This is a genomic window from Pseudarthrobacter naphthalenicus (genome assembly GCF_029076445.1).
GTDB classification, from domain to species: domain Bacteria; phylum Actinomycetota; class Actinomycetes; order Actinomycetales; family Micrococcaceae; genus Arthrobacter; species Arthrobacter naphthalenicus.
On the sequence record NZ_JARESG010000016.1, the window covers coordinates 57,000 to 104,249 of the forward strand.

The following is a 47,250-nucleotide window of genomic DNA, read 5'->3' on the forward strand; positions in this document are numbered from 1 at the left end:
CGCGGAAGCAGGCACCCCGTCCGCGGCCGCACAGTCCACGGCCACCGCGATACCGGCCGCCCCACGACCCAACGATGACAACGCGCCGCTGACAGTGGGAATCGCCTTAGGGCTCCTGGCAGCAGCGCTGGGCGTCACCTGGTGGGTACGCCGCAGAAACGCCAACCGCGGCGCCTGACGACCGGCTTCTGACCGGTGTTCCCGCTTCCCGGCGGGAACACCGGTCAGGAAACCAAAGGCTGCCCGGCGCAGTGTTCCTGAATCAGGGCAGTGAAGAGACTACCTCGTCGCGGGATCCGCGGCGGTTCGCGAGCATCCTCATCACCACGGCCGTAATGGTCGTCACCGCCATGGCCGCAAAGAAGACTGCTCCGGTGTTGAAGAGCACCTGCGCCACCCCCGGGAGCGGGGCAGCAGCGTCAGCGGCGATCATAATCGTGGCATGGTAAGCGGCCGTGGCGGCCAGCCAGAGCGCCCCGGCTACGGTGACAGCCAGCGACCAGCGCGAAAACCAGCGCTTCCCGGCCCGGTAAGACAGGGCCACGGCCAGCAGGACAATCCCGACGACGGTCAGCAACTGTGCGGGCAACAGATACGGTCCGGCGACGAGCCCGACCGGGATACACAGCCCGCCGATCATCAGCAGCCGCCGGCCGCCAAGCGGCATTCCCGCCGGGCCGGGCGTGGGGCCAGCCGCCCGCTGCAGGTCCTCGGGTGTCGTGTTTTCCGCTGTCATCGCATTTCCTTTAACCATCATCGTGGACCTGTCCTGGGTGGACGCAGGCCGGTTTCCGGGCCCGTATCGGCCCCTGACGACAGTACAGGATCAGATGGATCGACACTTCCGACGGCCCGGCCGGACAGGCCGCAGCCATGCGACCGGCGGTTAGTATCAGGACCACGCAGTGTCCGGGTCTGACTGCCGCTGCCCAGATCAGCTTCCCCCGTGCGGTACGGCCCCGCTGATCGGCGGCTCGCTGGCTCCGGTGACAACCCTGTTGCCGGACACGGCCTGGCTGTCCTGCTCCGAGGTGCTGAACTGCGCCCGGTAGCGCACGCGCCGGATGCGTCTGGTCATAGACACCATGAGCAGCACAACTGCTATGACCATGAAGGCCGTCATCGCGAATCCCAGGAATCCCGGCGTCACCTGGTCCGCGCTCAAGCCAGGCCTCAATCCGTCGTTACCAGGACCGGGAGTCGGCATCGTGCTCAGGGCACGACTGCCGGCTGCTGCCAAAAAATTTTGCACTGGGTCATCCTTTCTTGTCGGGTACTTCCGGAGGGGCATATGCCATGGATGATGTCATCCATGGTGGTCGCAGCGATCACGGCCGCCGCGACAGCGCCGGTGGCAAGCATAGGTTTTGTCGGCGTAAATGACCGCAGGAGACAGTTCTAGCAGCGCGGGCAGGGACGGGTGCGGCGTGAAAATCAGTCCCCGGTCTTTAGCCCCGAGGTCCGGAGAGCGCCGAGAATGTACAGACCCACCCCGACGGTGACGAAGGCGTCGGCGAGGTTAAAGGTGGGAAACCATCCGCTGTGCAGGTAATCCACGACACCGCGCCCGTCGAGCCGGTCGATGAAGTTACCGGCGCCGCCGCCCAAAGTCAGTGCCGCACCCGCCCGTGAGAGTCCCGACATCCCGGGCGCCGTCGACAGGGCGTACCACGTCATGGCCAAAATGATCGTGCCGGTGGCACCGGTGACGAGCCAGGGGGCCAGGTCCGCGCCGAAGCTGAAGGCGACACCGGTGTTATACAGCATCCGGATGTTCAACGGCCCTAAATCGACGGTCTCACCCCTGGAGAGCAGGGTTTCGGCCAGGGATTTGATCAGAAGGTCTGCGGTGGCAAGGACGGCGGCCCAGATGAGCAGAAAAATCCTGGTTCCTTTTGCGGTCCCGACAACCGGCGGCGTCACCGAAGGGCTTGCCGGGGACTGGGTGCTCATGCTGCCGGTTCCAGTGCCGGTGCCGGCGTCGCGGACAGGACCGCGGTCTTGCGGCTGAGCCGGCCGGCGCGGACGCCGTTGGCGATCACCAAAATCTCGGCCAGTTCGTGGATGAGGACCACCGCGGCGAGGCCGAGCAGGCCGAACAGTGCCAGCGGGATCAGGATGGCGATCAGCAGCAGGGACAGGCCAACATTCTGCAGCATGATCGCCCGGGTCCTGCGGGCGTGGTCCAAAACCTGGGGCAGGTGGTGCAGGTCTTCGCCCATCAGGGCGATGTCAGCGGTTTCGATCGCGACGTCGGTGCCCATGGCTCCCATGGCGACGCCGGTGTCTGCGGTGGCCAGGGCGGGTGCGTCGTTGACGCCGTCACCGACCATGGCGGTGGGCTGGCGGGTCTGGAGTGTGCGGATGATTTCGGCCTTGTCTTCGGGGCGGAGGTCGGCGTGGACTTCCGTGATGCCCGCTTCCTTGCCCAGGGCGGCTGCGGTGAGGGCGTTGTCGCCGGTCAGCATGGCCGTGGTGTAGCCGGAGGCGTTCAGCCGGGCGATGACTTCACGGGCTTCGGGCCGCAGTTCGTCGCGGACCGCGACGGCGCCGATCACGTCGCCGCCGGATTCGATGAGGACGGCGGTGGCGCCTGCCGTTTGCATCCGCTCGACCTCGGCTGCCAGCGGCCCGGGGCTGATCCAGCCCGGCCGGCCCAGGCGGACGGCCTTCCCCTGGAACAGACCTTGGAGGCCTGCGCCGGGGATGGTGTCCACGTCCGTCACGGCGGACCGGTCCGGTGTGGCGGCGAGGATGGCGCGGGCGAGCGGGTGTTCACTGCGGGACTCCAGCCCTGCCGCGAGGGCGAGGACTTCGTCCCGGGTGACGGATCCGGTGGCGGCGACATCGATGACTTCGGGCCTGTTCCGGGTCAGGGTGCCGGTCTTGTCCAGGGCGATGGTGCGGATCCGGCCAAGGGTTTCCAGCGCTCCGCCGCCTTTGATAAGCACCCCGATGCGGCTGGCGGCACCAACAGAGGCCACGACCGTGACCGGAACGGCGATAGCCAGCGCGCAGGGCGACGCGGCGACGAGGACGACAAGGGCGCGTTCAAACCACAGCAGGGGTTCGCCCACGATGAAACCGAAGATGATGATGAGGGCGGCGGCAATCAGGATGCCGGGGACGAGTTTCTTGGCGATGTTGTCTGCCAGGCGCTGCCCGGGTCCCTTGCGGGACTGTTCGGTCTCGACGATGTGCACGATGCGGGCCAGGGAGTTGTTCTCCGCTGTGCTGGTCACTTCGACCTCCAGCGGACCGGTGCCGTTGATCGACCCGGCATAGACCTCGTTTCCCGGGCCAGCCTCGACGGGCACGGATTCCCCGGTCAGCGCGGAGGTGTCCAGGGACGTGCGTCCCGTGAGGATCCTGCCGTCAGTGGCCAGCCGTTCCCCGGGTCGAACGATCAGCCGGTCGCCGGGGACGAGCTCTGCCGGGTCAACCGTGATCTCTGCCCCCCCGCGCAGGACCGTTGCTTCGGCCGGGACCAGGTCCAGCAGCGCGCGCAGGCCGCGGCGGGTTTTGGCCATCGAGTATTCCTCGAGCCCTTCGGAGATCGCGTAAAGGAAGGCGAGCATGGCCGCTTCCTCGACCTCGCCCAGGGCGACGGCGCCGGCCGCGGCGATCGTCATCAGCGTGCCGACGCCGATCTTGCCTTTAGCCAGGCGCCGGAGGGTGGAGGGTGCGAACGTCCATGCCGCGACCAGCAGCGCCCCGATTTCCAGGCACAGGCGCAGCCAGTCCGGGCCGGCCGCCAGTCCCAGGATCCATCCGGCCAGGAGCAGGGCGCCCGCGACCGCTGCGGCCCTGATCTCGCTGACCTGCCAGAACCCGGCCGCTTCCTCCGCCTCGTCGGCTTCAGTTGCGGGCTTGTCGTCGCTGCAGCCGCAGGCGTCACTCATCGGGCGTTCTCCTTCGTCAATCCGGCACCAGTGCTACCGGCGCCGTAGTTCGGGCACAGGCTAACGGCGTTGCCGGTCGCGGCAAGCAGGATCTCGGCCTGGGCGAGCATGTCCATCAGTTCCGGGCGGGACAGCGAGTAATAGACGCTGCGGCCCTGGACCCGGCCCTCGACGAGGCGGCAGTCCCGCAGACATGCCACATGCGCCGACACCGTCGACTGGGCCAGGCCCAGTTCGCCGGCAAGCTCGCCTACGCGCACTTCACCGCCGGCCATCCGCTTCACGATGCTCAACCGCGTCGGGTCGCTCAAGGAATGAAACAGCGCGGCTGCAGGATCGAGCCGGCCGCAGCCATCATCCGAACCGCCAATTTGAATCGTCATATGGCGATGATAGCTTAGAGCGGTGATGTTATCGATGGAAACCTGTTGCCGTTCGTCATGGTTTCGCCGCCCGGCGCACGGGCCCGGTATTGCCAGGGCGGCCTGGAGGCGGGAACCATGACGATCGGCGGATTTTTCGCCGAGATGGTGCAGTCAGGCTCGCTGTTCATGGCCATCCCGCTGGCCATGATTGCCGGCACCGTCTCCTTCATCTCGCCGTGCATCCTGCCCCTTGTCCCGGGGTACCTGGGCTACGTCTCCGGAATATCCGACCCCACCAGGGCAGATAACCGGCGTCGTGTGCTGGCGGGGGTAGGACTGTTTATTCTCGGATTCGCGGCCGTTTTCACCCTCTATGGTGCGGCGTTCGGTGTGATGGGCGGTTGGCTGGTCCGCTGGCAGGACACGCTGATCCGGGTGCTGGGTCTCTTCGTCATCCTGATGGGTTTGGTCCTGATCGGCAGGTTCCCGTTCCTGCAAACCACCAAAAAATTATCGTTCAAGCCCCGGACCGGCGTTGCCGGGGCCCCGCTCCTGGGGATTGTCTTCGGACTGGGGTGGACCCCGTGCATGGGGCCCACCCTCAGCGCGGTCCTGGCGCTGAGCACCACCACCGGTGATCCATGGCGCGGCGCCCTGCTCGGCTTCCTCTACTGCCTCGGGCTGGGGATCCCTTTTGTTCTGGTCGCTTTGGGCCTGAACTGGGTGAGCCGGACGCTGGGGTTCATCCGCCGGCATATCCGCGCCTTCAATATCGTGGGCGGCTGCTTGCTGATTCTGGTCGGAGTTCTGATGGCTTCGGGTGTCTGGATGCTCTGGATCTACCAACTGCAAAACCTTGCCGCGACTATCACCACCCCTGTCTAGGAGGTACCAAAACATGAAGTCACACCGCCCCGGCTTTCCAGCCCCTGTCCCGCTGCCGGCGCGGCGGGGCGTGCTGCTGGGCGCAGCCTCGGCCGCGATCCTGCTGGCCGGCTGCGCCGCACCGGACGACACCTTGGCTGCCCAGGCCAAGGCCGGAGACAACAAGAACTACATCGCCGGGGACGGCTCGGTCTCCGAATACGCCACCAACACCCGGGGCGCTGCAGTTGAAATGACCGGCAAACTCTTTGACGGATCGGTTGTCAGCTCCACCGACTGGAAAGGAACCGTGACAGTCCTGAACGTCTGGTACGCCGCGTGCGCGCCGTGCCGCAAGGAGGCCCCCGACCTGGAAGCCCTGCACCAGGAATTCAAAACCGACGGCGTTCGGTTTTACGGGATCAACGTCCGCGACACAGCCGCCACCGCCGCGGCCTTTGCACGCACCTTCGGCACAACCTACCCCAGCATCAACGACGCAGACGGCGGTGTCCTTCTGGCCCTGGCCGATCATGTCCCGCCGCGCGCCGTGCCAACAACCCTGGTCCTGGACAAACAGGGCAAGGTCAGCGCCCGCGTCCTTGGCTTGGCCGAGAAGGGCACACTCAAAGCGCTGGTCAGCACTGCGCTGCAAGAATCCTGAACTGTGGCGAGCACCCGCAGTCCCGTGGCGTACTTCCGGCCTGCGGGTGGGCGCACTCATGTTTTGGGCGTTCTTCTACAACGCCGTCGGCGTCCCGGTCGCGGCCCTGGGTCTGCTTAATCCGATGATCGCAGGCGCCGCGATGGCAGCCAGCTCGGTCCTGGTTGTCAGCAACTCTTTGCGGCTGCGCCGTTTCACCAGGCAGAAGACGTCCGGGGCCCCGGCCACGCCCGCACCCGCACCCATCCGCTGATCAGGAATCAGGGGTGCCTGCCGCGAGGTGAACGATCCTGCGCGGGCATGGAGAAGGCCGGTGATGCGCCGCCCCCAAGGCAGCGAATCACCGGCCTTCACGTTCCTATTAGCCCGCGCGTACGAAGGTGACAGCACCCTTGGATGTCATCCACGTCAGGGGGTGGACTGCGGTTTCGTTCTTGCCGTTCAGACCGGAGCTAAGCACCTGGCCGTTGCCGACGTAAATTCCTACGTGGCCAGGCTGCATCACCATGTCACCGGGCTGCGGGTCCGTGACAACCGTGCCGTAGTTCATGAACTGCATCGGACCGAGGTCCCCGACAGGGATCCCGGCAGCATTAAGGGCGTTTTCCACCAATCGTGTGCAGTCCTGAATCATGCCAATCTGGGCGTAGGCGGCCGAAACCATCGTGGCATTCACTCCGCCTACTGCAGGAGCGGCCGCAGGTGCAGCCGCCGGCGTGACGGTGATCTGAGCCTTTGCCTTCGCAACGGCAGGCGCCGCGGCCGCGGTTGCCCGGGGGCCTCAACGACAGGTTTGGGTGCTTCCACGACCGGCGCCGGCGTGGTCTCCACGGCGGGACGCTCGTAGGAGATCCGGACCGTGGAATCTGCGCTGAGCGGAGTCTGTACCTGGCCGGTGAGCTCCAGGTTTGAGGTCGGCTCCGCGTCCCGCTGGGCCGGGGCCTCTGCTGCCTGTGCGGCGATGCCGCTGGTCAGGACGAGCCCGGAAGCCGCTGCGATGACGGCCGCCTGACGGCCCACACCGCCGGCGTTGTCAGCGACGGATTTGGACAGGACCGCAAGGGCGCTGGTCTGGACGGGGACCGCGCGGCGGCGGCCGTGTGCTTTGCGAATGGGCATGAAAGGGCCTCTCCCACTGCCTGCGAGGTTAGCTGTCGGATTCGGATGGGAGACACCCGGCCGCAGTTCCAGCGCAAAGCTGGAGGCGCGGCTTCACCCCAAGGCCTGCCCGAAGCAGGCCACAATTGGTTTCCCCGTCTCTGCCGGACGAAAGTTTGCGAACGGATCCCGAGGCAGCGGCAGAGTTAGGCAATCTGCTCCGGAGTGCCGCTTTCGGAGAAACCGGCACGGCTTAGACCCTACTTCGCCCGAGGCAAATTGTCACATTTGCATAACGGCGCGTCGTGAGTAATCTAAGCTACCGCTTGCCCCAGCATCCCCCAGATCATCGGCCAACTCGGCGACTTCGGCGATCAGGTCCTTATTCTCATACGCCCAGACCGCCCCCGCAGCGTCATGGCGTTCATTGGCCACCCCTGAGGCTTCGGCCCAAAGCGGCCCCAGCCAGTCGAGCCGCCTGTTCCGGCAGCATTGCCCGTGTCGCCGCGACCTGTCCCCGGCCGCCTGCTTCTCCTCGACCCACTCCTTCAAATAACGTGTCGCGTCGGCGTTGCTTACTCCTACTACTACTAATCCACAAGACCTCCGCCTCGCGCGAGGCGCCTCGCTGTGTTGCCCCCTCCGGGGCCACTTCCCCCGTTCGACCGGGGCTTCCACACCGGGCCCGCCGTTATTGGGGTGGCCTGTGAAAAAATGAAATATCCGACGCTAAAGCTTTTTTCGATTCGCCGGGCGACCCCAGAGTGCCCGGCCCAATCGCACCCGCTTAATGGCATGTCTGACCTTGACGACTGCCGGTGGAGTCTTGCGTTCAGCCTTGCTTCGTCATGCAAGGGCCGCGTGCCCAGCTCCTCCGCTTGGCTGTGGGGAAACCCGCCTTTCTGGTCCTATCTTCCACAGGCGTCCCTGTGTAGCGTGGCGGGAGCACGAAGTCTGTGCGATTTGGTCCGTTCCGGTGAATCGGAAAGATCCGCTTCGTCGGGCGGGAGTCGGGGATGAAAGGGTGTCGATGTGAATCTCGTGACCCAGTCGTTATTTCTGGTCGGTTTTCCTATGGCCGCGGCTGTCCTGGGCTCAATCATCGCGGCGTTCAAGCCGCCGGGCCCGCAACTCTCCAGTGCAATCCAGCATTTCGCTGCCGGCGTGGTGCTGGCTGCGTTGGCCGGGGAGGTGCTGCCGGAGCTGCGGGCCGAAGGAAATCTAGGGTTCGCAGCTGCCGGGTTCGCGGGAGGTGCGGGTGTCATGCTCGCGTTGGGCGCGCTCGGCCGGAAAATCGACAGGGCATCCCCGGTGACCGGTTCCCTGCCTGCAGGCCTGCTCGTGGCCGTCGGAATCGATCTTCTTTTGGACGGACTGCTCGTTGGGTTGGGAACGGTTCTGGGTGCCAGGCAGGCGCTGATCCTGACCATCGCCCTCACCATCGAAATCCTCTTTCTGGCTTTGTCCCTGACGGTCGGGCTCAAGGGCAGGGGTCTATCGGGTGTACGTGCCGGGTCTATGAGCAGCGCACTCGGGCTCCTGACTGCAGCCGGTGCGGTCGGCGGCGCTTTCTTCCTCGGTGGGGCCAGCGGCGAGGTCCTGGCTGTGGTGTTGGCTTTTGGTGCGGCTGCGTTGTTGTATTTGACGGTCGAGGAGCTGCTGACCGAGGCGCACGAGCAGGAAGAGACGGTGCTCCTGGGTGCGATGTTCTTCCTCGGATTCCTCGTCATCTACGTCCTCGGCGCCCTATAAAAAGGGGGCACTGGATCCATGGACGCCGCGGCACGATGACGGGCTTCGGGACTGGTCCACCCTGGACTGTCGAACGGCCGCACCACATCGGAAATCCGGGAAATGAACCACCACCCCACCGTTATCTGATCATATGATAACTTGTTCATATGAGCCGACGACTTCAGTCAATTCCCGACCCTGACGGCACGTCCGGGAAGAACGGGAACAACAGCGGTGAAGGCACGCGGGTTGAGGTCCTGCAGGGGGCGTTGCCCTCGGCGGAGGATGTCGAACGGGTGGCGGCTGTGTTTAGGCTGATGGGCGACCCGGGCCGGGTCAGGATCCTTGCCACGCTGCTTGAAGCCGGCGAGGTGTGCGTGCATGACCTTGCCTCGGTGAGCGGGCTGAGTGAATCCTCGGTGAGCCAGGCTCTCCGGCTCATGCGCGCACACCGTGTCGTGGAAACCCGCCGCGCGGGCCGCGTCGTGTTTTACCGGCTCGGCGACAGCCACGTCCGGATGCTGCTGGACCTCGCAATCACGCACGCCAGCCACTCCCCGCTGGTTACCGCAGCCCCAGCCCCCACTGAGCCCCGCACCACCGAACAAATCCACCAGGAGTCATCGTGAATACTTCACCCAGCCCGCTCACCTGCCCCAAATGCGGTGCGGAGATGCGTCCCTACGAACGCAACGGCATCATCATCGATCAATGCGACGGGTGCCGCGGAATTTTCCTGGACCGCGGCGAGCTCGAGTCCCTGATGGACGCCGAAGCCTCGTTCTACGCAGCCCGGAACCCCGCACCCGCGAGCCTGCAGCCGCCGTACGGCCAGTCTCCGTACCCGCAGCCCCCTTACGGTCAGCCTGCGTACCCCGAGCGTCGGGACGGCCACCACGATTCCGGGCACGGGGACCGTGGCGGGCATCGCAAACGCGGCGGGTTCCTCGGGGACCTGTTCGGCTGATCCCCGAAGCCTTCCACCATCACCCCTTTAGCCCTGACCGCCCTGACACTGTGAATTGAGCACGCATGGCAACCGACACCCAGCTTGACCTGAAGACCGTGCTGCCCGAGGCCCTGGATGAACAGGACGCCTGCGTCCAGCAACTGACCGACGGCCTGCAGGCCCGGCAGGGCGTTATCAATGCCCACGTCAAACGCCCGGAGGGCGCCGACGGGGCGCAGCTGTGCGTGCATTTCGAACCCGGTGTCATCAGCCTGGGCAGGATCCGTGAGCTGGCCGTGTCCCTGGGGGCGCGGGTGGACAGCGACTTCGGCCATCTCAGCCTCGATGTGGACGGCATTTCCAGGCCCGCCCGGGCGCAGCTGCTCGAACAGCGGCTGCGCGGCCTGGACGGCGTGGCGGAGGCCCACGTCTCCGCGACCGGTTCCGTCGCGGTCGAATACCTCGCGGACCGGACCTCGGAGAAGGCGGTCACGGACCTTCTCACGCGCTTCGGGACACCACCACGCCCGGGCCGGCCCGGGCCCGCCAAAGCACCTGGTGCAGGTGCCGGCGAGGCCGCCGCACCCAAAGCCGAAGCGCACGACCACAAACATGAAAAGCATGAAGAGCATGATCACAAGCATGGCGGGATCTTCGGTGAGCGCAGCGAGCTGATCTTCGCGATCCTGTGCGCCCTGACGCTGGCCGCGGGTTTCCTGCTCGGGCTGAGCCCAGCGGTGCCGGACGCGGTCTCGACGGCACTGTATATCGGCGCGTATTTCTTCGGCGGCTACTACACCCTGAAGGAAGCCATCCAGACGGTGATGGCCAAGCGGTTCGAGATCGATTTCCTCATGCTGGTCGCGGCCGCCGGCGCCGCGGTGCTCGGGGACCTGGCCGAGGGCGCCCTGCTGCTGGCGCTGTTCAGCATCGGCCATGCCCTGGAAAGCTACGCCATGGGACGGGCCCGGCGCGCCATCCAGGCGCTGGCCGAACTCGCCCCGGACACCGCACTGGTCAGACGCGACGGCATCGAGAAGGAGATCCTTGTCGGGGAGCTGAGGCTCGGCGACACCGTCATCATCAAACCCAACACCCGCATCCCCTCCGACGGTTACGTCACCGTCGGCCAGAGCAGCGTAGACCAGTCAGCCGTGACCGGGGAAAGCATCCCCGTGGACAAGGCCCCGATCGGGGCGCAGGCCTCCCGGAAGGAGGCGGACATCCCGGCCGAAAGCCGCATCTACGCCGGAACGGTCAACGGGCCCGGCGTTCTGGAGATTGAAGTGACCCGGCTGTCCAAGGACTCCACGCTCGCCCGCGTCGTGCGGATGGTCAGCGAAGCCCAGGCCCAGATTTCGCCCACGCAGCGGTTCACGGACCGCTTCCAGCGCGTGTTCGTCCCCGCCGTGCTGATCCTCGTCGTCGTACTGCTCTTCGCCGGCCTCGTCATCGACGAACCCTTCTCCGCCACGCTCTACCGGGCCCTGGCCGTCCTGGTCGCCGCCAGCCCCTGCGCCCTGGCGATCTCCACCCCGAGCGCCGTCCTGTCCGGTCTGGCCCGGGCAGCACGCGGCGGCCTGCTCATCAAAGGCGGCGGACCGCTGGAAAACCTCGGCACGCTGCGCGCAATCGCCTTCGACAAAACCGGGACCCTCACGGAGGGAAAACCGGAAATGACCGACGTCGAACCGGCCGACGGCGTCAAGGAAACGGAACTGCTCAACGTCGCCCTCGCCGTCGAGTCCCAAAGCGACCACCCGCTGGCCTCCGCCATCGTGACGGCTGCCCGCGCCCGGCTGGACGGCACACCCCTCCTGACTGCCGGGGCAGTCACCAGCATCACCGGGCGCGGGGTCAGCGCCCTGATCGACGGCGAACAGATCCACATCGGCAAGCAACAACTCTTCACCGAAATCGACGGCGCCCCGTTGACCAGGGACATCACCGACTCCACCGCCCGGCTCGAAGCCGCGGGGCGGACCACCATGGTCGTCCGCCGGGGAACCCGGTACCTGGGCGTCCTGGGCCTGATGGACACACCCCGGGACTCCGCCGCACCGGTCATCACCCGGCTGCGCGCCGCGGGCATCCGGCACATGATCATGCTCTCCGGCGACAACCAGACCGTCGCCGACGCGGTCGCCGGGAAGCTCGGACTCGATGAGGCCCGCGGCGACCTCCTGCCCGAAGACAAGGTCGCGGCCGTGATCGACCTGCGCGGCCGGGAACACAAGGTCGCCATGGTCGGTGACGGCGTCAACGACGCACCGGCCATGGCCAACGCCACCGTCGGGATTGCCATGGGCGCCGCCGGCTCCGACGTCGCCATGGAAACCGCCGACGTGGCCCTCATGGGCGATGACCTGCAACGGCTCCCCTTCGCCGTGAACCTCAGCCGGCAATCCAGCCGGATCATCCGCCAGAACCTCTGGGCCAGCCTCGGCGTCGTCGCCATCCTCATCCCGGCCACCATCACCGGGACCATCGGCATCGGCCTCGCCGTCGTGATCCACGAAGGATCGACCCTGCTCGTTGTCGCCAACGCCCTGCGCCTCCTGGCCTACCGTGAACCCAAAACCAAATAGCGTCCCTCCACGCTCGGGACGCGTCCAGGGGCGCGGGCCACGTCTGAGACCACAACACCCGTACCACCCGCGGCCGGAACGGAGCCCGTGACGGCTGACACTCGTCAGGACTACCTCTGTTGGGGTCTTCAACTTCTGAGTCCGGCCCCGCCTATGCTGTGGTGGTGTTGAATGGTTTCGGGCCACTGCGCCGGCGTTCGAATAAAGTGCGTGTTTGGTGCCATGGGAATGATCCCGTCGAGTTCCTGATCAGTGTCCTTGGGCGTCTGACCAGGCACGACACCCGGACATTTCACGTCGTGGCTATCATGGCTGCGGGATGTGGTGCTTCACCCGCGGTTTGTCATTCGTGGTCACACTGTCCAGAAGCACGTTCGGAAAGATTTTAAAGGATGAATCGGTGCAGAACATTTTTGTTGCGTCGGGCCTTCAAGCCCTGAGCACAACGCCTACTCCCGGTCCTGGGAATGACGGGTTGAGACCGGGTCTGACTGCGGACCAGGTGACGCCGGGATTACTCGGATTCGTGATGACAGCGTTTATGGTCATAGCTGTTGTGATGCTCATGGTGTCCATGACGCGGCGGATTCGCCGGGTGCGCTACCAGGCGCAGTTCTCCGCCTCAGGACAGGACAGCGGGGAAGCGCCCGGTGGAACGGTGGATACCGTTGCCGAGCAGCCGGGCGCTGAAGCGGCACCGCCAGCGGACAGATCTTCAGCCACCTGACACCATCCCGTACGTTGCTGTACCGCAGGCCCGGTCCGCGTGTCTTTTTACGCCCTGGGAATATCCGCCGTTGACGCGCGGCTTCCCAGCGCTGCACGAGAAAGTAGAGGCCTCCGGGCAGCGCTGTGGATGCATCTCCCATGAGTGCCAGTGTTGGCGATATGCCCGGCTCTCGGGCGTGAATCCCGATCCCGCGCTGCCGTTGACAACGGCTCCATGTAGCCAAGGAACTCGGGACCCTGGCTCCTGCCGAAATAGACGGCCTTCCTGCGAAGCTGTCATGCCTCATGACCCATAAGGTGATCCGCGCCACCAAGGCAGCCGTGTCCCCGGCAAAGGAGGCGTCGATGGTCTTCTGCCGTTCCTTGGCGGAGGCAGGTTCCTGCTGCTGGCAAAACGCCAGCACGGACGGCTAGGGCTAGGGTTCGAGGTGTCGGGCGCCCATTTGCAGGACACAGGTGGCGCTGAAGCAAAACCCGCCCGTCGCCCACTGGCGTTTATCGGCATAAATGTCGAGCTGTCTGGCTGGGCCATACACTCCGCCGGCCGCACCCGCTGTCCGCGAACCCAACAGGACGGGACCCTCCGCTAAAGGGATGTCTGCAACAAGTGCACAGCTCGGGCCTTAAACTGGCGGAGCCCCGGTCAAATAGCGGTTGACCGAAGCTCCGATCGCATTATGCTCACATCAAGCTTGTAGTTCGCTGGGCGGGCAGAAGGGTACCGGCTTTTCGGACGCGACGGGTCAGCGATGTTGCAGTCCTAAGGGTTCACTGCCTGGCGCTACTTGCTGGTGGGCGCCGGCGCCGGGGTGATGCCGCACGCTTGGAGCAATGCCGTGACCGAGGTGGCCGGGACCTGGTCACCGGCCTTCGCGATTTGCTCAAGAGGGGTGGTGACCTCGGCCGGGACGCCTGCGGCCTTCGCTGTCGAGAACAGGCCTGAGAGGATCTGCTGGTCCTATGCGCTGAGCTGCCCGTCCTGCAGAGGCGAGCAGATCTGGCCGCGTACCGCGTCGGCGGCCGCCGTGGCTGCCTGCGAAGCGGCGTCGCTGGCGGCGCCTTTCACTGCGTCCTGCACCTGGCCACAGCCAGTCACAAGCAGAATGAACGGGGCCGCGATGACAGCGGCAAGACGACGATTCATGCCCTCATCGTAGTCGCGGCACCCGAGACGCACGAACGGTCGGGGCCGCGGGCCAACGGGCGGTGATGCTCCGGGGGAACACCTTCAGGACAATCGATTTTGCCTGGTGGCCTGCCGGACAGCGTTTCCTTCCCGGCGCCGCCGAGCAGCATCAGGTTGCTGCCCAATCCGCCGCTTCCCGTTCGCACCACAGGGAAGGCCCCGTCGGATACGCTGTGCCGCGCGGGCGGATGCCCGCGGTCCGGGACCATTGAGGGTTTGGGCGAAACGGTCATCGGCCACAACAGTTGGTCGAACGCTCGTTTTCATACCCTGTCAGCCGCATGATCCACGCTATACGTCAGGAAAGCATTTCCTAATTATTCCAGTTGAAGTTAGGCAAGCCTACCCTCTATGGTGGCGCAGTGACTCTCCCCCTTGAAATCGCCGGGGTTGCCTTTGCCGCGGGGCTTGCCCGCCATGGCGACCGGCCCGCCATCCTTAACGGCGCCCGTGCCGTCACCTACAGTGAACTGGCCTGGCGCGTGCAGGATTTTGCGCACCGTCTGGGCACCTCCCGACGGCTGATCGTGCTCGCCGCCGACAACAGCATCGACGCCCTCGTGGCCTACCTCGCCGCGCTCTCCGGCGGCCATCCGCTGCTGCTGGCCCCCGCCGGCAACCCCGCCGCCCTCGCCTCGCTCGTGGCCGCCTACGATCCGGACGTCGTCATCCGCCCCGCTGCTGGCGGGCCGGGGGCGAATGCGCTGGAGCTCGATGAGGTCCGCACCGGGACCATCCACGAGCTGCACCCGGACCTGGCACTGCTCCTGAGCACGTCCGGCTCCACAGGGTCCCCCAAGCTCGTGCGGCTTTCGCACAGCAACCTGCAGTCCAACGCCGAATCCATCGCCGAATACCTGGGCATCACCGCCGATGACCGCGCCATGACCACCCTGCCCATGTACTACTGCTACGGGCTCTCGGTCATCAACAGCCACCTGCTCCGCGGTGCCGGGTTGGTACTGACCGGCCTGTCCGTGGTGGATGAATGCTTCTGGCAGCTGTTCCAGAACCGCGGCGCCACGTCCTTTGCGGCCGTGCCCTACACGTTCGAACTGCTGGACCGTGCCGGTTTCGCCGACCGGGACCTGCCCACCCTGCGGTACATCACCCAGGCCGGAGGACGCCTGGCCCCGGAGAAGGTGACCCGCTACGCACGGTTGGGCCGCAGCAAGGGTTGGGATCTGTTCGTCATGTACGGGCAAACCGAGGCCACGGCCCGGATGGCTTACCTGCCACCGCACCTGGCCGAGGCGAACGCCGGAACCATCGGCGTCCCGGTGCCCGGAGGAGAATTCCGGATCGACCCCGTTCCCGGCCCGGATGACCCTGGAGGCCCGGTTGACCTTGGACAAGGGCACCACGGTGAGCTTGTCTACAGCGGGCCCAACGTGATGCTCGGCTACGCACAGGAGTCCGCAGACCTCGCCCTGGGCCGCACGGTGCAGGAGCTGCGCACCGGAGACCTCGCCCGGCAGCACGCCAACGGGCTCTTCGAGGTGGTGGGACGGCGCAGCCGCTTCGTAAAAATCGCGGGCCTGCGGATCGACCTCGGCCAGGTGGAAAAAATCCTCGCCGGCCTCGGCCTCAACGCAGCCTGCGCCGGGACGGACGCCGGACTGATGGCCGCCGTCGAAGGAACCCACGACGAGCGGATGCTCGCCAAAACGCTCGCCCAGGAGCTCAGCCTGCCGCGCGCCGCCGTCGCCGTTCACGCCGTCGCCGAGCTGCCCCGCCTAGGGACCGGCAAGACCGACTATCCCGCCGTCCTTGCCCTCGCCGCTGTCTCTCCCGGAAGCGGGAAGCCGCCTGCCGCCGCCGTGCCGGGCTCAAGCACCGGGGCGCGCGGCACCGGTGCTTCCGGCACCGCCGTCGTTCTCGGAAGCGGACCTGACGAGGACGGCACGGACCCCGCCGCCGGCGGGTCCCCCGAGGACGTGAAGCGGATTTTCGCTGACGCCCTGGAGCGTGAGGACATCGGCGACGACGATACATTCGTCTCGCTGGGCGGCGACTCACTGTCCTACGTCGCGGCGTCGGTCAGGCTGGAGCGGGCTCTAGGCCACCTGCCGGCCAACTGGCACGTGACGCCCGTCAAAGACCTCACACCGCGCGGGACAAGCCAGCCCAAGCGCCGGCTCCGGCGGATCATCGCGCCGCTGGAGACCAGCATCGTGCTGCGGGCCGTCGCGATCCTGACCATCATCAGCACCCACATCGACCTGATCCGCTGGCCGGGGACGGCCCACATCCTGATGGCGGTGGCCGGATACAACTTCGCACGCTTCCAACTGGACGGGCAGAGGCTTCCCCGCCTTCGGCGCCAACTCCGCAGCCTGGCCAGGGTGATTCTGCCCACCGTGGCGTTCATCGGCGCTGTGATGCTGCTGTTAGGTGACAAGTTCCACTACACCACCGCCAACCTGTTCCTGCTGAACACCATGATCGGGCCAGCCGAGTGGACGGACGCCTGGCACTTCTGGTTCATCGAGGTGCTGGTCTACGTCCTGGTAGGCATGATCGCGCTGCTGTCCATCCCCTGGGCGCACCGTGCGGAGAAACGCTTCCCGCTGGTCTTCCCTGTGGCGCTCGTGGGCTTCGGGCTGGTGTACCGCTACAACCTGGTGCCAGTTGACATCCTGCACACGCGCCCGGTCCTGTGGCTCTTCGCCCTGGGCTGGGCGCTTGCCCGGGCCCGGACGTGGCCGCCGCGCCTGGCGCTTTCCATCCTGGCGGCGCTGACCCTGCCGGGCTACTTCGATGACCCCTGGCGCGAAGCAACCATCCTGGCGGGTATCCTGATGATCGCGTGGCTTCCGGCCATCCCGCTGCCCCGGGTCCTTCACCGCGCCGTCGCAGTGGTCGCCAGCGCGTCGCTGTACATCTACGTCACCCACTGGGTCGTGTTCCCGGACTTCAAGGAGGGCCAGCCGGAACTGGCCGTGCTGCTGTCCGTGGCTGCAGGCATCGCCTACTGGGCCATCGCAGTGCGGATCATGGGTGCCGCGGAACGCGGCCAGTCCCGGCTGTGGAGGCGCTGGAAGGCCCGACGGCGGCACACAACTCCCGGATAGACCCGGGAGGCAGTCAGTGGCGCGCCCCGTCCGGCCGGTTCCCCGCAAACGGATCGGATGCAGTCAGCAGGCCTGCCGCCAGCCCAAACTACGCCCCAGCTAGGCAGGTGGCTACTTCCGGAGGCTTTTCTGTACCTTGCGGCCGCGGATGACAACGCCTGCGCTGTGAAGCACCAGCCCCACACCGATGACGGCCAGCGAGGCGATCGTCAGGGTCTCGTTCCTGGAAACTTGCCCCACAACAGTGAGAACGATTCCGACGGCGATCGCCCCCATCGCACCGAAAACAACGGCCTTGTAGGACGAGGATGCCGTCGCCCAAAACTCATTCAACACCACCCCAGCATACCGGCCGCCGGCACGTACGCGGTGGCGTTCATCGCGTTCGCCTGGGACCTCGCCAAGAGCAGCAAAACGCTCCGCGCAGTGGATCTGAAAGCAGCCGCGGCTGCCGCGGCACCGGCCAGGATTCCGGTGGCGGTCGGACTGGGTGCCGGCGCAATTGACGGCCCAGCTGACCGGGCCGACACAGATGTCAGCGGGCCCGCGGGACGGGCCGAGCGGCCGTCCTCGGCCACCGGCGGCGCGTCACACGCAGAAGAGCCAGCCGCCGGGCAGCTGGCGGACCCCGGCATGCGCCACGGTGCCGAACGCCGCGTCCCGGCCCGCGTTGCCGTGGCACTGACCGTACTGGGCGCGCTCATCCACGCCGCCGGCGTGATCACCCGGGCCATCGGCGCAGGCCGGGTGCCGTGGGGGAACATGTACGAATTCCTCACCACCGGAGCGTTCGTGGCGGTAGCTGTCTTCCTGGTGGTGCTGATCCGCCGCGACCTCCGCTTCCTCGGCACGTTCGTGATCGGCCTGGCCATCATCATGCTCGTGGCCGCCTCCGTGTTGTACTGGACCCCCGTGGGGCACCTTGTTCCCGCGCTGCAGAGCTACTGGCTGGTCATCCACGTCTCCATCGCGGTGCTGTCCTCGGCACTGTTCACCCTGACATTCGCCATGTCCGCGCTGCAACTGGTCCAGTCTCACCGGCAGAAGACCATCGCGTCCGGAGGCGCGGACAAGCTGGGGTTCATGCGCCTGGTCCCCAACGCGTTGAGCCTGGAAAACCTCTCCTACCGCATCAACACCGTGGCGTTCGTCGGCTGGACGTTCACCCTCATGTTCGGCGCTATCTGGGCCGAGAAAGCCTGGGGCCGCTTCTGGGGCTGGGACACCAAGGAAGTCTGGACCTTCGTGATCTGGGTGGTCTACGCAGGCTACCTCCACGCAAGGGCCACCCGCGGCTGGACCGGCACCCGTGCGGCCTGGCTGTCGATCGTGGGTTACCTGTGTGTGGTCTTCAACTTCTCCATCGTGAACCAGTTCTTCAACGGCCTGCACTCCTACTCAGCGCTGTGATGACGGCAGGCTCACGGCGGCCAGCCAGATCCACACAGCCTGGGCATGCCGGTCAGAGTGCAGTAAGTGGGGTTCATCGCCTTCGGGCTGCGCATCCCCGAGCCTGAGGGCGTGGAACGCGCAAGGCCTGCCCGATCATCCTGGGCTTGTTCGCTGGTGAGCCCGATAGCAGGCCGGCGCGTACAGGGGCAAGGTAGCTGCTCAGGGCAATGAAGCACTCCGACGGGCAGCCCGACGGCTGTGGCGCGGTGGAAACGGCGGACGCGGCCTTGCCCGGTTCCTGCAATGCCATCACCGGGCCAGTCACCGGAACGCTCACGGTGAGTACCAGGCCCGTTGCTGCCAACGCGATGCCGGCCTTCTGGCCGATGCCGCTGGCCGCGGCGAAATCTGTGATTATGTGGTCCGTGGCAGCCTTTTCGCTCGCCGTCACGGCCGCGATGGTCATTGTCCGTCGTGACCCGGCTCCACGGGATCCAAATGCCGGGCACACTGAGGGCTCTGCGTATGGACATGAGAAACTAACTACTCCCCGTGTCTAAGAGGTTGGCGGTTCAAGGGCGCCCTCGCTCAGGGGTGATCTACAAGGTATTTCCGGGGTTGTCCCGCGATGCTGAGGTCGGAACCGACCTGTAATGTCCGTGAACTGGAGGCGGAGATGAGTGTACGCATGATGCCTCTCATGCGTCCCCTTATGGTGACCGGAACCGTATGGCTACTCGCGGCGGGTGCGCATATCCTCGGCGGAGGAAGGCTCCCTGAGGCGAAGATTTCCGTGGCGCTGATCGCGCTGGTTTTTTTGGCCGTTGTGATGGTCCTGGGCCGCCGGTTGTCCTTGGGAAGGGTTGCCGGCGTCCTTGGAATCGGGCAGGTGCTGCTTCACGAGGCGTTCAGTCTCCTTTCCCATGGAGCGGCCTGCGGGACTTCACTGCGCGGCAGTGGGCACCATGCGGTCCAGGCCGGGGCGGCGTGCCTGACCCAGGCGCCGGAACCTCTCGTGCACGCGGACTCAGGATTCGCCATGCCGCTGGCACACCTCCTTGCCGCCGCTGCGACTGCGGCCGTGTTGAGCGGCGCCGAAGCAGTGCTTTGGCGGTTCGTTGCCTGGTTCCGCCCTCTGACGCATGCCCTCCAGCCCGTCACTATCCTTCGGAGCGGACCCGCCCGTGTTGGACCCGGCTCCGGCCCAATACCCTCACCCTGGCGGAGCCACCGCGCCGACGGAATCCGGGGACCACCGGTACACGGCGTCCCCTTGACCCGGCCGGTCTGAGTGCACCGGCGGTTGAAGGGAACGCGGCCCCCGTCAACCCACCTATATTTTCGCCGCCCACCATCCTGCCGGTGTTATGGGCGGCATCAGCAAAGGACTTTCCCATGAAAAACCAAACCCCGCATGCCTTTAAAGTAGTTGCCGTTGGGGCAGCCACCGCCGCGCTCATGACCGTTGGCCTCGGTGCGGCCTCCGCCCACGTTTCGGTGACGCCGGATGCCCCCGCGGAAGGCACCTCCACGCAGGTGACTTTCAGGGTTCCCAGCGAGTCGAAGACCGCCACAACCACCAAAATCAAGGTGGATCTGCCAACCGACACTCCGCTGACATCGGTCCGGGTAAAGCCAGTCCAGGGCTGGACAACCGAGATCGTCAGAGGAGCATTGCCTCAGCCGATAACCGTGGACGGCGCCACCATCACCGAGGCGCCTCTGTCCGTGACCTGGACTGCCAACGACGCACAAAGTCAGCTGACGGGCGATCAATACCAAATGTTCTCCGTATACGTCGGCAGACTTCCGAAGTCCGGCACCACCGTGACTCTGCCCCTGACACAGTCCTACTCGGACGGAAGTGTCCGCAACTGGGACGATCCCGTGGTCGAGGGCCAGAAGGAACCCGAGGACCCCGCCCCGGCTTTTGTGACCACTGCCGCCGAATCGGGAGAAGGTGGCCACGCTGGCGCCACCGCTGCAAAGCAGGCCACTGAGCCGGTGGCCTCCGTGGATACCAACGCGCCCGCTCCGGGGCTGATCTGGGCGGCCTTGGCGACGGGGCTGGCCGGACTCGCCGCAGGAGTCGCTTCGTTCCTCCGTGCCGGCAGGAACAAGAAGAGCTGACCCGCAGGCCCGTTCTCCCCGCCGCCGCGGGGCAAGTTGGTTCCGGGAAGCCTGAACACAAGGACCGTTCAGGTTTCCCGGGGCCGACGGCCCGTGGAGAGCATGGACTCGACCAAAGCCTTGATCGCCAAGACTGCTGCGGCCAGGACGGCGGCCCCGCAACACCACGGCCCGGAACCTCCGCACCGTCCGGGCCGTCCCTGGTGCATCACTCAACCAGAATTGCCTCCTGACTACACCGCCAAATGCAACGGGAGAGGTCGTCCGCACAAGGAGTCCTTGTTTGAACGGTTCAAACATAGGTAACATCAGTGTTGCAAGGGGCAGTAGCTCTGAGAAGTGGGTCTGGCAGTCTTCCGGATGGTATGACGAGCCGGGCCCGCGTTGTTTAACTTTCGCATTCAACGATGCCCTGGACCAGCGGGGCAGCCTTGCGGATCCAGGCGCCGCCCTTCTGATGGCACCATGCCACGGCGTCACTCACAAGCATCTTCCCCGAAAACGAAGCCAGCCTCCGACTCCATCTCGCCAACGGTTACGTCGTCGGGCGCATGCACCGCATCGTCAGGATGACCCACGGGCCGTTCACCGGGCAGTGGCGTGACACCATCCTGATCGAACGCCGCTCCGCCAAGATCTGAACGGCACGGTGCCGGACCCGCAGATGCAGGCGAAAACTGACTTTGCACTTTTGCTGTCAAACGGGCAGTCCTCGCCCTGTCGCGACCCCATAATGAAGCCATGCGCGGCGAATTTGCGGCGTACACAAGACCCGGGCCGGACCCGGCCTGATGAAAGGGGCGGCCCATGGAGCAAACCAAGGCCGGATATCCTGGCCGGATACGACCGCGCGCGCCACTCACTCGATGCCTGGCTGGAGAGCGCAAGCAACCGCCGCCGATCTTCGACGCACGAGCGACGGAACCCCGTGGACCAACGAAGAACTGCTCTTCCATATGGTGTTCGGCTACATGATCGTCCGCGCACTGCTTCCGATGGTCCACGTCATCAGCAGGCTCCCCACGCCCGTCGGCACAGCCTTCGCCGCCGTCCTGAACGCCGGAACCCGGCCCTTTGACGTAGTGAATTACTGGGGCTCCCGGGGCGCAGCCCTCGTCTACAGCAGACAACGGATGGGCCGGAAACTCGACAGGACCATCACGGCAATCACCCGCCGGTTGGAACGGGAAAGCGCCAGGTCTCTGACCCGGTCCATGCCATTTCCCGACCGGTAGGATCCGTTCTTCGCCCCAACTATGACACTGAACGATGTCTACGCGTACCCCACACTTCACTTCGACTTCCACGCCCGACAGCTAAGCCTCAGCCAACCGCTCCGATAGGTTGGGCACAACGCAAGGGAACGATGGATGGCCATTCGTGCGCCCACCGGCGACGTTCCCAAGGCTTACGCCCACCCCGGGATGGGCTGGCGCCTTTCATAAGCGCTGGACCGCATCCCCTAGCATGAACACGGTGAAGACCCAGAACCTCGTCGCGTGGATGGAACGCCAGCAGATCGGCCTGTACCTCGTAGCGATCCTGGCCGGCGGTGCTGTGGGATTCCTGGCGCCGTCCTCGGCCGGGGCGCTGGAACATTCGATAAACCCGGTTCTCGGGCTGCTGCTATATGCGACTTTTCTGGGGATCCCCTTTGCAGCCATCGGTAAGGCCGCAAGGGATCTGCGGTTCCTGGCAACGGTGCTGATTCTGAACTTCTTGGCCGTTCCGGTAGTGGTGTTCGGCCTGTCCCGGTTCATCGCCGGGGACCGGGCCCTGCTGGTCGGGGTTCTGCTCGTGCTCCTGACCCCTTGCATCGATTACGTCATCGTGTTTACCGGGTTGGCCGGCGGGGCCACCGACCGGCTTTTGGCGGCCGCTCCGGTGCTGATGCTGGCCCAGATGCTCCTGCTGCCCGTGTACCTGTTGGTTTTCGTCGGCCCCGAACTGGTTTCGGCCATTGACCCGGCCCCATTCATCGAGGCTTTGGTTGTTTTGATCATGGTTCCCCTGGCCGCGGCGGCGCTGACGCAGGCGCTGGGCCGCCGCGCGGCCCTGGGCCGGGCCGTCATGGCGGTGACGCAGGCGCTGATGGTTCCGTTGATGATGGCCACGCTGGCCGTGGTTGTCGGTTCGCAAATCGTTGGAGTCGGTCAGGAGCTGACCTCGCTACTGACGGTGGTTCCGATCTATGCGGCGTTCCTGCTGGTGATGGTTCCGCTGGGCCTGCTCGCGGCCAAGGCCGCCGGTCTCGATGTCGCTGCCACTCGTGCCGTTGTTTTCAGCGGCGCGACCCGCAATTCCCTGGTTGTGCTCCCGCTGGCCCTGGCGCTGCCCGGGCCGCTGGCCCTTGCCGCGCTGGTTGTGGTGACCCAGACTCTCGTTGAGCTGGTAGGCATGGTCATCTATGTCCGGTTCCTGCCTTTGATTGTCCGCTCCGAACCCCGCCGGCAGCTCGCCTAAAACGCGCCCGGCCTCCCGTTTCTGGCAACAGGCCCAGCCAGCGGGCTTGACCTTCGAGCCGGGTTGAAGGTTTACCGTGGAGGGCATGAGGACCCTGCGAATTTCGGAGGTTGCCGAACGCACTGGAGTGCCGGCGACCACCCTGCGCTACTACGAGGACATCGGGCTGATTGGCCCGGCTGTCCGGTCAGCCAACGGTTACCGGAACTATGACGAACGGGACCTGGAACGCCTGGCAGTCATCACCCGGGCGAAGAAGCTGGACATCAGTCTCGAGGACGTGCGTGAACTCGTCGCCGCCTGGGGAAGCGATGAATGTGGAACAGTCCAGCACCGCCTGGGCGGAATCGTCGCCACCCGGCTCCAAGAGACGCGGGAACGCATCGACGAGCTGACCGACCTGGACGATCAGCTCGAACAGGCCAGCGCACGGCTCTTGGGAAAGCCTCAGGAAGGCGCCTGCACCGACGACTGCGCCTGTGTAGGCAGCGACCAGAAACCACTGGCACCGCCCGCGGGCGCATTCATGTTCCCCCTCCTGCCGGCAGCGGTGGACAGCCTCGGAGCGGCTTGCACCCTCGAACGGCACGCACTTCCCGGCCGACTGAACGCGTGGACCGCCCTGATCGCAGACGCCACCGCCCGGACCGCCCTCAAGGACGGTGTTGCCCTGGAGTTTGCCCACAACCCCGACCTGGCGGCTGGTCTTGCCCGACTCGCTGCCGAGGAATACGAGTGCTGCTCGTTCTTCGACTTCACCATCGCGGTAAACGCCGTCGGCCTGCGCCTGGAAGTCCGCGCCCCCGCCCAAGCGCAGGACGCCCTCCACGACGTGTTCGGGGTCGTATGACCAACCTCAGCCAGCAAAGCCTGGCCGCAATCAACCCAAGAGACGAGGACCCTCAGTGACAACCACACAGCAACAAAAACCAGCCCGGGCCACGGGCAAGACGGCAATGCTCACCGGGACACTTGCTGTCATCGGCTGCATGCTCGCTTGTTCGCTGCCACTTCTTGCTGCAGGCGGTGCCCTTGCAGGGCTGGGGGCTCTACTTGCGGGCTGGTGGCCCGCCGCTGCCATTGCCCTCGTGGCGGCCGCTGGCATCACGATCCTCTACGTCAGGCACCGACGAGCTCGACACGACAGCAGCATGAACATTGCAGGCTGCGATTGCGCCGGAGACTGCTAGCTTTCTCAGAAACGAAGGATTTCAAGAACAGGTTGATTTGAGAACCGTGGTGTTCGCAGCGAGCCCTTCTGGACACCCTGCGCGACGGTGACACCCTGGTGGTGTGGAAGCTGGACCGCCTGGGCCGGAGCGTGAAAGACCTCCTGGACTTCGCCGGCGGCCTAAACAACCACGGCGTAGGCTTCGTCAGCCTCACCGACGCGATCGATACCACCGCGGCTTCCGGGCGCTTTTTCTTCAATGTGATGGCTTCCCTGGCCCAGATGGAACGGGAGCTCATGGTCGAACGTACCCAAGCCGGGCTGCTGGCCGCGCGCGAACAGGGACGGGTCGGCGGCCGCAAACGCATCATGACGGAAGCCAAGATCCGCTCAGCCCGCAAACTACTCAACCAGGGAACACCGCCCCGGGAAGTGGCCACGAGCCTCGGCGTCTCCGTCCCGACGCTTTACCGGTGGGTCCCGGCAGCGGGCGCGACGGGGTCTTCGACGCAATAGTCGCTGCTGTTTGGTGCAGGCGACTTCTAGTACGAAAATAGACGCAAGGTCATGCAACCGCCGGTGTGAGGTTGACATCGTAGCCGAGGGTTTTGAGCTGACGGATGGCCCTGGCTTTGGTTTGTTCCGGTTCCCTCTTCAGATAGAAGTCCGCGCCAGGATCCTTGTAATAAACCTCGCCGTTGGCGAGCATGTGCCAGGTCGCGGTCAGGATGACGTGTTCGATGGCGACGATGGCTTTGACCCGGCCGCGCCGGAGGGCGACCCGTTTGTATTTGACGCTGACGTAAGTGTTTTTGCCGCGGGACGCGGCCATCGCGGCGATGCCGAGCGCGCCCTTGAGATATTTATTGCCGGGCATGATTCTTGTTGATTTGATCCGGCCGGCGGATTCGTTGGATCCCGGGCAGACGCCGGCCCAGGACGCTAAGTGCGCGGCCGTTGGAAATACGCTCATGTCGCCACCTGTTTCGGCGATGATCACGTCAGCGACGAGTGTTGAGACACCGGGGATTGTGCTCAGCGCTTCCCGGGCCGCACGAAAGGGCTCCACCACCGTGTCAATCTGCTCCGTCAGCACGGTGACAGTCCGGGCAAGCTGATCGATGCGGTCCAGATGCAGCCGGACCATGAAGGCATGATGCTCGCCAAACATGCCGGTGAGTGCTTCGGTCAGTGCCGGCATCTTTGACCTCATGCTGGCCCGGGCAAACTGCGCGAGTACCCGCGGATCCCGTTCCCCACGGATCAACGCCTCGAGCATCGCCCGGGACGACACCCCGGTCAGTTCACTGACCATTCCCGAAAGCTTGATTCCAGTGCTCTCGAGGAACTTCTCCAGGCGTTGGAGCTCCCGGGTTCTATCCTGGACGGTGACGGCAGGGGCCCGCGTCAGATCCCGCAATTCGCGGACCGGTCCGGGCGGAACGAACGAGGCCCGCAACAGCCCGTGCGCGCCAAGCTGCGCGAGCCATGCCGCATCGGAAACGTCAGTCTTGCGCCCGGGCAGGTTCCTCGCATGTCTGGCGTTGACCAGCATGACCGGAAGGGAATCCTCGAGCAGATAGTAGAACGGCTTCCAGTAATCGCTGGTCGCCTCCATCACTACGACCGTGACGTTCTGTTCTTCCAAAAACCTCCGTAACTCCAGGATCTGGTTTGTGGTGGATCCCCAGGTGGTGACTGTCGAAATGAACTGGCCCTGGCGCTTGCCCGGGACCCTGATACAGACTTTCGCGTCGCGTTTGGATATATCCATCCCGACGGACCGCTCATGGACGATGTCCATTGCCGTGGCACTTTCTTAAATTGAAGGGATATGGGTATGTGACTGCCGCGGGGAGGGCAGGGAGCAAATCAGGAATCTAGCACTCGTGCTCGAAGCAACAATCCACGGTTCCCGTGGAAGCCCTCCACACCACGCTGAAAAGCGGGCTCAACTACGGCACCAAGAAGTCACGGCGTTCACCGCAGCAGACGTTAGCATCATGCGACCGTCCGCGCCGCCAAACTACAGCCTGTAAGCCGGCCGCCCCTATTTTCGACCCCCACGGCGCGGCAGCGCCCCTGGACCGCTGAAAACGACAACGCGGCCTCGTTTGTAGCCGGAGCCAGATTCAGAAAGTCCGGGGAGCCTGCCAACGGGCGCAGAGTTCGTCCAGTTAGGGCACACCCCATCCTGACGTCAGGCGTGAGCGAAAAGCTCGTCAGAATAGGGTCCGAAAAGCAGTTCCTGCACTTGTCCGCCGAACAGCCTTGATTCAAACCTGACAGCTGGCCACGCTTGAGTGTCAGGGGCACCTGACGGATCGTGCTCGCGGTCGTCCCAGTATGTTTCGCGAGGTCATGGCCGCTTTAGTGAGACTTTCAATTTGGAGTCAGAACCGGCAGGGAACTTCGAGACAATTCCCCCGCGCTTCAGGCTTTCAAGTATGGCGTGATGCTCCGGAGTGTCATCGAGCTTAGTGGTAGACCAGCCTTTGTCCGCGATACGTGAGTACGGGTTTCCGAGGTGCCTGAGCAGAACTTGCAGGTTCTCTAGTTCCAATGATGCAACCTTTCTAGCCACCAAATCGATGATCGTTGACTGGTTCACTCCTCCCTTTATCAGGAGATCGATTCCCACCCAGGTCAGGTTCAGCTCACCTCGAAAGTCGGCCTCGGCGATTGCTTCGTATGCACTCTTCGGAACATTGTGGAACAAGCCCGCATTGATCTGTTTGAGAACTGCACTGCGAAGTACGCTTCCTACCTTCTGGTTGGACATGATCTGAGGAAGGTACTCGGAAGCGAGCGTTGCGGGCGACACAAAGTTTTCATACTCGCTGGACGCCCTTATGGCATATTCCAGAGTTGGCCAGTCGACCATAAGCCGCGAGCTGAAGGCGTCCTCGTCATCAAGAATCAGTTCATCCTCAATCAGACGCCCGACCAGTTTGCCAGGTTCCGGCTTTATGGATGCAGTTCGCAGCTGCCCGGGGTCTAGTGAGAGCGCCAGAGAAATTCGATGTTCTAGATCTGGCAGTACATGAGAAGCGTTGAGAACGGTGACGGCAAGGCCTGCTCTGCGCTCCTGCTCTGCGTCGTCCGAATACTGAATCTCAGTAGATTCTTTGAGCGATGAGGCCAGAGCCTCATCGATTTCCCCACGCCACTCGATGTACCTTGCGACGTTGTAGTAGGTCATCGAGGTGCGCTGACTGGCAACTATCGGCAGCCAAGCCTGTTGCGGCACATCAACGAGGTCATCAGCCCTGCAGTCAGGATGGGCGTTCCCCACGATGAAGGCAAAATCTGATGGCTCCCAATCTTTAGCGTCTCTCAATATGGCTGCAAACACAGCCGGTTCTTCGATGGTGTACTCCGAAGCGGGAGACTCCTCGTAGGCAGCCTTGTAGTCGTTCATGTGTGACATTGCATGGAGATATACCCCCGCACCAGCGTCCTTCAGGCGATCGAGTGAAAGGTTGTCGTCGTGGAGAATTCGTTCGAGATTCCTGGCGGACACGCGGTAGTACGTGGTCTCGGCCAGTTCCGTGCAGCTTTTGTCAGAAAGCCGTGACAGGTCTGGCAGTAGCGCACCGACTTTTCCGATGAATTCGATCGATTGCTTCGGTTCGGTGCGGCTTCTATCAGCAGTCAAGGAAGAAAACAATTCATAATTGTCTTCTACAAATCCACGGAGTTTTTCGGAATCGTCATACTCAATTTGGTTTGACCGCACCCCGATCGCCGCATCAATAAGGCCGGCCTTCTCTTGAGCATCGAGAGACGCGTCATCGGCTAGAAGGGTGAAGACGCACGGTACGAGAGGGGTCACCTCAGCGATGAAAGATTCCTTGTGCGCACCCGACGAGAGATAGATGCTGATGAACTTAAGTCCTTCTTCACCTGCTGCAGCTAGGGTCTTGGCGACAATGCCAGCAAGACGTGGTTGCTCAGATAATAAGTGATCAAGTATCGAAGTGTTGAACATGCTGCGTTCGGTTAGGACGGAAGCGCCTTGATCACGAAGGATTGCTTCAACGTCACCACTATCTAGCGGATACTCGGGGTCAGCGACGCCGTGATCCACATTTCTCATGATGTAGATCATTGCGTCCGGTCGGATCACTTGGCCGTAGAAGGAAGACACGTGGAGGGTGAAGTGGGTCGTTATATATCCGCCTACTACGAGGCCAAGAACGAGCGGCGACGGCAACAAGTGCTCAGCAATTTCTCGGAACGTCCGGGGAGGATCTCCCACAGCGGAGGTGTGCTTGAAATCAGAACGTTCGACTAGCTGGCTCCACGTGTGCCTCTGAAGGAAGGGGAGCAACGCGCTATTTTGACCGATTTTGCGCTCGGCGGCCAGGACTTGAGACCGCTCGAACGGTTCGAGGTTGATGTCTTCCCCAATAAGGTTCTGCACGGTCTTGGTGGAAAGAACCATTTGGGTGACGTTGGTGTTGCTGTACGGGCTGTTGTTACGGACTGCAACGCTGAGCCGTGACTCCGATCGAGCAACAGCTTGCCAGAACGAAGGTTGTGCCACGGTGCCAGGATCGATGGGACTGCCGTTCACATAGATGGTGTCATGGACAAGGGCTGATCCCTCTGCTGTCACTAGGCTGCTGATTATGCTTCGGAATCGTGCAGCCAAGGCGGTCGCCCGGTCTTCTGTAGCTTGTCCTGTCTCAATACGTCTCCGCAGTGCTTGGTTATTATTGCGGATGGCCTGAACGTTTTCGCTAACTAATGTGCGCCATGCTGTGTACAGCTTATCGAGCGAGGATGTTCCATGGCGTATGGCTTCGAAATCTGCCATGTGCGCATTCTTCAAGAGGATCATGGCAAACAGGCGGTCCGAGTCCAGTTCAGGGACAGGGTCGGCTACTTTGAGAAGCCGATGCTCGAAGATCTCGTATTCATTGACTATGTTGTGTATGAGCCGCATATCAGCGACGTGGCGTGCCGCCAGGTCAATCAGATCCTTCGAGATCTCGTGCCCGCGCTTTTCCAGCAGGTCATGCATGAGGTCTCTTGCGTTTTTGTGCGTGATGAACGGAACAACAGGAATGACAAGCTCGAAGAATTTGGTGCGATTAGCCCGCTTGAGTTCCGCTTTGGCTTGATCGTCGGTCTCATCGGCGTCACGGCCCAGCTTCTCGAACACGCTGTCCCGTACAGCGTAAATGAATCGGATGTCTCGGCCACCGAGTTGTTTAGCCGCATTGAGCAGGCTGTTCAGGGCCCGCAGACTTTCAAAAATGCGAGGATCATTGAACCGGTCAAGATCTTCAATGATAAGGATGTCGCGACTTCTGTTTGTCTCGAAGAAGTAGATGATTTCATCTAAATACTCATCAAAGTAGCTATTTGAACGTGCTGGCAGGGTGATAGTTGCAGGACCAGCACTCACCTTTTCCACGCCAAGTCGCCCGTGAATGAAGAGCCGAATAACGAGTACAACCACCCCGAGCATGAAAGGGATAGAGACGTAAACACTAAGAGTTCGAAGCCAAGAGGGCAGCGGCTCTAGGGCCAACCCAACGTTGGGCAGGGCGGAAATATCTATTCCCAAAGCTGCCAGGATCACGAGGAGGGCGAGGCCGATCAAAAGGGCGTAGACGGACTCGCGCAACCAGTGAAACCGGGTGATCCGGCGGAACCGTGACTCTGGAGTAGAGGCCGGGCTCTGCTGGTATAAAAGCTGCTTGACGATTTCCTTCTGAATCCGGTTCGTCGTTGTGGATGCAGCGGGGTTGGTCTCTGCTGTGGGCGGACCCGTATTCTCAGGTTCTTCTCCGAGCGTCAGGAGAGAAACCTCGAGAACGCGTTCTTTGAATCGGCGGGCAAGCTCAGCGAGGATGCTGCTTTTCCCTGTACCGTATGTTCCCGAAAGGGCGATGTTGCGCACGGTTGGTTGCTGCGTAAGAGCGTGTTCCAGAACGGATACATACGCGCTGTGGTGCGTTTGGTTGTATTTCGGTGCAAGTGGCTGGAGCTGGGGAACAACTTCGGCTCCTGATTCGACGCGTGCCGACAAATTAACCCCTCCTGTGATTGTGGTGCATAGCCGCCACATACGATCGGTTCCGACAATCAGCAAACCATCAGCATTCTTGAGACAGGCATTATGGGAACAATGATGCCGTACAGCAACAAATCGGAATCACGAGTCAGCAAGATCGCGTCACGCTGCCCAACCCCACCAGAAGCCAACACCTGGCCGCGGGGTGGTCGCGAAACTTGGGCAGCATAGGCGCGGGTGCGCTCGTGGCGGTCCAACGCCTAAGCGCGGAGCCCACACTCGTTCGGGTGACCCGAGTGTCCTGCACTGCTCTGGATCTGGACAATGACAGTGGAGTGCTAGGGCGAGGGTGAGACTGCTGCCCACAGCCGGGGACAATCATGATGGGTTATCAACCGCTACTGCTGCCAAGGGAGCTACCCCGACGGCTCCCGAATTTCCAGCCGTGGATAACCCGAATTGACCCCAGCCATGGACAGCTAGAAGTCGGTTCAGCTCCGGCCGTGCGGTCCGGGCAGCAAAGGCTTAAGCGGGTCCCTCGTTCTTTCCATGCAATCGGGAACACCCAGCGGTGCTAGTCAAAGATTCCTGCCTCAGGAGTCTTATGGGGCAGAGCTGTTCTGTCCCGGGCGGGGGTTTTGTGTCCGTCGTAGGCGCATTTTTTGAACGGGCCTTCTTTGTCCATGAGCATGCGCATGTGCGGGTCGGCATGGTTCAGCCACCAGGTACTGACCCCGAGGGCAGGCTCCAGCCGTAAGTGTTCCCAGGCCCGCCAAATGGCTTCCATCCGGATCAAGGCTTCGGGGTGTTTGTACCACTCAGGGCACCACGCGAACGCGGCGCCCTCGTTGACTTCCCGGACGTAGGACTGGGCCAGGAGGTCAGCGAAGAACTCCACGGCGCTGGAGTACACCAGTTCCGGTTCGGGCTCAGCGTGGCTGTGCCCACCGGCCGGGGACTGCTCCTCTTCGTCCCCGAAGGCGTCCGCGAACTCTTCACTCACGCCTTGTCTCCGTCCGTCCAAGGGTTATGAGCTGGCACGGCCACTGGCTTGCGCTCACTTGTTTCCGTTGCTGCGAGGGAGTCTTTGACCTTTTGGGCGTGGGGCCCGTTCATCCAGGGAATCGTTTCGATCATGGTGGCCGGGGCGCCGGAGGCGAGCAGGATGGCCCGGAACCTTGGCAGCGCTGTCAGGTCGGCGACGGACAGGATCTCGTCCTTGCTTTCCTGCCGGGAGGAGGAGGACCCTGCCTTGCTGTGGCTGCGGGAGACGTTGATATAGCTGTATTGGCCGATGAGGCGGGAAAGTTCGTCGAGGTAGCCGACTTCGGAGACGCCGCCGCCGTAGATTTTGACGTTGGATGCTGACCAGAGTTTCCGCATTCCTTCGAGGTTCCACACTTCCACGCCCTGGGACCAGGACTGCAGGATGGTCATGAGGATGATGCCGCGGGAGCCGTAGTGGCTGTACTGGTCCGGGAGTGCTTTCCACCGGCAGACGTTCGCCGCTTCATCCAAGATCCCTAGCAGCGGTGTCGCGAGGCGCCCGCCGGGTTGGGACGTGGCGTACTTTTCGGCAGCTTCGACGACGGCGACGGTCAGGGCCGTGACCAGGGGTCCTGCGGTTCCGACGCCTTCGCGGGAGAGGCTGTAGAGCGTGCCTTTGCCGCGGACGAAGTCTTCGGGGACGAACTGCGGACGGGGGTCGGTGTCGACCGTTGTACCCGGTGTTGGGGTGACCCATTGGCTGACGTCCCGGTCGGTGAGGCAGGAAACCATTTGCCGGGCGGTGCCATAGACGCCGGCGCGCTGTTTTTCCGGTTCCCGGATGTGGCCGATGACCATGTCTGCCAGCAGGTCAAACCCGGCGGTGCGGAGGATGTCTGCCGGTGCTTCGTCGTGCGGGCGGGTCAGCCAGGTGTACACCTGCGTGATCGGGGCGGCGCTGAGCGAGGCGGCGAGCAGGAGGGCTTTGAGCAGGTTTTGCCCGGCCGGGTCGAAGTAGGCATCGGGCTTGGTTCCGGGTTCCCGGGAGCCTGCGGCGAAGTGCTGGGCCATGTTCCCTGCCGTGGCTTCATTCTTCACGTACGAGAGCGGGTTCCACCACCAGGACGGCTCTTCCTCCGCCACGGCCTGCGGGTCAAAGACCCACACCTGCCCGGCCTCGGAGCGGATGGGGCGGGTGACGTCGACGATGTCGCGTTTGTTCGACGTGGCGATCACTGCCCCGGGGGCGTCCAGGATGGCGGGGACGGCGTAGGAGGTGGTTTTCATCGTGCGGGGCCCGGCGATGAGGATCAGCATGTCCTCCCAGGATGCCCAGAGCGGGCGCTTCCCGGCAACGCTGCGGCCGAGGCGGACACCGGTGGAGTTTTCCACGCCGAGGCGCACGGCCGTGGCCGTGGCGCCCTTGGTCGAGAGGTGGTTCAGGTCCTTGCCCCGGCCCATGTACACGGCAGCCTTGTCCACCCGGGTGCGTTTGTTCGCGGTCCGGGACCGGACCACCAGCACCGTCACGACCAGTGCGATCAGGACACCGGCCAGCACGCAGGCCACCACTGTGGACTGGTCTGGCCAGGGCACACGCCCCTTGGCCAGCCCCGCGACAAGATCAATGGGGTGCGCCGGAGGTGCGGCAATGTCGGCCATCCAGGACCCGAGGTGGGCGGCGACCCAGGTACCGCCGCCGAAGATGGTGGCGGCCCCAATGGCCAGCCAAATCCCCAAAGCGTCGCCGAGGCCTGTTCCCTTGCGGTTCGGGGCACTCATGCCGCACCTTCTTCCCGGATCGGAGCTGCCGCATCCATCAGGGTTTCTGCCGGTGCGTGCCAATGCCAAAGCTTATTTGTGTCATTCAGTGAGGCCTCGATGGAGGTCAAACCGATGGTCACGGGGATGCCGGGGCGGCCGCCGACCTTGATCAGGAACTTGCCCCGGCCCGGCGGTTCGACGTCACCGCCGCGGGAGTCCCACGCGGGCGGATCCTGCCAGGAGATGAGCTTCTGCTGTTCCTGCCTGGAGAGCGGGATCGCAGCGGTCAGCAGCGGCATCTCCGAAGCCGGGAGTCCTGCGCAGATGACCATTCCGGAACGTTCAACAAACCCGCGCGCTTTCATCCTGTCTTCCTCCGCCGGGAGGGCCAGCAGGTCGGACATGGTGTGGGAGATCATGACCTGCCCGACACCAACGGACCTGTTCAGGCGGGTGAGGGCGTCGACGCGGTCGACCATGCCCTTGCCGGAGCGCAGCGCCCGCCACAGTTCATCGAGGACGACGAAGTAGTTCCGGCGTGGTTCCAGTCCGGCGTCAGCGAGGGCGTTGGCGACGTTGACAGTCCCGAATCCGTAGGACCAGCACGCGAGGAGGACCGCTGCCTGGAGGTCGGTTTCGGTTTCGTCGATGCTGGAGACATCGAAGACCACGGCCCGGTCCCGCCGCATGGGGTTAGTGGTCTGGGCGGAGAAGATTTCGCCGAGTTTCCCGCCTCCGGTCAGGCCCAGCAGGGTCGCTTCCAGCGCCCGGGTCTCCTGCAGGTAGACGGTCATGTCGCCGCGGTCCAGGGCGACCTGCCGCAGCTCGGCCGGGGCCGCGATGATGACGTCGAGAAGGTCTTTCAGGACCGGAATCCCGTCGAACGTGTCATCGAGCACCCGCAGGGCCCGGTCCAGGATGGTCTGTTCCTGATCCGTCGGAGGTGAGTTCCGGCTGATTGTGATGAGGGAGACGACCATATTCAGACGCCGGCCGTGGGCATCAGCCCGGACCCGGACGGCCGCGTCGTGGTGCCCTTCTTGCTCCAGCAGCTGGGCGACCTCGACGGCCTGGCCGGGATCAAGGATATTCAGGTAGCCCCGTCCCCGGCCGAGCCGAATGACCTGCCCGCCCAACGCCTCGACCGCGTCGACGTGCTCTGCCTTCAGGTCCCCCAGCACGAGGGGATGCACGCCCTGGCCGGAAAGGCCAAGGAACATCCTGCGCACCAGCGTGGACTTACCCAGCCCGGGCTTGCCCAGAATGAACGCAGACGGGTTGGAGATCAGGTGGGCGCGCTGGAACCAGCTGATCGGGTCGCAACAGACCGTCGCCTGGGTCTCCTCATGCCGGCCCAAAGGCACACCAATCATCGGCGACGACGTGCCGGAACTGAACGGCCACAACCCGCACACCTGCACCGTCGTGCCCCGGTACTCCCGCACCGCAGGAACCAGGGCAGCCGCTCCCCCGCCACGGCCGCCCCAGCCGCGTGAGCCGGGACCCCGGACACGGCCAGGACGCGGCGTCCCCTCCCCCTGGCTGGTGGAAGCCTTTGCTGTATTTACTGTTTTCACTTTTTTCGCTTGCAGGAACGTGAAGCGTGCCATTTAGAGGGCCTCCCTGATTTCGCTGGGCAGCAGGATGTGTTTGGGCAGCACCAGTCCCAGCGGCAAGGACGCGGCGAAAGCGGTGTCCTGTGAGCCGTAGGCGCGGCGGAGCAGGACCCGGGCGGTTCCGGAGGTCTGCTCGATCGCGGCCACCGCATCCGGAAGCCGGGTCGCGTCGGTAACCGTGGCGGTGACGACCATGCCGAAGTTCACGAGCCCGGCACCTTGGGCTTCTTCCTGCGCTGTCTGAGCCGCCGACCGGGCATCGACCAGGGCCCGGGCACTGGGCCGGTTTCCGGAGGTGATGCGGACGTTGGCGTTGTTCTGGTCCCGCTCGACGACGGCAGCTGCCCGGGCCGAATCCATCGGGCGGTAGAGCAGGGAGACGCGTTTGCGGTCAACGTCTCCGTGCGGGGCCAGTAGCCGGGACAAGACCGAAGAGTTCACCGAACCCCGCGGTGCACCGGTCATGGTCCAGGAGACAGAGAACGCGGAATCGTGCCTGTAGTCGTCCCAGCCGGCCTGGGTGGCGGTGGGGCCGACCTCGCCCCAGGTCAGGGCGACGGGGGAACCGGCCGCGTGGGCCTCGTCAATGATCAAAGCGGCGGGCGGGTCGTAGGCAATCCGGACGACCTCGCACAGTTCCTGTGCGGACATCGGCCGGGCGATACCGGCGCCGGTGGACTGCAATCGGGCACCCAGCCCAGGGATGCGGGAGGCGACGTCGCGGGCGACGTCCTCCGGTTCCCGCTTCCGGGACCCTGCACGGAGGGAGGCGTTGAAGGTCAGGGACACCCATGCCCGCACGGTGGCAGAACCTTCCGGGTAGGTCCGGATAACCTCGCGGAGGATGGCCTTGGCCGCTTCGGGGGCATTCTCATCAATGTTCATCTCGACTTCATTGCGCAACCTGTAGCCGGAGTCCGGGGCTGTCTCCACGGTTACTGCGGCGGCTTCCAGCCCTGCCTCATCGCCGAGTCCGGCGAGCCAGCCGCCCCAGTTCGCCACCCACGCATCGACCTGCTCGGGATCCACAAGGGAGGCGCCGTCGGGTTCGGTGGAGAAGATGACGGTGAAGTGGCTGGTGGTCGGTACGTGGAGCATGGCGAAGGGACGGTTGTAGGAGTCGTTGAACTCATACAGGCGCGACTTCGCCGCCAACCCCGGGAGCTGGTACATGCCCAACTCCGTCACCCCCAGCGGGCCCGAGCGGTACAGGTTCGCACCCGAGAAACGGGCGAGGCGGAAATTCATCCGGGTCGCGAAACGGTCCACCACGGACTGGCCGTGCTTGTCCTTGACCGTCAACAACAGGGTACTGAGCCCTGCCACGGCCAGCACACCCAGACCAACAAAGAGGCCCCAGATGGCGAAGCTGATGATGCCCAGCAACAGCCCTGCCATCACAATCCCCGTGCCGATAGCGCCAAGGTCGCCCAGACCGGCGGACCTTGGGACCCGCCAGTTGCCGTAAGACGGTTCCTTGTATTCGGTATTAATTGCTGCCACTGGGGCCCTCCCCGGTTGAATCCTGCGCGGTCTTGGCGATTGCCTGCGACGTCCTGGACGCCACCTGTGCCCCGGCAGCTACGGCCATCCCAGCCGGGCCTGCTGCTGCCGCTCCGGTTGCTGCTCCTGCAGTGCCGGCGGTTGCCCCGGCCCCTGCGATGTCCGCTTTGCCTGCTGCTGCAGCGCCGGCGGCTCTCCCCGGACCGGTAGCGCCCGGTGTGGGCTGACCTCCTCCGCCTCGGGGGCCCGACATGCCGGCGCTGCCCTTTGGAGACGCGCCTGGCTGATTGCTCTGCGTCGTAGCTGGCGTCGGTGAGGCGTTGCCCCTGCCGCTGCCACTGCGGCCCAAGGACACGGCACCGGTGGCCATGGCCCCGACGGCTGCCCCGGCCCCTGCTCCCCCACCCGAGGCAACCGCCCCCACCATCGGGGTGACGAACCGCATCAGCGCCGGCAGCGCGAACAGGGCAACGACCATCAGCGTGAAACCAGTGATCGAACCGATCAAGGGGACCTGAGTTTTATTGCCCATCAGAAGGAATGCGACCGAGTAGACGATCGCCGCCGCTGGCTTATAGAGAATGAAGGCGATGGTCCAGCCGACTGCCTTCTGGAACCATTGCCTGCCCATCTCCGTGTTCGTGAAAGCAGCGGTGGTGGGCAGGATGCCGGCCAGGATCACCAACATGCCGCTGCGCACTACCATCAGCACGATCTGGACGAGGGAAGCAATCAACCCGATGAGGCCCAGGACGATGAGGATGAACACCCCGACCCCGGTCTGGTTGGTCATGACGAGGATGCTCATCGACTCTGCGAAGCCCTTGCCTTCCGTGGAGCGGTCGATGATGGCGGCAGAGAAGGCGTCGGCTGCGATCACCAGAATTGAGATGACACCCAGGCCCAGACCTGACACCAAGGCGAGCGTGAGCAATGAACGAAGCAGGTCCTTTAACGGCGCACCGCGTTGTTCCCAGATCATCCGGATGCCACCGAGAATGACGGCGAGGACGGCCAGAGCCAGCGTCCAAGGCATCAACTCGCTATTGACCGCAGAAACAACGGGACTTGGGGTGCTTCCGTCCTTACTTGCCAAGTTCACGGTGGGCATGGACACCCAGAAGGTAGACAGTGTTGTCACCATCTGGCTCATGCCCTCCATGATGGCTTTTGCAAGATTGTTGATTGCGTCGTCCGCAATCCCCGCCGCAACATTGCTGGCACCCTGTTGGGTCCAGCAGACCGCGTTCCAAACTTCGCATTCCTTTTCTGCCATGTCAGACGCCGGCCCAAGGGATAAACGAGCTCAGGTCACTGATCTGGCGAACTGCGCCTCCGCCAGCGGGCGGGATATCGAGTTTCCAGTCGCCGTCCTCCCACAGCACTGACGTTGAGAAAGCACCATATCCGCCATCGTTGCTCTTGATGGCCAGCTCCACGACGGCTGTTTCGGGAGTGTATGAATGGATGATGAAACCGGCGATCTGGACTTTCGGTGAGGTCCCACCGCTGACGTCCTTGCCTTCCTTTATGGCCTGTACTGCTTTGTCCCGCGAAGGGCTGTCTGCCGAAAGCTCCAGGTAAACCTGTTTTGCATAGCCGTTGAATGACGACGCCCAGATGTTTACCGTTGCGTAAAGAGCCCCTGTGGGTGACTGGGCGAAGCACGACCTCAGACCGTCCTTGCCCACAGTGCCGGGGCCTGCTGTTGATGGATCTGTTGGAACGGCCATGGTTCCGAGCAAGTCCCACTTGGACTTAGGCGCAGTTCCAAGTGCAGTTTCCTTGCTCGAAGGGAGGCCGCAGACGCTCTCGCCAGCCTCAGCTGAAGCGCTGGGGCTGGCAGCGGCTGAGCTGCCGGATTCTGCGGGGGCAGGGGCCGGCTGTGCGTTTCCCTGTCCCTTAGGGAGCAGGAAGATGACGATGACGGCTGCTATCAGTGCGACCACGAGGGCGGCCGAAATGATGAATCCGGGTTTGGTGAATGGATTCTGTTCGGTGTTGTTCTGTGTGGATTCGCTCATGATGAACCTCCGGGGGTCGGGTTAGACGAACGCGCGGACGATGCCGGAGGCGCCGGTGATGATGATGCAGCCGGCGAGTACCCAGCCGAGTTTGGCGATGGATTCGCCGCCTTCGCCGCGGCGGAGCTGGATGACCATGCCGATGCCGACGATGATTACGCCCAGCACGCCGAGGACCAGGCCGATGCCGGAGGCCCAGTTCAGTACGGTGAGCAGGCCCTGTGCCTGGGGAGGGACGACAGGGGTCGGGTTCGGGATGACGCTGGCGGGAAGAGCTGCGATGAAGTTCATGGTGAGACCTTTCGAAGTATGGCGCTGTGGAGCTGTTGATTGGTTAGTTGGTGAGGGCTGTGAGGTCGGTGATCAGGCGTTGATACTCGCGGCCGGGTGTCCCGGTGTTGGTGTCCCCTAGCCGCCAGGATTCGACCCAGGGGAGCATCCAGAGCCGGGGGGCTCCCCCACCGATAAGAGCTGCGAAGTCCCGCAGGGCTTTGGGCAGTTTTCCTGGCGCATCGGCCAGGACCGCGAGGCCCAGCAGGTTGACGTCGGGGGCTGCGCCGGAAGCCCATTGGATGAGGGCTCTTTGCGCGGCTTTCAGGCCGTGCATGTCTGAGCGGCAGACCAGCAGGACCGCGGGCTTGCTGAAGCCGTCTTCAAGGATGGGCCAGGCGTGTTCTGTCGGGCGTGCGCCCTCCACGAGGTGGCTGAGCCGGGTCTCACCCGCTCCCCCATGGACACCGGTAACCCAGACCGTAGCCTTACCGGTGACCGCGCGGCGGGCGAGGCGGTCAGCTGCGTCCGGTTCCACCATCCCCAGGACCGGGCCGGTGATGATCGCCGGCGGAGAAACATATTCATCTGCAGCTGCCTCTTCAGGCTCTGCCGTTTCTGGGCTGGTGATCCAGGGGTTAAGGTGCTGGTTCATCTGCGTCCTCCTTTCGGACTGGATTGGGGCGGTCAAGGGGCAGTTAGAAGCCGCTGGCAACGGCGGCCGCGGCGGCCAGCCATGCCCGCTGGGTGGCGGGCTGGAGGGCTTCGTAGCGGATGGGGCCGTTGACCAGGGCCGGGTCGTAGGGAATCCGGACGACGGCCCGGACATAAGGGGCGAAGCCATCAGCGATGCGCTGGGCTTCGTCTTTGGCGCGCTTCAAGGCATCCCCTGACATCGCCCGCTTGGCATCGGTGGATTCGGAGACGATGATGACCGCGTTGCGCGCCAGTTCGGCATCGTGGCCGCCGCGGGATTCGAGGGTCTGCAGCGTCAGGCGTGCAGCCTCTGCGCGGTCTTCGATGGCGGTTACGGGGACGACGAGCTGGTCGGTGTGATCGATCATCCGCCGCCAGTTCGCTGCCCGGGCGGTGTTGCCCGAATCCATGATCACCAGTCGGTAGTACCGGGTGAGGACCTGATGGGCGATGTCCACTTCCTCGGCGGTCACTTCGTGATCGCCTTCCTCGTTCTCATCCGAGCGCAGGACGTCGAACTTGTCAGCAGTCTGGTGGTGAACGAAGTTGGCGATTTCCGCGGCGTTGGTTGACGGTGAAAGCAGGGTCTGGGACGAGTCGATGAGGTCCAGGACGCTCTTGTCGTGGGAGCCCTTTTCGGTCCGCCAGCCCAGGGTACCTTGGGATTCGTTGTTGTCCCAGGCGCAGGTCGCCGCGCCGCTATAGCGGGCGAGGATGGCCGAGAGCATCACCACTGTGGGTGTTTTGTTCGCCCCGCCCTTGCGGTTGACCACGGCGACGGTGCGCGGGCCGGGCCAGTGCTGGCTGACGGTGCGGATGTCTTCACGCTCCGCCATCTCTACCTCGGACGGGTCCATGCGGAACCCCAGCCGGGTCAGGGCACCGCGCCAGCCCTTCGTGGCCGGTTCCAGCACCGGGGCACTGACCAGGAACGAGGTTTCCTTCAGGCTGCGCCGGGTCGGTGCCTCCTGCGCCTCCGTGGTCGGCGTGGACGTGGTTTCGGGTGTCAGGGTCATGGATGTTCCTGTCGCTAGTGGGACGGTGCCCGGGACGTCAGTAATCGGCTCGTCATTGATGGGCGCTGGAATGGTTTCTCCAGCTGCAGGAGCGGGAGGTGCTGCCGTGGGGGTGGAAGCTTCAGCCACGCGGCGGCGTAAGGCCTTGGCTACGTAGCTGACGGACTCCTTGGTGCCGTCCGGGTTCACGATCAGCTCACCTTGGCCTTCGGGGTCATCGACCTGGACACGGACCGGGCGGTTCAGTGTCTTCGCTTCCCTAACGACGAGGGACAAGGCGTTGTCGCGGAGCTGCTGCAGGGACTCGGCTGCTTTCACGTTCCGGGAGTTGCCGGCAACGACGACCTCCGCGGTTCCGTTGGCACGGACGATGGCGTTGATTTTCGGGAAAGCCGGGACATCTGTCTGGTTCAGGACCATAGGGTTCTACCTTTCTGAAACGTGGAAGGTGGGATCAGGAAGCGGGTGGGGTGAAGCGGTTGACCTTCCACGGGGCGTCCTTGCCTGTGCGGAGCAGCTGCACCGTGTAGGTCCCGGCATTGGTGGGGACCGCTGCCATGACCGCGTAGCCGTTGGATTCATCGACGCTCAGCGTGACCGGCCCGGTGACGCGGCTGGCCGGGATGTTGGCCGGGTCCACCGCCGAGTAGTCAGCTGTGGCCTGTGGCGTCAGCCAGCGGGCAAGATCGTTGGCCCACTGCCTTTCCTCCACGCCCGGGCGGGCAAAGTCCGCCATGGCCTTCTCGGCGATGTCCGCGGCCGCGTCCTTGCTGGCCTGATCCCAGGTGATTCCGATCGTGGCCGGGACCGTGCCTCCGGGAGCCTGTGGGCCGCTGCTGGCGCTCAGGGACACCGGAGTGGACGGCGTGGCGGTCGATTCTGCCGGTGCAGGCGTGGTGTTCGCTGCCGGGGCGCACGCCGCGCAGAGCAGGACCGCGGCGAGTAGGGCCAGGGGCTTTTTCACTTCTTCTCCTCTTGGGTTGGCAGGTACAGGAAGGCTGAAGGGACATCGCTGCTGACAATCCGTGTGTAGTAGTTGTGGTCATCCGGGGGCGGGTTGCCGTTGTAGCCCTCCTCGACGTAGGTCCCGTCGTCTTTGACCTCCTTGACCACGGCGACGTGCCCAAAAGTCGGGTCCGCTCCCCCGGCACCGGGCGCGTACCAGACGACCGCGCCGACCCGGGGTGTGTTGCCGGTGGGCCAGCCTTTGGTGTCCCAGCCGGTCTTCCACGTGACGGCAGAGCCAAGGCGCTGGCCGTCGGGGCGGAACGTGCCGTTGAGGAACTTGAACGGTTCCCCGGCGGAACCCATCTGCTGGTTCACCCGCCACAGTGCGAAGTCCACGCACTCCCGGTAGTAGAAGTTCAGTGGTGAAGTGCTGGCGTCGTTGGTTCCGACCTGCATCCAGGTAGGAGAGTCTTTCCATGGGTAGTCATCCCCGGCACCGGACTGGCCAGGAATGGCACAGTCGCTGCCTTCAAGCACGAACTGGCCGTCCGAGAGTGCCTGGACGAGTTTGACGGCCTCGGGCCAGTACTTCTGGTAGTGGTACGGGTCGGCGTTGCGCTGGACCTTGTTGCCGGCAATGGTCGGCTCGAGCAGCTCCCAGCCTTCGACCTTCTGCAGGGCGTTGATGAAGTTCGTGGCGCTGATGGCCGGATCCATGCGGTCCGCGTAGGAGCCCCACGCGCCGTTGTCGCGCTGCTGGAACAATCCACGGGAGTCAGGGCCCGGTCCGTCGCCGTAGTCCAAGACCCGCAAGCCAGACTCCCCCAGGGAAACCATGACGCTGATCATCTGACCCTTCACGGACAGGTCCAGGGCCTTGCCTGCACCCATGATCGCCGCCGCGTTCTTCAACTGCTCCCCGGTGTAGCCCTCGACCTTCGTATCAGCGTCGATGACAACAGAGACGGCGGAACCGCAGGTAGCCACAGCAGGCTTCGCGGGGGCCAACAGCAAAAGCATGGTGAAGATCAACCCGAGGAACAGGCCAGGGATAGCGATAAGGGCCACTAAGCCAAGCGACTTACGTTGGCTCATGACGACCACTCCGTGCCAACTGCCACAAATCGGTCACTGCCTGCCACTCCCCCAAAAATACATCGTTTCTACAACTACCAACCGGTGCGGACATTTCTCCACCGAGTGGACGCCGCAGGCCATTGTCCACGGGTCACACGCAAAATGCTTGTCAAATGCCTGTTTGTGTTCGCTGTCACGCCCCCGCAGGCCCTTTGCTGGCTCCGAGCGGCTCGACAGATAAGACACTACATCTAAAACGACATTTAATGTAGTCTTCTTGGATCAGATACGAACTAGCAAGGAAGTGAGACTATGAATGAATGCCCCGATACATTCGCCCCCCGAGCGCCCTATTTCGGGACGTGGACATGGCGATTGAGTCATTCGGGACGATGTTCTCCCGAGCCATACTGCGGCATTTGTCGACCCATGGCCCCACAGGGGCAGCGGACCTTGCCAGGGAACTGGGCACCGACGCCAACACTGCTAGAAGGACGCTCCAAAATCTAGAGGAGGTCGGACTAGTTGAAGCTGACGTCCCAGCCGGCCAACGGCGCGGGCGGACAGTGACGTTCGCCGTGCAACCAGAGCGTCTAGAGCAATTGCTCGCTGCGCTTAAGGACTATTTACTGGGGCGTTAAATGTTGTCTTATAGCGACACGCCGCCCACGTTTCCATCTTTCAGTAATCAAAACCGATTAGATGTGACTATGGCAATCCAAAAGCTCAATCTGGGCGGGCGCCCTTCGAAGGGCCCGCGGCATACTTTTGTGGTCAAGCCCGACATGGCGCGTGCCCAGAAACTTCGGAGGATCCTAGAGATCCTTGACACGAACGCCGTGGACTATCTCACGCCGCTCGTAGCTGAGCACATTGATTCCATCGACATCGACGATCTGCAGAACCAGGAGGCTTTGCCTATCGCGCAGGCCGGTTAAAAACTGAAGGCCCGCACGAGGCGGGCCTTCACAAAGTATGTCGTTCAGATCTCGTTCTTGGCGGGATTCGATCTGAACTTATCCAACACCCACCCAGTGGGTGGATCTTGTCATATCCATCCATAAAGGAAGGCTATTGCTGTCTATGGTACCGGAAGCCGATTCCGCGTCAACACATGCCGTTCAGGGTGTCGCGCGTCAAGTCAGGCCCGAACAGGCCTGGGTTCTTGCCCCCCTGATTGCTGGACAGCCCACTTATAGGACAGGTCGTTGGATCGGTACACGCTTCCAGTACCCCCGCCCCAAGACCCTTCCCAGAATTACTGCGGCTCTCCCGACACGGCCGGCGGCCGTCATGGTCCACGGCACGGACGGCAGCGTGGCCACCCTGTGCCTTGACCTCGATACCTCCAAGGCGCACAAAGCTGTCCTGGAAGAGGACATCGCCCAAATCCGACGCCTACTTAGCGGCAGCGGGTTGCGCTGGGTTGAGGACTTCTCCCCCAGCGGTGGGCGCCACGTGTACATCCCTCTCCGAGAACGATTGAGTGCCTCCGAGGCACGGGAGCTCGTTGAAGCCCTCGCCCTTACAGCAGCCAGTCTCGATCCCAGCCCCCACCAGAACATCACGGACGGATGCATCCGCGTCCCCGGAAGCATCCACAAGTCTGGTGGCTACCAGATACTGGTCACTCCCCTCAGTGAGGCCTACGACATCATGCGCCGCCGCAACGGCTCTGATGCTATCGCTCGACTTCAAGCAGCGCTGATGCCGGAGCTGCGCCGGCAGAAGGAACTCGCAGCACGAAGAGCCAAGGCCGCCGCCCGTACTCCCCATTCTGTTCCCGCGCCTCGGCCGGGAGCAGAACTTCCGCTGCGCCGAGTGGCCCGTACCGGTCTCTACGACACTGCACGGTACAAGAGCCCTTCAGAGGCCCGCATGGCCGTCCTGAACCACTTCAGCGCCTGCGGTTGGACCCGCGAGCACGTACAAAACGAACTCACCGGCCAGTTCCCCGGGCTAGCCGCCCTATATGGCACACCTGCTAACCAGGAACGGCTCCTAAGTACCGAATGGGCCAAGGCCCAGGCCTACGCCTCCAGCGGGTCCGACCAAAACGCTCGGACCCGCAAAGCCGGGGAAAAAGATGTACTTATTAACAACACAAGCCCCACAAGACTCACAGGGGGGGCAATCAAACCCAGCTCTGCAGCAATCCATCAGCTCGTGAACGACCTGGAAAATATCCTCTACGCGGTGCTCGATCACCGCTTGCAAGCCCGTGGCCGCGAAGGCCTTAGCCTTCGTCTTCTGATCCGGGGACTCTTGGGCTACATGCGGGCCAAGGAAACCGACATCGTTGACGTTGGCTGCCGCACACTTGCTGTGGCAATGGGAAAACACCACGTCACCATCGCGAGACTCCTGCCTGTTCTGGCAAAAGCATCAGACGGGATCCTGACCAAGGTTGCAGATGCCCGCCACAAAGCCGCCGATGTCTATCTGATCCAGTTACCTGAGCATTACCAGCAGCAGGCCCGCGAACTCACGTGGCGGCGGGGGAAAATCCATGCCATTCGGCCTGTATTCCGCGCGCTCGGCGATGCTGCTGCCCTCGTATACGAAGCCATCGAACGAGGTCGCCGCTCCCCCACCACGGCAGAAATCGTGAGAACCACCGGAATCAGTCGTAACGCCATCACAAAAGCACTTGCCGACATGGAGGCCCTAGCCATGATCAGGCGCGACGAAGGCCGTTGGAAGACCACTTCAGTCAATCTGCGTGATCTCGCGACACGGCTGGGCGTGCAGGACGATTACCAAGCACATATCAGCCGGAATCGGCGCGAACGAGCTGCCTGGCACGCTTACCTCGACCGCTTCCTCGACGCTCGAATGATGGAAACGGACCTGTACGACTACGAACGAGAAGAACACTGGATACCACCCGACGACGCAGCGTTGTGGTTGGCAGCTTAAACCGACTTTGCACGCCCTTGTGCTGTAGGTTTTGCCCTCGGCACTCGCCCAGGCGGCATTCACTGCAGCAGCGATTAGGGAAGAAGCTTGCATACGTGTGTTGGTCAGGGCGGCGGGTCTGGTTCCGTGAGCTGACCCTTAGTCACTGGTCGACGTATTTACAAGTGAACCCAGTGTTGTTGGTGAACCCGGCGAACTCATGAAGGCTTGTTTTGCCCGATTCGGTTGCTTCAACGGATTCACAAGTGAAAAAAGAGAAAACACACAAGCAGTCGTTAAAGGTGAACCCGGTGAACCCGGTGAACCAAGCGTAGTTGGCGAACCCGGTGAACCCGGCGAACTCATGAAGGCTTGTTTTGCCCGGTTCGCTTGTATCAATGGGTTCACAAGTGAAAAAAGAAAAGACACGTAAGCAAGCTTCCCAAGGGAAGCCGGTGTTGTTGGCTACGCTGGAATCACTTTGGAAGGGGAAACTTGATGAAACTCGATCTGGACCGCGGTGCCCTTAGCCGCGTAATCGCGGTAATCAACGGCAAGGGCGGGGTCTTCAAGACGAGCCTGGTGGCCAATGTAGGGGGACTACTGGCTGAGGGCGGATCGCGTGTGCTCCTCGTGGATCTTGACCCTCAGGGCAATCTTGCTGAGGACCTCGGGTATGCGGACCAAGGCGACGGTGGTAGAAGCCTGGCGGCCTCGCTGTGCTTTGGGGGAGAGCCCGACCTGCTACTGGGTGTTCGACCCAACTTGGACGTCATCGCCGGAGGCCCTCACCTCGACGACGCTGCCGCATTCCTTGGAGCTAAGGCCCAGAAGGACCGTGATGCTGCACAGCTAGCCTTGGCTAAACTGCTTGCCAGTGTCGCGGGGGAGTACGACTTGGTCTTGCTCGACTGCCCGCCAGGGAACGAGCCGCTACAGGCGGCAGCGGTGGCCGCTGCACGGTATGCGGTGGTGCCGTTGAAGACTGATATGTCTAGCCGAAAGGGTGTTGCTGCAGTCGCGGCACGCATGGACAGCGTTGTCGGACTCAACCCATCTTTGGACCTACTGGGTGTCGTTTTAGTCGGGACCGGCACCAATTCCAAGCAGGTCCACAAAGTCACTCGCGATCACCTCACAGCGGATTTTGGTACAGACGAAGTGCTGTTTCCGATGTCCATTCGTCACGCAGAGGCAACTGCCCAGGCGTGCCGTGAGCGTGGATTGCTGGCCCACGAGCTAGAACGTGAACTTAGCAAGGGTCCCAAGTGGTGGGAGGTCCTGCGCGGGGAAGCGAAAGCCGGGAACGCGGGGCCAAAGTCTGCTTCCAGCGTGGCCGAGGACCTCCATGCAGTCGCCATGGAAGTAACACGACGCATCGCCGTCGCAGAGTCTCAGGAGATCAACGCATGAGCGCAGAGCCCACATCGAGCCGACCCGCGCTAGGCCTGCCCCCGCGGCGCACCGCCGCACCCGTAGCAGAGGCCCCCCTCGCAAGGATGCTCCCCGGGCACCGGCCTGAGACGCCGAAGAAGGCAGACCCTAAGGACACCGAAACGGCGAATATGACGGTAAGCATCCCCGCTGCGCTTCGCAATCGGGCGCGCGCTGCGTACAGGGCGACCAGCTACGCCGAAGGGGATAACACGTGGAGTCACTTCGTGGCGAAAGCGATCGAAGCAGAGACGGCACGTCGCGAAGCCGAGCACAATGGGGGAGCGATGTACCCGTCGTGGGGCGAAAACCTTCCAGGGGGCCGCCGGCTCAAGGACAGCTGAAGCAGCGCAGCCGGTTCAGCCATCGCCGGTGCTGTACCCACGGCTGAGCGCGAGTGCCGTCCGCTCTCCCTAAAAGCCGTAGAGGCACCGGCGTGCATTGAACGCGTCCCGACCGCCTTCCAGCAGTTCCTCCACCATCATTCGTACGGGCACATCGGTAACCCCACGTCACGTGTGCCCAGTACTGCTCGCGACGTCAAAAACGGTCGATATCTCTAGTCCGTCTCTGTCGGTGCCCAAGTGGCGCGGTGCATCCGTTGTGGAAAGTGTCCACGACGGATCTCGGACGGGACTCCTCCTCAGAGGAAAACACGGAAAATCGTGACCGACTCGAGA

Annotated in this window: 41 protein-coding genes, 3 pseudogenes and 1 riboswitch (1 of these 45 cut by a window edge); of the genes and pseudogenes, 21 read left to right on the plus strand and 23 right to left on the minus strand. The window is 63.7% G+C overall.

Annotated elements, in window-relative coordinates:
- On the plus strand, positions 1 to 178 hold the 3' end of the coding sequence (locus PY310_RS15530; RefSeq protein WP_275215371.1) for a copper resistance CopC family protein. The gene continues 440 nt to the left of window position 1, outside the view; the window shows 178 of its 618 coding nt (coding positions 441-618); its start codon lies off the left edge, out of view; it ends in the stop codon at positions 176 to 178.
- Between the two features lie 84 nt (positions 179 to 262).
- Here PY310_RS15530 and PY310_RS15535 read toward each other — a convergent pair whose 3' ends face one another.
- The 5 genes from PY310_RS15535 to PY310_RS15555 form a co-directional block, all read right to left on the minus strand.
- Complete coding sequence (locus PY310_RS15535) at positions 263 to 736, minus strand: hypothetical protein (protein ID WP_275215372.1); 474 nt, start codon at positions 734 to 736, stop codon at positions 263 to 265.
- Between the two features lie 198 nt (positions 737 to 934).
- Positions 935 to 1,165: a hypothetical protein gene (locus tag PY310_RS15540; RefSeq protein WP_419095504.1), complete on the minus strand. Its 231-nt coding sequence runs from the start codon at positions 1,163 to 1,165 to the stop codon at positions 935 to 937.
- A 269-nt stretch (positions 1,166 to 1,434) separates the two neighbouring features.
- Positions 1,435 to 1,953, minus strand: coding sequence for a signal peptidase II (lspA, locus tag PY310_RS15545; RefSeq protein ID WP_275215373.1), 519 nt, complete (start codon positions 1,951 to 1,953; stop codon positions 1,435 to 1,437).
- Entirely contained in the window at positions 1,950 to 3,902 is a 1,953-nt protein-coding gene (locus PY310_RS15550) for a heavy metal translocating P-type ATPase (RefSeq protein ID WP_275215374.1), read from the minus strand. The genes lspA and PY310_RS15550 overlap by 4 nt, the downstream gene beginning before the upstream one ends.
- Complete coding sequence (locus tag PY310_RS15555; protein ID WP_275215375.1) at positions 3,899 to 4,285, minus strand: ArsR/SmtB family transcription factor; 387 nt, start codon at positions 4,283 to 4,285, stop codon at positions 3,899 to 3,901. The genes PY310_RS15550 and PY310_RS15555 overlap by 4 nt, the downstream gene beginning before the upstream one ends.
- Before the next feature lie 117 nt (positions 4,286 to 4,402).
- On the opposite strand from PY310_RS15555, the gene PY310_RS15560 reads away from it, so the two are divergent.
- The 3 genes and pseudogenes from PY310_RS15560 to PY310_RS15570 all read left to right on the plus strand — a co-directional run.
- Positions 4,403 to 5,152 (plus strand): cytochrome c biogenesis CcdA family protein, encoded by a 750-nt coding sequence (locus PY310_RS15560; protein WP_275215404.1) that lies wholly within the window; start codon positions 4,403 to 4,405, stop codon positions 5,150 to 5,152.
- A 13-nt stretch (positions 5,153 to 5,165) separates the two neighbouring features.
- Complete coding sequence (locus PY310_RS15565; RefSeq protein ID WP_275215376.1) at positions 5,166 to 5,795, plus strand: TlpA family protein disulfide reductase; 630 nt, start codon at positions 5,166 to 5,168, stop codon at positions 5,793 to 5,795.
- 58 nt (positions 5,796 to 5,853) lie between these two features.
- A pseudogene (locus tag PY310_RS15570) lies at positions 5,854 to 6,048 on the plus strand (hypothetical protein); the annotation flags it as partial.
- 108 nt (positions 6,049 to 6,156) lie between these two features.
- Here the strand turns inward: PY310_RS15570 and PY310_RS15575 are convergent.
- Positions 6,157 to 6,914 (minus strand): annotated as a pseudogene (locus PY310_RS15575) (NlpC/P60 family protein).
- Between the two features lie 3 nt (positions 6,915 to 6,917).
- A riboswitch (cyclic di-AMP (ydaO/yuaA leader) is annotated at positions 6,918 to 7,080 on the minus strand.
- Between the two features lie 845 nt (positions 7,081 to 7,925).
- Here PY310_RS15575 and PY310_RS15580 point away from each other — a divergent pair.
- The 5 genes from PY310_RS15580 to PY310_RS21570 all read left to right on the plus strand — a co-directional run bounded on the left by PY310_RS15580 (position 7,926) and on the right by PY310_RS21570 (position 12,891).
- Positions 7,926 to 8,645, plus strand: a complete 720-nt coding sequence (locus PY310_RS15580) for a ZIP family metal transporter (protein WP_275215377.1) — start codon at positions 7,926 to 7,928, stop codon at positions 8,643 to 8,645.
- Between the two features lie 149 nt (positions 8,646 to 8,794).
- Entirely contained in the window at positions 8,795 to 9,256 is a 462-nt protein-coding gene (locus tag PY310_RS15585) for an ArsR/SmtB family transcription factor (protein WP_275215378.1), read from the plus strand.
- Positions 9,253 to 9,594 (plus strand): TFIIB-type zinc ribbon-containing protein, encoded by a 342-nt coding sequence (locus PY310_RS15590; RefSeq protein WP_275215379.1) that lies wholly within the window; start codon positions 9,253 to 9,255, stop codon positions 9,592 to 9,594. The genes PY310_RS15585 and PY310_RS15590 overlap by 4 nt, the downstream gene beginning before the upstream one ends.
- A gap of 65 nt (positions 9,595 to 9,659) precedes the next feature.
- Positions 9,660 to 12,164 carry a heavy metal translocating P-type ATPase gene (locus PY310_RS15595; protein ID WP_275215380.1) on the plus strand — a complete coding sequence of 835 codons (2,505 nt, stop codon included), beginning with the start codon at positions 9,660 to 9,662 and terminating at the stop codon, positions 12,162 to 12,164.
- A 529-nt stretch (positions 12,165 to 12,693) separates the two neighbouring features.
- Positions 12,694 to 12,891 carry a hypothetical protein gene (locus tag PY310_RS21570; RefSeq protein WP_342755755.1) on the plus strand — a complete coding sequence of 66 codons (198 nt, stop codon included), beginning with the start codon at positions 12,694 to 12,696 and terminating at the stop codon, positions 12,889 to 12,891.
- A gap of 960 nt (positions 12,892 to 13,851) precedes the next feature.
- Here the strand turns inward: PY310_RS21570 and PY310_RS21575 are convergent.
- Positions 13,852 to 14,037, minus strand: a complete 186-nt coding sequence (locus tag PY310_RS21575; RefSeq protein ID WP_342755756.1) for a hypothetical protein — start codon at positions 14,035 to 14,037, stop codon at positions 13,852 to 13,854.
- A 404-nt stretch (positions 14,038 to 14,441) separates the two neighbouring features.
- Between PY310_RS21575 and PY310_RS15610 the strand changes: the two genes are divergently transcribed.
- Positions 14,442 to 17,153: an AMP-binding protein gene (locus tag PY310_RS15610; protein ID WP_275215381.1), complete on the plus strand. Its 2,712-nt coding sequence runs from the start codon at positions 14,442 to 14,444 to the stop codon at positions 17,151 to 17,153.
- 111 nt (positions 17,154 to 17,264) lie between these two features.
- Here PY310_RS15610 and PY310_RS15615 read toward each other — a convergent pair whose 3' ends face one another.
- On the minus strand, positions 17,265 to 17,489 hold the full coding sequence (locus PY310_RS15615) for a DUF3188 domain-containing protein (protein ID WP_275215382.1): 225 nt from the start codon (positions 17,487 to 17,489) through the stop codon (positions 17,265 to 17,267).
- Here PY310_RS15615 and ccsB point away from each other — a divergent pair.
- Entirely contained in the window at positions 17,481 to 18,563 is a 1,083-nt protein-coding gene (ccsB, locus tag PY310_RS15620; RefSeq protein ID WP_275215406.1) for a c-type cytochrome biogenesis protein CcsB, read from the plus strand. The two genes, PY310_RS15615 and ccsB, sit on opposite strands and share 9 nt — an antisense overlap.
- Positions 18,564 to 18,795: 232 nt before the next feature.
- Here the strand turns inward: ccsB and PY310_RS21580 are convergent.
- A pseudogene (locus PY310_RS21580) lies at positions 18,796 to 18,960 on the minus strand (peptidase M23); the annotation flags it as partial.
- A 318-nt stretch (positions 18,961 to 19,278) separates the two neighbouring features.
- Complete coding sequence (locus tag PY310_RS15630; RefSeq protein WP_275215384.1) at positions 19,279 to 19,470, minus strand: hypothetical protein; 192 nt, start codon at positions 19,468 to 19,470, stop codon at positions 19,279 to 19,281.
- Between the two features lie 470 nt (positions 19,471 to 19,940).
- Between PY310_RS15630 and PY310_RS15635 the strand changes: the two genes are divergently transcribed.
- From PY310_RS15635 to PY310_RS15660, 5 genes are all read left to right on the plus strand, one after another.
- Entirely contained in the window at positions 19,941 to 20,675 is a 735-nt protein-coding gene (locus tag PY310_RS15635) for a YcnI family copper-binding membrane protein (RefSeq protein ID WP_275215385.1), read from the plus strand.
- An 866-nt stretch (positions 20,676 to 21,541) separates the two neighbouring features.
- Complete coding sequence (locus PY310_RS15645) at positions 21,542 to 21,910, plus strand: hypothetical protein (protein WP_275215386.1); 369 nt, start codon at positions 21,542 to 21,544, stop codon at positions 21,908 to 21,910.
- A gap of 232 nt (positions 21,911 to 22,142) precedes the next feature.
- On the plus strand, positions 22,143 to 23,138 hold the full coding sequence (locus tag PY310_RS15650) for an arsenic resistance protein (RefSeq protein ID WP_275215387.1): 996 nt from the start codon (positions 22,143 to 22,145) through the stop codon (positions 23,136 to 23,138).
- Between the two features lie 85 nt (positions 23,139 to 23,223).
- The gene (locus tag PY310_RS15655) at positions 23,224 to 23,988 is read left to right on the plus strand and encodes a MerR family transcriptional regulator (RefSeq protein ID WP_275215388.1); all 765 of its coding nucleotides are present in this window, start codon (positions 23,224 to 23,226) and stop codon (positions 23,986 to 23,988) included.
- Positions 23,989 to 24,396: 408 nt separating this feature from the next.
- Positions 24,397 to 24,825, plus strand: a complete 429-nt coding sequence (locus tag PY310_RS15660) for a recombinase family protein (RefSeq protein ID WP_275215407.1) — start codon at positions 24,397 to 24,399, stop codon at positions 24,823 to 24,825.
- A 49-nt stretch (positions 24,826 to 24,874) separates the two neighbouring features.
- Here the strand turns inward: PY310_RS15660 and PY310_RS15665 are convergent, their stop codons facing one another.
- The 13 genes from PY310_RS15665 to PY310_RS15725 all read right to left on the minus strand — a co-directional run bounded on the left by PY310_RS15665 (position 24,875) and on the right by PY310_RS15725 (position 42,256).
- Entirely contained in the window at positions 24,875 to 26,113 is a 1,239-nt protein-coding gene (locus PY310_RS15665; RefSeq protein WP_275215389.1) for an IS110 family RNA-guided transposase, read from the minus strand.
- A 555-nt stretch (positions 26,114 to 26,668) separates the two neighbouring features.
- A complete protein-coding gene (locus tag PY310_RS15670; RefSeq protein ID WP_275215390.1) occupies positions 26,669 to 30,352 on the minus strand; it encodes a YobI family P-loop NTPase in 3,684 nt (1,227 codons plus the stop codon).
- A gap of 559 nt (positions 30,353 to 30,911) precedes the next feature.
- Positions 30,912 to 31,340, minus strand: coding sequence for a DUF4913 domain-containing protein (locus tag PY310_RS15675; protein ID WP_275215391.1), 429 nt, complete (start codon positions 31,338 to 31,340; stop codon positions 30,912 to 30,914).
- Positions 31,337 to 33,106 (minus strand): type IV secretory system conjugative DNA transfer family protein, encoded by a 1,770-nt coding sequence (locus PY310_RS15680; RefSeq protein ID WP_275215392.1) that lies wholly within the window; start codon positions 33,104 to 33,106, stop codon positions 31,337 to 31,339. The genes PY310_RS15675 and PY310_RS15680 overlap by 4 nt, the downstream gene beginning before the upstream one ends.
- Positions 33,103 to 34,698 carry a P-loop NTPase family protein gene (locus PY310_RS15685; RefSeq protein WP_275215393.1) on the minus strand — a complete coding sequence of 532 codons (1,596 nt, stop codon included), beginning with the start codon at positions 34,696 to 34,698 and terminating at the stop codon, positions 33,103 to 33,105. The genes PY310_RS15680 and PY310_RS15685 overlap by 4 nt, the downstream gene beginning before the upstream one ends.
- Positions 34,699 to 36,207 carry an SCO6880 family protein gene (locus PY310_RS15690; RefSeq protein ID WP_275215394.1) on the minus strand — a complete coding sequence of 503 codons (1,509 nt, stop codon included), beginning with the start codon at positions 36,205 to 36,207 and terminating at the stop codon, positions 34,699 to 34,701.
- Entirely contained in the window at positions 36,194 to 37,483 is a 1,290-nt protein-coding gene (locus PY310_RS15695) for a TrbL/VirB6 family protein (RefSeq protein ID WP_275215395.1), read from the minus strand. The genes PY310_RS15690 and PY310_RS15695 overlap by 14 nt, the downstream gene beginning before the upstream one ends.
- Position 37,484: 1 nt before the next feature.
- On the minus strand, positions 37,485 to 38,231 hold the full coding sequence (locus PY310_RS15700) for a DUF8175 domain-containg protein (RefSeq protein WP_275215396.1): 747 nt from the start codon (positions 38,229 to 38,231) through the stop codon (positions 37,485 to 37,487).
- Positions 38,232 to 38,252: 21 nt separating this feature from the next.
- Positions 38,253 to 38,522: a hypothetical protein gene (locus tag PY310_RS15705; protein ID WP_012311500.1), complete on the minus strand. Its 270-nt coding sequence runs from the start codon at positions 38,520 to 38,522 to the stop codon at positions 38,253 to 38,255.
- 43 nt (positions 38,523 to 38,565) lie between these two features.
- Complete coding sequence (locus PY310_RS15710; RefSeq protein WP_275215397.1) at positions 38,566 to 39,156, minus strand: DUF6668 family protein; 591 nt, start codon at positions 39,154 to 39,156, stop codon at positions 38,566 to 38,568.
- 43 nt (positions 39,157 to 39,199) lie between these two features.
- Positions 39,200 to 40,633: a MinD/ParA family ATP-binding protein gene (locus tag PY310_RS15715; RefSeq protein WP_275215398.1), complete on the minus strand. Its 1,434-nt coding sequence runs from the start codon at positions 40,631 to 40,633 to the stop codon at positions 39,200 to 39,202.
- Positions 40,634 to 40,667: 34 nt separating this feature from the next.
- A complete protein-coding gene (locus PY310_RS15720; RefSeq protein ID WP_275215399.1) occupies positions 40,668 to 41,177 on the minus strand; it encodes a hypothetical protein in 510 nt (169 codons plus the stop codon).
- The gene (locus PY310_RS15725; protein WP_275215400.1) at positions 41,174 to 42,256 is read right to left on the minus strand and encodes a CHAP domain-containing protein; all 1,083 of its coding nucleotides are present in this window, start codon (positions 42,254 to 42,256) and stop codon (positions 41,174 to 41,176) included. Before PY310_RS15725 ends, PY310_RS15720 begins: the two co-directional genes overlap by 4 nt.
- Before the next feature lie 374 nt (positions 42,257 to 42,630).
- On the opposite strand from PY310_RS15725, the gene PY310_RS15730 reads away from it, so the two are divergent.
- From PY310_RS15730 to PY310_RS15750, 5 genes are all read left to right on the plus strand, one after another.
- Positions 42,631 to 42,879, plus strand: coding sequence for a helix-turn-helix domain-containing protein (locus tag PY310_RS15730; protein ID WP_235509926.1), 249 nt, complete (start codon positions 42,631 to 42,633; stop codon positions 42,877 to 42,879).
- A 69-nt stretch (positions 42,880 to 42,948) separates the two neighbouring features.
- Positions 42,949 to 43,176 carry a hypothetical protein gene (locus tag PY310_RS15735; protein ID WP_235509920.1) on the plus strand — a complete coding sequence of 76 codons (228 nt, stop codon included), beginning with the start codon at positions 42,949 to 42,951 and terminating at the stop codon, positions 43,174 to 43,176.
- A 355-nt stretch (positions 43,177 to 43,531) separates the two neighbouring features.
- Positions 43,532 to 45,157: a bifunctional DNA primase/polymerase gene (locus tag PY310_RS15740; protein ID WP_275215401.1), complete on the plus strand. Its 1,626-nt coding sequence runs from the start codon at positions 43,532 to 43,534 to the stop codon at positions 45,155 to 45,157.
- Between the two features lie 477 nt (positions 45,158 to 45,634).
- Entirely contained in the window at positions 45,635 to 46,549 is a 915-nt protein-coding gene (locus PY310_RS15745) for a ParA family protein (RefSeq protein ID WP_082581910.1), read from the plus strand.
- Positions 46,546 to 46,914, plus strand: a complete 369-nt coding sequence (locus PY310_RS15750; protein ID WP_056394456.1) for a ParB family protein — start codon at positions 46,546 to 46,548, stop codon at positions 46,912 to 46,914. Before PY310_RS15745 ends, PY310_RS15750 begins: the two co-directional genes overlap by 4 nt.
- The last annotated feature ends 336 nt before the right edge of the window (positions 46,915 to 47,250 follow it).

What these genes read in the sequence shown, in the direction of transcription:
- PY310_RS15535 (WP_275215372.1), bottom strand. Translation starts at nt 736, where the DNA reads ATGACAGCGGAAAACACGACACCCGAGGACCTGCAGCGGGCGGCTGGC.
- lspA (WP_275215373.1), bottom strand. Translation starts at nt 1,953, where the DNA reads ATGAGCACCCAGTCCCCGGCAAGCCCTTCGGTGACGCCGCCGGTTGTC.
- PY310_RS15550 (WP_275215374.1), bottom strand. Translation starts at nt 3,902, where the DNA reads ATGAGTGACGCCTGCGGCTGCAGCGACGACAAGCCCGCAACTGAAGCC.
- PY310_RS15555 (WP_275215375.1), bottom strand. Translation starts at nt 4,285, where the DNA reads ATGACGATTCAAATTGGCGGTTCGGATGATGGCTGCGGCCGGCTCGAT.
- PY310_RS15560 (WP_275215404.1), top strand. Translation starts at nt 4,403, where the DNA reads ATGACGATCGGCGGATTTTTCGCCGAGATGGTGCAGTCAGGCTCGCTG.
- PY310_RS15565 (WP_275215376.1), top strand. Translation starts at nt 5,166, where the DNA reads ATGAAGTCACACCGCCCCGGCTTTCCAGCCCCTGTCCCGCTGCCGGCG.
- PY310_RS15585 (WP_275215378.1), top strand. Translation starts at nt 8,795, where the DNA reads ATGAGCCGACGACTTCAGTCAATTCCCGACCCTGACGGCACGTCCGGG.
- PY310_RS15595 (WP_275215380.1), top strand. Translation starts at nt 9,660, where the DNA reads ATGGCAACCGACACCCAGCTTGACCTGAAGACCGTGCTGCCCGAGGCC.
- PY310_RS21570 (WP_342755755.1), top strand. Translation starts at nt 12,694, where the DNA reads ATGACAGCGTTTATGGTCATAGCTGTTGTGATGCTCATGGTGTCCATG.
- PY310_RS21575 (WP_342755756.1), bottom strand. Translation starts at nt 14,037, where the DNA reads ATGAATCGTCGTCTTGCCGCTGTCATCGCGGCCCCGTTCATTCTGCTT.
- PY310_RS15630 (WP_275215384.1), bottom strand. Translation starts at nt 19,470, where the DNA reads ATGGGAAAGGAGACTGAACGCCTCGTGAAGCAGCACCTGCCCGATTCC.
- PY310_RS15635 (WP_275215385.1), top strand. Translation starts at nt 19,941, where the DNA reads ATGAAAAACCAAACCCCGCATGCCTTTAAAGTAGTTGCCGTTGGGGCA.
- PY310_RS15645 (WP_275215386.1), top strand. Translation starts at nt 21,542, where the DNA reads ATGCCTGGCTGGAGAGCGCAAGCAACCGCCGCCGATCTTCGACGCACG.
- PY310_RS15650 (WP_275215387.1), top strand. Translation starts at nt 22,143, where the DNA reads ATGAACACGGTGAAGACCCAGAACCTCGTCGCGTGGATGGAACGCCAG.
- PY310_RS15655 (WP_275215388.1), top strand. Translation starts at nt 23,224, where the DNA reads ATGAGGACCCTGCGAATTTCGGAGGTTGCCGAACGCACTGGAGTGCCG.
- PY310_RS15665 (WP_275215389.1), bottom strand. Translation starts at nt 26,113, where the DNA reads ATGGACATCGTCCATGAGCGGTCCGTCGGGATGGATATATCCAAACGC.
- PY310_RS15680 (WP_275215392.1), bottom strand. Translation starts at nt 33,106, where the DNA reads ATGAGTGCCCCGAACCGCAAGGGAACAGGCCTCGGCGACGCTTTGGGG.
- PY310_RS15685 (WP_275215393.1), bottom strand. Translation starts at nt 34,698, where the DNA reads ATGGCACGCTTCACGTTCCTGCAAGCGAAAAAAGTGAAAACAGTAAAT.
- PY310_RS15695 (WP_275215395.1), bottom strand. Translation starts at nt 37,483, where the DNA reads ATGGCAGAAAAGGAATGCGAAGTTTGGAACGCGGTCTGCTGGACCCAA.
- PY310_RS15700 (WP_275215396.1), bottom strand. Translation starts at nt 38,231, where the DNA reads ATGAGCGAATCCACACAGAACAACACCGAACAGAATCCATTCACCAAA.
- PY310_RS15705 (WP_012311500.1), bottom strand. Translation starts at nt 38,522, where the DNA reads ATGAACTTCATCGCAGCTCTTCCCGCCAGCGTCATCCCGAACCCGACC.
- PY310_RS15710 (WP_275215397.1), bottom strand. Translation starts at nt 39,156, where the DNA reads ATGAACCAGCACCTTAACCCCTGGATCACCAGCCCAGAAACGGCAGAG.
- PY310_RS15715 (WP_275215398.1), bottom strand. Translation starts at nt 40,633, where the DNA reads ATGGTCCTGAACCAGACAGATGTCCCGGCTTTCCCGAAAATCAACGCC.
- PY310_RS15725 (WP_275215400.1), bottom strand. Translation starts at nt 42,256, where the DNA reads ATGAGCCAACGTAAGTCGCTTGGCTTAGTGGCCCTTATCGCTATCCCT.
- PY310_RS15730 (WP_235509926.1), top strand. Translation starts at nt 42,631, where the DNA reads ATGTTCTCCCGAGCCATACTGCGGCATTTGTCGACCCATGGCCCCACA.
- PY310_RS15735 (WP_235509920.1), top strand. Translation starts at nt 42,949, where the DNA reads ATGGCAATCCAAAAGCTCAATCTGGGCGGGCGCCCTTCGAAGGGCCCG.
- PY310_RS15740 (WP_275215401.1), top strand. Translation starts at nt 43,532, where the DNA reads ATGGTCCACGGCACGGACGGCAGCGTGGCCACCCTGTGCCTTGACCTC.
- PY310_RS15745 (WP_082581910.1), top strand. Translation starts at nt 45,635, where the DNA reads ATGAAACTCGATCTGGACCGCGGTGCCCTTAGCCGCGTAATCGCGGTA.
- PY310_RS15750 (WP_056394456.1), top strand. Translation starts at nt 46,546, where the DNA reads ATGAGCGCAGAGCCCACATCGAGCCGACCCGCGCTAGGCCTGCCCCCG.